The 44532-nt window shown below is 69.4% G+C and carries 48 protein-coding genes, 4 tRNA genes and 1 riboswitch (1 of these 53 cut by a window edge); of the genes, 25 read left to right on the top strand and 27 right to left on the bottom strand.

Annotation, left to right across the window (positions count from 1 at the left end):
- Nucleotides 1-98: 98 nt before the first annotated feature.
- Nucleotides 99-1016: a TIGR03619 family F420-dependent LLM class oxidoreductase gene (locus Pka01_RS35705; RefSeq protein WP_203887403.1), complete on the bottom strand. Its 918-nt coding sequence runs from the start codon at nt 1014-1016 to the stop codon at nt 99-101.
- Nucleotides 1017-1242: 226 nt separating this feature from the next.
- Here Pka01_RS35705 and Pka01_RS35700 point away from each other — a divergent pair, with 226 nt between their 5' ends.
- Nucleotides 1243-2067, top strand: coding sequence for an MOSC domain-containing protein (locus Pka01_RS35700; RefSeq protein ID WP_203887402.1), 825 nt, complete (start codon nt 1243-1245; stop codon nt 2065-2067).
- Between the two features lie 75 nt (nt 2068-2142).
- Nucleotides 2143-2382 carry a hypothetical protein gene (locus Pka01_RS35695; protein WP_203887401.1) on the top strand — a complete coding sequence of 80 codons (240 nt, stop codon included), beginning with the start codon at nt 2143-2145 and terminating at the stop codon, nt 2380-2382.
- A gap of 18 nt (nt 2383-2400) precedes the next feature.
- Here Pka01_RS35695 and Pka01_RS35690 read toward each other — a convergent pair whose 3' ends face one another.
- Entirely contained in the window at nt 2401-3321 is a 921-nt protein-coding gene (locus Pka01_RS35690) for an ADP-ribosylglycohydrolase family protein (RefSeq protein ID WP_203887400.1), read from the bottom strand.
- Nucleotides 3322-3445: 124 nt separating this feature from the next.
- Here Pka01_RS35690 and Pka01_RS35685 point away from each other — a divergent pair, with 124 nt between their 5' ends.
- Nucleotides 3446-3937 carry a cupin domain-containing protein gene (locus Pka01_RS35685; RefSeq protein WP_239115914.1) on the top strand — a complete coding sequence of 164 codons (492 nt, stop codon included), beginning with the start codon at nt 3446-3448 and terminating at the stop codon, nt 3935-3937.
- A gap of 18 nt (nt 3938-3955) precedes the next feature.
- Here the strand turns inward: Pka01_RS35685 and Pka01_RS35680 are convergent, their stop codons facing one another.
- Both Pka01_RS35680 and Pka01_RS35675 read right to left on the bottom strand, forming a co-directional pair.
- Nucleotides 3956-4408: a spore-associated protein A gene (locus Pka01_RS35680; RefSeq protein ID WP_203887399.1), complete on the bottom strand. Its 453-nt coding sequence runs from the start codon at nt 4406-4408 to the stop codon at nt 3956-3958.
- A 106-nt stretch (nt 4409-4514) separates the two neighbouring features.
- Nucleotides 4515-5903 carry a BTAD domain-containing putative transcriptional regulator gene (locus tag Pka01_RS35675; protein ID WP_203887398.1) on the bottom strand — a complete coding sequence of 463 codons (1389 nt, stop codon included), beginning with the start codon at nt 5901-5903 and terminating at the stop codon, nt 4515-4517.
- A 483-nt stretch (nt 5904-6386) separates the two neighbouring features.
- Between Pka01_RS35675 and Pka01_RS35670 the strand changes: the two genes are divergently transcribed.
- Complete coding sequence (locus Pka01_RS35670) at nt 6387-6731, top strand: hypothetical protein (RefSeq protein ID WP_203887397.1); 345 nt, start codon at nt 6387-6389, stop codon at nt 6729-6731.
- A gap of 138 nt (nt 6732-6869) precedes the next feature.
- The gene (locus tag Pka01_RS35665) at nt 6870-7643 is read left to right on the top strand and encodes a trypsin-like serine protease (protein WP_203887396.1); all 774 of its coding nucleotides are present in this window, start codon (nt 6870-6872) and stop codon (nt 7641-7643) included.
- Between the two features lie 169 nt (nt 7644-7812).
- Here Pka01_RS35665 and Pka01_RS35660 read toward each other — a convergent pair whose 3' ends face one another.
- Both Pka01_RS35660 and Pka01_RS35655 read right to left on the bottom strand, forming a co-directional pair.
- Entirely contained in the window at nt 7813-8133 is a 321-nt protein-coding gene (locus Pka01_RS35660) for a hypothetical protein (RefSeq protein ID WP_203887395.1), read from the bottom strand.
- Between the two features lie 19 nt (nt 8134-8152).
- Complete coding sequence (locus Pka01_RS35655; protein WP_203887394.1) at nt 8153-8746, bottom strand: TetR/AcrR family transcriptional regulator; 594 nt, start codon at nt 8744-8746, stop codon at nt 8153-8155.
- A 143-nt stretch (nt 8747-8889) separates the two neighbouring features.
- Here Pka01_RS35655 and Pka01_RS35650 point away from each other — a divergent pair, with 143 nt between their 5' ends.
- Complete coding sequence (locus tag Pka01_RS35650) at nt 8890-10101, top strand: acyltransferase family protein (protein WP_203887393.1); 1212 nt, start codon at nt 8890-8892, stop codon at nt 10099-10101.
- Between the two features lie 70 nt (nt 10102-10171).
- Here Pka01_RS35650 and Pka01_RS35645 read toward each other — a convergent pair whose 3' ends face one another.
- On the bottom strand, nt 10172-11167 hold the full coding sequence (locus Pka01_RS35645; RefSeq protein WP_203887392.1) for a helix-turn-helix transcriptional regulator: 996 nt from the start codon (nt 11165-11167) through the stop codon (nt 10172-10174).
- 63 nt (nt 11168-11230) lie between these two features.
- Between Pka01_RS35645 and Pka01_RS35640 the strand changes: the two genes are divergently transcribed.
- From Pka01_RS35640 to Pka01_RS35625, 4 genes are all read left to right on the top strand, one after another.
- Nucleotides 11231-12346: an epoxide hydrolase family protein gene (locus Pka01_RS35640; protein ID WP_203887391.1), complete on the top strand. Its 1116-nt coding sequence runs from the start codon at nt 11231-11233 to the stop codon at nt 12344-12346.
- Between the two features lie 110 nt (nt 12347-12456).
- Nucleotides 12457-13200: an ABC transporter ATP-binding protein gene (locus Pka01_RS35635; protein ID WP_203887390.1), complete on the top strand. Its 744-nt coding sequence runs from the start codon at nt 12457-12459 to the stop codon at nt 13198-13200.
- Between the two features lie 14 nt (nt 13201-13214).
- The gene (locus Pka01_RS35630; RefSeq protein ID WP_203887389.1) at nt 13215-15392 is read left to right on the top strand and encodes an ABC transporter permease; all 2178 of its coding nucleotides are present in this window, start codon (nt 13215-13217) and stop codon (nt 15390-15392) included.
- A gap of 99 nt (nt 15393-15491) precedes the next feature.
- Nucleotides 15492-18362 (top strand): AfsR/SARP family transcriptional regulator, encoded by a 2871-nt coding sequence (locus Pka01_RS35625; protein ID WP_203887388.1) that lies wholly within the window; start codon nt 15492-15494, stop codon nt 18360-18362.
- Nucleotides 18363-18405: 43 nt separating this feature from the next.
- Here the strand turns inward: Pka01_RS35625 and Pka01_RS35620 are convergent, their stop codons facing one another.
- Nucleotides 18406-19467, bottom strand: coding sequence for a leucine-rich repeat domain-containing protein (locus Pka01_RS35620; protein WP_203887387.1), 1062 nt, complete (start codon nt 19465-19467; stop codon nt 18406-18408).
- Nucleotides 19468-19540: 73 nt separating this feature from the next.
- Here Pka01_RS35620 and Pka01_RS35615 point away from each other — a divergent pair, with 73 nt between their 5' ends.
- Both Pka01_RS35615 and Pka01_RS35610 read left to right on the top strand, forming a co-directional pair.
- Nucleotides 19541-20455, top strand: coding sequence for an SDR family oxidoreductase (locus tag Pka01_RS35615; protein WP_203887386.1), 915 nt, complete (start codon nt 19541-19543; stop codon nt 20453-20455).
- Between the two features lie 41 nt (nt 20456-20496).
- Nucleotides 20497-20964 carry a GNAT family N-acetyltransferase gene (locus Pka01_RS35610; RefSeq protein WP_203887385.1) on the top strand — a complete coding sequence of 156 codons (468 nt, stop codon included), beginning with the start codon at nt 20497-20499 and terminating at the stop codon, nt 20962-20964.
- A gap of 175 nt (nt 20965-21139) precedes the next feature.
- On the opposite strand, the gene Pka01_RS35605 is transcribed toward Pka01_RS35610, so the two are convergent.
- Nucleotides 21140-21391 carry a hypothetical protein gene (locus tag Pka01_RS35605; RefSeq protein ID WP_203887384.1) on the bottom strand — a complete coding sequence of 84 codons (252 nt, stop codon included), beginning with the start codon at nt 21389-21391 and terminating at the stop codon, nt 21140-21142.
- A 426-nt stretch (nt 21392-21817) separates the two neighbouring features.
- On the opposite strand from Pka01_RS35605, the gene Pka01_RS41015 reads away from it, so the two are divergent.
- Together Pka01_RS41015 and Pka01_RS35595 are read left to right on the top strand one after the other, a co-directional pair.
- A complete protein-coding gene (locus Pka01_RS41015) occupies nt 21818-22240 on the top strand; it encodes an STAS domain-containing protein (protein ID WP_275414531.1) in 423 nt (140 codons plus the stop codon).
- A 321-nt stretch (nt 22241-22561) separates the two neighbouring features.
- The gene (locus Pka01_RS35595) at nt 22562-23485 is read left to right on the top strand and encodes a hypothetical protein (RefSeq protein WP_203887382.1); all 924 of its coding nucleotides are present in this window, start codon (nt 22562-22564) and stop codon (nt 23483-23485) included.
- A 5-nt stretch (nt 23486-23490) separates the two neighbouring features.
- Here the strand turns inward: Pka01_RS35595 and Pka01_RS35590 are convergent, their stop codons facing one another.
- Nucleotides 23491-25155: a serine/threonine-protein kinase gene (locus Pka01_RS35590; protein ID WP_203887381.1), complete on the bottom strand. Its 1665-nt coding sequence runs from the start codon at nt 25153-25155 to the stop codon at nt 23491-23493.
- Nucleotides 25156-25525: 370 nt separating this feature from the next.
- Between Pka01_RS35590 and Pka01_RS35585 the strand changes: the two genes are divergently transcribed.
- A complete protein-coding gene (locus Pka01_RS35585; RefSeq protein WP_203887380.1) occupies nt 25526-25807 on the top strand; it encodes a hypothetical protein in 282 nt (93 codons plus the stop codon).
- On the opposite strand, the gene Pka01_RS35580 is transcribed toward Pka01_RS35585, so the two are convergent.
- The 7 genes from Pka01_RS35580 to Pka01_RS35555 all read right to left on the bottom strand — a co-directional run bounded on the left by Pka01_RS35580 (nt 25771) and on the right by Pka01_RS35555 (nt 29759).
- Nucleotides 25771-26676, bottom strand: a complete 906-nt coding sequence (locus tag Pka01_RS35580; RefSeq protein WP_203887379.1) for a slipin family protein — start codon at nt 26674-26676, stop codon at nt 25771-25773. The genes Pka01_RS35585 and Pka01_RS35580 overlap by 37 nt on opposite strands.
- 226 nt (nt 26677-26902) lie before the next feature.
- Nucleotides 26903-27259, bottom strand: a complete 357-nt coding sequence (locus Pka01_RS35575; RefSeq protein WP_203887378.1) for an SRPBCC family protein — start codon at nt 27257-27259, stop codon at nt 26903-26905.
- Nucleotides 27260-27295: 36 nt separating this feature from the next.
- Nucleotides 27296-27421, bottom strand: a complete 126-nt coding sequence (locus Pka01_RS41405; RefSeq protein ID WP_275414530.1) for a hypothetical protein — start codon at nt 27419-27421, stop codon at nt 27296-27298.
- A gap of 142 nt (nt 27422-27563) precedes the next feature.
- On the bottom strand, nt 27564-27887 hold the full coding sequence (locus Pka01_RS35570) for a DMT family transporter (protein ID WP_203887377.1): 324 nt from the start codon (nt 27885-27887) through the stop codon (nt 27564-27566).
- 19 nt (nt 27888-27906) lie between these two features.
- Nucleotides 27907-27973, bottom strand: a riboswitch (guanidine-III (ykkC-III) riboswitch).
- A 104-nt stretch (nt 27974-28077) separates the two neighbouring features.
- Complete coding sequence (locus Pka01_RS35565) at nt 28078-28443, bottom strand: Mth938-like domain-containing protein (protein ID WP_203887376.1); 366 nt, start codon at nt 28441-28443, stop codon at nt 28078-28080.
- A gap of 107 nt (nt 28444-28550) precedes the next feature.
- Nucleotides 28551-29423: a phosphotransferase gene (locus Pka01_RS35560; protein WP_203887375.1), complete on the bottom strand. Its 873-nt coding sequence runs from the start codon at nt 29421-29423 to the stop codon at nt 28551-28553.
- Nucleotides 29424-29510: 87 nt separating this feature from the next.
- The gene (locus Pka01_RS35555) at nt 29511-29759 is read right to left on the bottom strand and encodes a hypothetical protein (RefSeq protein WP_203887374.1); all 249 of its coding nucleotides are present in this window, start codon (nt 29757-29759) and stop codon (nt 29511-29513) included.
- 147 nt (nt 29760-29906) lie between these two features.
- Between Pka01_RS35555 and Pka01_RS41400 the strand changes: the two genes are divergently transcribed.
- Entirely contained in the window at nt 29907-30218 is a 312-nt protein-coding gene (locus Pka01_RS41400) for a tyrosine-type recombinase/integrase (protein WP_203887406.1), read from the top strand.
- A 76-nt stretch (nt 30219-30294) separates the two neighbouring features.
- Here the strand turns inward: Pka01_RS41400 and Pka01_RS35545 are convergent.
- Together Pka01_RS35545 and Pka01_RS35540 are read right to left on the bottom strand one after the other, a co-directional pair.
- Nucleotides 30295-30366: transfer RNA gene (locus Pka01_RS35545), tRNA-Lys, on the bottom strand.
- A gap of 100 nt (nt 30367-30466) precedes the next feature.
- Nucleotides 30467-31624, bottom strand: coding sequence for an acyl-CoA dehydrogenase family protein (locus Pka01_RS35540; RefSeq protein WP_203887373.1), 1158 nt, complete (start codon nt 31622-31624; stop codon nt 30467-30469).
- 86 nt (nt 31625-31710) lie between these two features.
- Between Pka01_RS35540 and Pka01_RS41005 the strand changes: the two genes are divergently transcribed.
- Nucleotides 31711-32346, top strand: a complete 636-nt coding sequence (locus Pka01_RS41005; RefSeq protein WP_239115907.1) for a PspC domain-containing protein — start codon at nt 31711-31713, stop codon at nt 32344-32346.
- A 2-nt stretch (nt 32347-32348) separates the two neighbouring features.
- Here Pka01_RS41005 and Pka01_RS35530 read toward each other — a convergent pair whose 3' ends face one another.
- The 4 genes from Pka01_RS35530 to Pka01_RS35515 all read right to left on the bottom strand — a co-directional run bounded on the left by Pka01_RS35530 (nt 32349) and on the right by Pka01_RS35515 (nt 35955).
- A complete protein-coding gene (locus Pka01_RS35530; protein WP_203887372.1) occupies nt 32349-33677 on the bottom strand; it encodes an MFS transporter in 1329 nt (442 codons plus the stop codon).
- Nucleotides 33678-33832: 155 nt separating this feature from the next.
- Entirely contained in the window at nt 33833-34174 is a 342-nt protein-coding gene (locus tag Pka01_RS35525; RefSeq protein ID WP_203887371.1) for a metallopeptidase family protein, read from the bottom strand.
- Nucleotides 34175-34186: 12 nt separating this feature from the next.
- Nucleotides 34187-35017, bottom strand: coding sequence for an ABC transporter permease (locus Pka01_RS35520; RefSeq protein ID WP_203887370.1), 831 nt, complete (start codon nt 35015-35017; stop codon nt 34187-34189).
- On the bottom strand, nt 35014-35955 hold the full coding sequence (locus Pka01_RS35515; protein ID WP_239115904.1) for an ATP-binding cassette domain-containing protein: 942 nt from the start codon (nt 35953-35955) through the stop codon (nt 35014-35016). Before Pka01_RS35515 ends, Pka01_RS35520 begins: the two co-directional genes overlap by 4 nt.
- Nucleotides 35956-36025: 70 nt before the next feature.
- Between Pka01_RS35515 and Pka01_RS35510 the strand changes: the two genes are divergently transcribed.
- The 6 genes from Pka01_RS35510 to Pka01_RS35485 all read left to right on the top strand — a co-directional run bounded on the left by Pka01_RS35510 (nt 36026) and on the right by Pka01_RS35485 (nt 39909).
- Nucleotides 36026-36715 (top strand): TetR/AcrR family transcriptional regulator C-terminal domain-containing protein, encoded by a 690-nt coding sequence (locus Pka01_RS35510; RefSeq protein WP_203887368.1) that lies wholly within the window; start codon nt 36026-36028, stop codon nt 36713-36715.
- Nucleotides 36672-38303 carry a metallophosphoesterase family protein gene (locus Pka01_RS35505; RefSeq protein ID WP_203887367.1) on the top strand — a complete coding sequence of 544 codons (1632 nt, stop codon included), beginning with the start codon at nt 36672-36674 and terminating at the stop codon, nt 38301-38303. Before Pka01_RS35510 ends, Pka01_RS35505 begins: the two co-directional genes overlap by 44 nt.
- Nucleotides 38304-38376: transfer RNA gene (locus Pka01_RS35500), tRNA-Glu, on the top strand.
- A 105-nt stretch (nt 38377-38481) separates the two neighbouring features.
- Nucleotides 38482-38556, top strand: a tRNA-Asp gene (locus Pka01_RS35495).
- Between the two features lie 20 nt (nt 38557-38576).
- Nucleotides 38577-38650: transfer RNA gene (locus Pka01_RS35490), tRNA-Phe, on the top strand.
- A 227-nt stretch (nt 38651-38877) separates the two neighbouring features.
- Nucleotides 38878-39909, top strand: a complete 1032-nt coding sequence (locus Pka01_RS35485; RefSeq protein ID WP_203887366.1) for a hypothetical protein — start codon at nt 38878-38880, stop codon at nt 39907-39909.
- A 58-nt stretch (nt 39910-39967) separates the two neighbouring features.
- Here the strand turns inward: Pka01_RS35485 and Pka01_RS35480 are convergent, their stop codons facing one another.
- From Pka01_RS35480 to Pka01_RS35470, 3 genes are all read right to left on the bottom strand, one after another.
- Nucleotides 39968-40150 (bottom strand): tyrosine-type recombinase/integrase, encoded by a 183-nt coding sequence (locus tag Pka01_RS35480; protein ID WP_239115902.1) that lies wholly within the window; start codon nt 40148-40150, stop codon nt 39968-39970.
- Nucleotides 40151-40270: 120 nt separating this feature from the next.
- Nucleotides 40271-40951 carry a VC0807 family protein gene (locus Pka01_RS35475; protein WP_203887365.1) on the bottom strand — a complete coding sequence of 227 codons (681 nt, stop codon included), beginning with the start codon at nt 40949-40951 and terminating at the stop codon, nt 40271-40273.
- Nucleotides 40948-42168 (bottom strand): alpha/beta hydrolase family protein, encoded by a 1221-nt coding sequence (locus Pka01_RS35470; protein ID WP_203887364.1) that lies wholly within the window; start codon nt 42166-42168, stop codon nt 40948-40950. Before Pka01_RS35470 ends, Pka01_RS35475 begins: the two co-directional genes overlap by 4 nt.
- A gap of 92 nt (nt 42169-42260) precedes the next feature.
- On the opposite strand from Pka01_RS35470, the gene Pka01_RS35465 reads away from it, so the two are divergent.
- Entirely contained in the window at nt 42261-42839 is a 579-nt protein-coding gene (locus Pka01_RS35465; RefSeq protein WP_203887363.1) for a TetR/AcrR family transcriptional regulator, read from the top strand.
- A 165-nt stretch (nt 42840-43004) separates the two neighbouring features.
- Here the strand turns inward: Pka01_RS35465 and Pka01_RS35460 are convergent, their stop codons facing one another.
- The gene (locus Pka01_RS35460; protein ID WP_203887362.1) at nt 43005-44042 is read right to left on the bottom strand and encodes a quinone oxidoreductase family protein; all 1038 of its coding nucleotides are present in this window, start codon (nt 44040-44042) and stop codon (nt 43005-43007) included.
- A gap of 46 nt (nt 44043-44088) precedes the next feature.
- Between Pka01_RS35460 and Pka01_RS35455 the strand changes: the two genes are divergently transcribed.
- On the top strand, nt 44089-44532 hold the 5' portion of the coding sequence (locus tag Pka01_RS35455; RefSeq protein WP_203887361.1) for a TetR family transcriptional regulator. Its footprint extends 222 nt past the window's final position; the window shows 444 of its 666 coding nt (coding positions 1-444); it begins with the start codon at nt 44089-44091; its stop codon lies beyond the right edge, outside the window.

Below are 44532 nucleotides of genomic sequence, written 5' to 3'. Positions count from 1 at the left end.
AACCGCACATGAAGACGTTCGCCGACGTCATCGCACTCCTGCGCTGACCGCCCTGCCGTACGGCCTGGCCTGGCGCCTGAGCCGGCCGGGCCGTACGGCTACGCGGCCTCGCCGGTGGCGGCCTTGAGCTCCTCGAGCAGGCCGACCGCTTCCTTGACGTCGCCGGGCGCCGCGACGTTGGCGATGATCAGATGGTCCACGCCGGTGCCGTCGAGGCGGGTGATGTCGTCGGCGATCTGGCGTGGAGAGCCGCCGAGGAACGGCCGCCCGTCACCGATCGGTTCCCTGACCAGCGGCACGTTGGCGCGGGCGACCACGGTCAGCGTCGAGGGGTCGCGCCCCGCCTCGCGCGCGGCGTCGTGAAAGGCGGAGACGAGGCCGCGCACGACCTCCGGCGACACGGCGATCGGGTTCAGCCCGTCCGCGATCCGCCCGGCCCGCCGAACGCCGGCGGGTGTCATGGCTCCCAGCAGGATGGGGAGGCGCTTCTGGACCGGCTTGGGGTTCACCTCCGACGCCGCGATCCGGTAGAAGCGCCCTTGGAACTCCACCGGGTCGGGGCCCCAGCACGCGCGCATCGCCGCGACGGCCTCGTCCATGCCGGCGCCCTTGCGCCGCATCGGCACGTTGGCCGTATCGAACTCCTGCGGCATCCACCCCTGTCCCAGACCGGCGATCACGCGCCCGCCGCTGAACTGGTCCAGGGTCGCGAAGCGGCGGGCCAGGACCACCGGCGGGTGCAGCAGGGCGTCGACCACGCTGGTCCCCAGCTTGATCTGCTTGGTCAGGGCGGCCACGTAGCTGAGCGTCTCCAGGGGCTCGAAAGTCAGCCGGTAGACCTCCGGGACCCGTGCCGTCGAGCCGTCGGGCTGCGGCAGTTCCGCGTACGGGCGCAGGAGTCGTTCGTAGGTCCACAGCGAGTCGTAACCGATCCGCTCCGCCTCCTGCGCGACGTGGGCGATGTTGGCGGGCGCGGCGAGCCGCCCGGATGTCGGAAGCGCGATGCCGAGTTCCATGTGAATCCTCAGAAGTAGGAACGTAAAGGATCTCCGGACTGCAGCTTGCTTGATCAGGTTAACCCGGACCGGCTGCGAAGATCGGCGGAGAATCCGAGCACGGCGTCGGTCAAAGCTGACGATTATGTGGTAGAAACCGCTGATTTTCCGTCATGTCAGCTCGTTTGCGGCATACCGTCTGGACGGGTTCGCACACGTGCACGGCGGGCGGAGTCAGGGGGAGACGATGGCGACGTTGGTCGGACTGACCTGCTACCCGATCAAGGGTTGTGCCGGAACGTCCCTTCCGGACGCGGACATGACGCGAGCGGGCCTCGCGCACGACCGGGCGTTCATGGTGATCGACGAGGACGGCGTGTTCCGCAGCCAGCGGCGTGATCCCCGGCTCGCGCGCGTCCGTCCCGCGATCGAGGCGGGCGGAGAGCGGCTCACCCTCCGCGCGGACGGCATGGACACGGCGCGGGTCGAGGTGGACGTCACCTCCGCCAGGCGCGACGTGGAGATGTTCGGCGTTCGATACACGGGGATCGACCAGGGGGACACGGCGGCGCAGTGGCTGTCGGAGATGCTCGGCCGCCCGAGCCGGCTCGTACGGGTGCCTCCGGAGCACGATCGCGTCACCGACGGGCTGACGCCGGGCACCTGTGGATACGCCGACAGCGGCGCCGTCCTCGTCGCCACGGTGAGCTCGCTGGCCGGGTTGAACGCCCGGATCGAGGCGCGAGGCGCCGAACCGGTGCCGATGAGCCGCTTCCGGCCGAACATCGTGATCGACGGCTGGGACGCGGCGCACACCGAGGACCGGGTGCGCCGCCTCGGGGTGGGAGACGCCGAGCTGGCCTACGGCAAGCTCGCCATCCGGTGCGCCGTCACGACCGTCGACCAGGAGTCGGGCGAGAAGGCAGGGCCGGAACCGCTCCGAACCCTCGCCGACTACCGTCGGGCGACACGGGGTGTGGCCTTCGGCGCCAAGTTCGCCGTGCTCCAGGAGGGCAAGCTGTCCGTCGGCGACGAGGTGACCGTCACCTCGTGGGGCGACTCCGAACTGTGAGAGGCCGCCGCGATCCCCGAACCTTCATCTCGCGTTGGTTGTCCGGGGGGACGTCGGCTGCCCACGATGGCGGTCATGACCGACCCCGAGACGCAACCTCAGCACCACCACGGCCCTCTCCACGGCCTGTCCGAGATGATCAGTGAGCATCACGACCGCGCCGTGCGCCGCCACGAGGAGGAGGCGCTGGCCGACGCGGCGGAGCAGGCGGGGTTCGACCTCGAGACCGACATCGGGCACCCGACGGCACACCAGTCCGCGGTCGGCTACGACGTGGAGACCGACCTCGGCGTCGACGACCAGCCGCGCCTGTAGCCCTCCCTCTCGACGGGCTCAGGGACCGCGTTCTCCCACGACCTGTCCTGGGTGACGCGGCACCCGTGCCCATCCGGGCAGCGGTTCGGTCTCCAGCGACCACGCGGCCGGCAGTCGCTCGAGGCCGAGCCGGGCCCCCAGGATTCCGCCGACGATCGCACAGGTGGTGTCGACGTCGCCGCCCGCCGACGCCGTGGCCCAGAAGGCCGCCTCGAAATCGTCGAGGTGGCGGGCCGCCGCCCACAGGGTGAAAGGGACGGTGTCGTGGGCGGACACGTTGCGCCCGTTGCCCAGTGTCCGGCCGGCGAGGAGAGGGTCGCCGATGGTCAGCAGCGCTCGCGCCTCGGCGATGCCGTCGCGGACCATGCCCCGCGGTGTGTGATCGAGCACGCCGTCCAGGAACCTGTCGGGAGAAAGGCCGCCCTGGGTGGCCGTCGCCGTGGCGACGGCGACCGCCACGGCGCCGGCGATCGCTTCGGGGTGGGTGTGGGTGACGGTGGCGGACAGTTCCGCCTGCCGTACGGTCTCGTCGAGATCGTCGGCGAACCAGGCGCCGACGGGCGCGACCCGCATGGCGGCGCCGTTGCCCCAGGAACCCCTGCCGTCGAATTGTTCGGCGGCCAGCGCACGCCAGTCGCCGCCTTCACGGACGAGGCGGAGCATGCGCCCGGTGGCCGGGCCGTAGCCGCGGTCGAAGTCGTGGTGGGCGGCGAAACCGGCCGCGAGCGCGTCCTGGTCGACGGTGCCGTGGTCGGCGAGGACGCGATGGACCGAGCAGGCCATCTCCGTGTCGTCGGTCCACTGCCAGGGGCCGGGCGGTGGGGTGTGCGCGGTGAGATGCGTGCGGTTGGCGGGAACGAAGAACTGGGATCCGAGCGCGTCGCCCAGGGCCAGGCCGTACAGCGAGGCGGTCGCGCGCGTCAGGGAATCTGCTGACATCGCCGCCCATTGTGCCGCTGATCGCGGCGATCTCGCAGCCGAGCTCACTCGGCGGCCGTCTCCCGCATGACGGGGGTGATCGGCAGAGCCGTGCCGTACGGGAGCCGTGCTAGCGTCGCCGCTCGTGGCGGAGAACCTGACGCGGAACCTGGCGCGGAATCCGGCGGAGAACCCGGAGTTGAAGAACGTGTACGTGGGCCGCGCGGACGTCGACGCGGCGGGTGACCGCGGCTGGCTGCTGGGGCATTTCAAGCCACTGGGCGACGTACGGCACAGCGAGGACGTCGAGATCAAGTGGGGCGTGCATCCGCGCGGGGACGAGCGCGCGCAGTGGGTGACCGGTGAGCACCGCACGGCGCTGCTGATACTGATCAGTGGCCGGTTCCGGGTCGAACTGCCGGGACGCAGCGTGGTGCTCGCCGAGCAGGGCGACTACATCGTCTGGGGCCATGGTGTCGATCACTCGTGGCACGCCGAGGAGGAGTCGGTGGTGCTCACCGTACGCTGGCCGTCGGTGGCGGGGTACGCGGTTCCGGCGCCCGGCGACGGGTCCGCGGTTCCTGGACGCGGGGCGGAGAACGGCTCAGCTGAGGACGGCCGGCCCGCCTTCTCGTAAGACGGGCCGGACCCCAGGTCAGCCGCAGTGCACCTGGTAGGCGTGACCGGCGAACCGCTCGCCGCCGTAGTCGAAGTAACCGCCGACGTCGACGCACTCACCACGGGCGGGGATGTAGATCGGGCCCGCCCACTGGTGGTAGTTCGCGTTGAGGCCGTCGTCGACGAACCCGGGGTAGGAGTTCGTCGTCAGCTGCACGTCGAGATGGTTGACCAGGCCCGACCAGGAGCTGATCGGCTTGGCGATGGCGCAGTTCTTGCCCGTCGAGCTGTTGTAGTACAGCGAGACGTAGCCCCCGGTGCGGTTGGTGTCCAGCCCTCTGATCGCATACGAGTCCAGGAACGCGTATCCGGATCCGCAGCTCGCCGTGGCGGCGGAGGCGGGGGTGGCGATCAGCGCGGGAGTCATGGACAGGGCGAGCGCCGCGGCGGCCCCTGTGACGGCGCGGCGGAACGGCATCCAGTTCGACATCGTGTGATCCCTTTCGTTTCGGCGGCGCCGCCTCACGGCGGCGGCCGTCGGTCAGCGTGCCGGGGACCGCTGCACTCTCCCTGTACGGCCGGGTCTGACAGCGAAGTCACAGGTCAGGGACCACCTGTACGTCGAAGAAGACGCCCCTCAACTGCGGCAGGTAAGGGATGCCGTGATCGTCCACCATCTTCCAGTAGACCTTGCAGCGCACCCGTACACCGGGGGCCACGACGGGGACCCGGACGAGCACCGACTGGCCCGGCCGGGTGTCCGGGATCCGCACGCGGCGCGGGGACCGGCACACGTCGTCCCCGTCCCACGGCAGTTGCCGGTCGAGGTAGCGGTCGTGCCAGAACACGGTGCCGTCGTTGGTCAGCTGCCACACCTTCTCGAACCGTGCGCCCTCCCGCACCTTCGTCCCGTCCGGATAGGTGACGTCAGCGTCCAGCCGGGAGCTGTCGCCCGGGATCGGCCGCAGAACGTCGGGCATGACCACGACGGGAGGCTCGGACAGCCGGGTCACGACCGCCCCGCAGACTCCCGCCGTGACGGCCAGGCCGGCCGCCGCCAGCACCAGCGTCCGCCGTGACGGGCCGCGGGCCTTCTTCCGGGCATCCTCCACCTCGGGTTCGTCCTGCTCGCCGTCCACCGGCGGAGGGGACACGCCGCCGGGCACGCCGGGCGGTGTGGGCGGCGCGGGAGCGGCGAGGGACGTGGAACGCGCAGACCCCGTTGAAACTGTGGATTCCGTTGAGGCCGGGGGAGCCGTGGACGCGGCCGGTGCCCTCGACGCCGCGGCGAGGATCTCGTGGTGGAGGCGGCGCAGGTCGGGATGGGGGTCGGTGCCGAGTTCCTCGGCGAGGGTGGCGCGCAGGGTGTCGTAGACGGCCAGGGCCTCGGCCGGTCTGCCCGACAGGTGGAGCGCGCGCATCAGGCGATGGTGAAGCGGCTCGCGCAGCGGACTGCGCGTGGCCTGCTCGGCCAGATCGGCCACGAGCGAGGCGGGCGGAGGTCCCGCGACGAGACAGAGGTCCGCGTAGGCCTCGACCGCGCTCAGGCGCAACTCCTCCGATCGGGCGGCCTGCACACGCACGCACGGAGTGGACGGCACATCCGCGAAGGGCGCCCCGCGCCAGAGCGCCAGCCCGTCAGCAAGGAGAGTGGCCGCCGCGACGGGCCGGTCCTCCGCCTGGCATACCGCCGCCTCGAAACAGGCCAGGTCGGTGGCCGACCGGTCGAGATCAAGCGCGTACCCGCCCGACTGCGTCCTCAGGACGCCGCCCCCGTCCTCCTGACCGGTCAACGATCGCAGCGTCGCCCGCAGCCGCGAGGCCCGGACCTGTACGGCGTTCGCCGGGTCGGCGGGCAGGCGGTCCGGCCAGAGGGCGTCGGCGAGGTGGTCGGTGGAGACGAACCGCCCAGGGTGGGCGAGCAGTTCTCCGAGGAACGCGCGGTCCTTGGCGGCGGAAGGAGCGACGGTACGCCCGTTGTGCATGATTTCGAGAGGACCAAGCACGCGGAATTCCACGCGCCGTAGTCTGACAGACGACATCAACAGATGATCAAGAGGATGCGGAGGCCGTGAGCGGCTCAGCCGGGCCATCGAGGCGAGGTGCTGAAGTCGCACGGCATGGGACCGAAGGCGATGGCCGCCCTTCGCTCCGCTCTCGAGGAGCAGGGACCGCGCTTGCGCGACCGGTGTCCTCCGGACGTTTCGTCCGCGCGGCGCACGGGAAATCCGGCCCTCGTTCGGGCCCGGACATAGATCCGAATGACGTATCCCGTCAGTAGGGCCGGGGCAATCACGCGCTCTGTTACTTCGGTGTGCGGGAAAACACATCCTCACGTGCCGGAATGGAATGCCGGTTTCTTCTCCTCGGTGTGGGTCAACCCATCTAGACGCGCTCTGACCTCGCCGCCAACGATGGATGGACATCGCATTCGCCTCGCGCGAATGCGAATCCGAGAGGAGACGCTTATGCTCGGCAAGCGACTTACGCTCCCGCTCGGCGCCGCACTCCTGGCCGGCCTGGCCTTCGGGCCCGGGCAGGTGGCCCAAGCGTCAACCGCGCAGCAGGCCCCGGCGGTGGTCAGCACCGTCCAGGGCATGACGTCCTCGACCCCGAACCTGGTGAAGGCTCAGCCGGAACCCGACCGCCGCCGTCACCACCGCCACCACCGTGAGGGCCGCCACCACCGCCACGAGAGGGAGCGTCACCACCGCTACGGCCACAGGCACGAGCGTCACCACCGCGAGCACATGCGCGAGGGCCGCCGTGAGCACATGCGCCACGGCCACATGCGTGAGCGCCACATGGGGTGATCCGCTGCTGACCTAGCGGGTCGTCTCGTCGGGGCCCCGTATCGCGGAGTGATCCGCGATGCGGGGCCCTTTGACATCTGTCGTAGATCTTTTGTCCGATTTGTGTCATATCAGGGCCTAGACGCTTACAGTTCCTAAATGCGCTTTGTCCCCTTTGTGGTGATTCTTGCCGCCCTGATGACTGTCATCGCCTCACCCGCGTGGGCGATCACCAACGGCTCGGCCGACGGGGCCGGCCACCCCGAGGTGGGCGCCATGCTCGCGGCCAAGGCCCACGGCGACGGCACCTGGGCCGACTGCACCGGCACGCTCATCTCCCCGACCGTCTTCCTCACCGCCGCCCACTGCGGGGAGAAGGGCCAGAAGACGGCGCGAGTCACGTTCTCCAGCCACTATCGGCAGGGCGACCAGGTCTACACCGGTCGTTTCGAGCCCGATCCGCGGTTCGACGTCAAGGCCGACCCGTTCGACATGGCCGTCGTGGTCTTCGACGCGCCAGTCCCCGGCATCAAGCCCGCCGTCCTGCCGGAAGCCGGTCTGCTCGATCGGCTCAAGACCGACGGCAGCCTCGCCGCCACGCGGTTCACCCCGGTCGGGTACGGCTCGCTGAACCCGAACAGCGGTAAGCACGGGAGTCGGTACACCTACACCGACACGCGCAACCTGGCGTCCATCTCCTTCAAGAAGCTCACCGGGAGGTGGCTCCAGTTGTCGCTGAAGTCGTCGGCCGACGGCAGTACGTGCTTCGGCGACTCCGGCGGGCCGAACTTCCTGGGCGGCGCCACCTCCCACCTGCTCGTGGCGACGACGATCAGCGGTGACGACGACGCGTGCAAGTCGACCAACTTCGACTATCGCCTGGACTCGGCGTCGGCCCGGGAATTCCTCGGGAAATACGTCACGCTTCCCTGAATTGCGGCCTGTTCTACCGGCCGGTCGGAGAAATGACCGCCCGGCCGGTAGATCTACGCCGAATTCCAGGTGGATTCGTGATGGCATGACCGGCCCGGGGAATGTGCGGGCGGCGGGAATTCCACACTCACGGCCTCGTCGGTTTCTCTCCCTTTTCGCGCCGGGACGCTCACGGTCCGACCGCGCCCGCGGAGCCCTCGGTTTCCGTGACCTTCTTGCCGAAGGCCCCGACATGCGCGTGAAAGACGCCCATGAGGAGGACGCCGAGCGATGCGGCGACGAAGGACGGCGCGGGATGGGCCGTCACATCGGCCTGGACGACGAGCAGTGCGGTGACGACGTACAGGATCCAGCCTCCGATCAGGTTGATCAGAGGCGCGGAGCCGAACACGGTCGGGAAGCGCTCCCCGGTGATGCCCTTCACGAAGTGCGGGGTCGCGTTGGCGCCGAGCGCTCCGGCGAGGAAGGCGAGAACGGTCGTCTGCAGCATGTCCACTCCTTGGGGGTGATCACCCGTTCGCGCGAGGACGGGTGGTGAGACCTCTGACCGTCAGGTCGATCATCTGGCGCAGGCGGGTGCTCAGAACGGACAGGTCCCGCTTCTCCTGGAAGATCCCGGCCAGGGTGTCGATCAGCAGGGCGGCCGCGTCGCGGGTGGGGATCGCCACGTCGAGGAGGTCGAGTTCGTCGCGGGAGGCGTGCAGGACGGCCTCGACGACCTCGAGGTAGCGCTTCTCGAACGAGGTCAGCACGTCTTCGGCGATCACTTTCGCCTCTGCGAACATCTCGGCGCGGAACTCGGCCTCGATCGTTCCCGCGAACAACTCGAGCTTGATCGACAGCACGTTGTACAGGCGTTCCGCTACAGAGCCCGGGCGTTCCCGAGCCTGCTGCGCCGCCGACGTCACGTCGTCCACGATCTTCTGTGCGACCGCCCTGAAGACGTCCTCCTTCCCGGTGAAGACCTGGTAGAGGGCGGGACGGGACATGCCCGCGGCCTGGGCGATGAGTTCCATCGACGTACGGCGGTAGCCGTACCGGCCGAAGACGGCGAGGGCGGCGGACACGATCGAGTCGCGCTTCGCCACGGCGGCTTCTGACATGCTGACAATCTATGCAATTTATGTCACGCCGTCCATGGGGGCCCTTGATCAGGGCGCACACCACGCGGCGACCGCCACAAGGAAGCGGCCCGCCGCCCGGAGATCCGTCCGGCGACCGGCGTCCATCGCCTAAAGTCGGGCGGGTGGCCTCGACCTCTTCCCGGACGGTCCGGCCGAACCGGACCGTCCAGCACGACCGGCCGGGCCGGCTGGCCTGGCTTGACGCTCTGCGCGGACCCGCCGCGCTGGCCGTCGCGCTGCACCACTCGGCCTGGACCTTCGCGCCCGGCATCTGGGCGCACGTGGACGGCAGGATCGACGTGGGCACCTGGGGCGTGTTCGTCTTCTTCCTGGTCAGCGGTTACATCATCCCGGCGTCCCTGGAGCGCCGGGGCGACCTTCGCGCCTTCTGGATCGGCCGGGCCTTCCGGCTGCTCCCGCTGTTGCTCACCGCGATGTGCCTGGCCTTCCTGCTGGCGTACCTCGGTGCGTACACCCTTCGGCCCACGCTGAGCACACGGCCTCTGCCGCTGGAGGCCCTGGGCAACCTGACGATGCTGCAGGAACTGCTCGGCGTCACCCCGGTGATCGACGTGATGTGGACGCTCTCGTACGAGATGGCGTTCTACCTGCTGACGGTCGGGCTGTTCACCGTGCGGCAGTCGCACCGGTCGGCGCCGATCGCGATCGGCCTGGCGCTGCTGGCCGTCCCCCTCGGATTCCTGCTCCCCGGCCCGGCGATCAGCGCCCACGCCGACCTGGTCGCCGCGCTGTTCGCTGTGGCGGTCGTCGCCGCCGTCATCGTGTCGGTGGTCGCGCGCGGTACGACGCGTACGGTCGCCGCGGTGGCGGGCGGCCTCCTCGGCCTGGCGTTGGTGATCTTCGGCAGCCGGATCGGCGCCTGGCAGGGCCTGACCATCCTGGGCATGATGTTCGCTGGCACGGCCGTCTACCGGGCCGAGCAGGGCACGATCAGCCGGCGTACGGCCGCCGCCGCCGTCCTGACGGTCCTGGCCTGTGGCGTGTTCGCCAAGCACGACCCCGGCTGGGCGCCCGCGATCGTGCTGGCCGCGGGCTTCTTCGCGGCCGTGTTCGCGCTGCGGCGCAGGCGGTTCCCCCGATGGCTCGCCCACATCGGGGTGATCAGCTTTTCGCTGTATCTGCTGCACCCGCTGCTGCTGCGGCTGAGCCCGAACCTGCCGGTGTTCTTCCTCATCCTGCTGTCGCTCGGCTACCTCACCCACCGGTTCATCGAGGCTCCGGCCCAGCGTCTCGGCAGGCGGAAGACCCGGCCTCCGGCGCCGGAGCCGCCTCGCGACCGCGAGACGCCGTACGCGCTGACGCCCGAGGGCTGAACGCCCGGGAACCGACCGCCCGGGAACCGAACGCCCAGGAACCGAAGGCGCTTACCCCATGCCGAGCGGATCACGCGGTGGACGCCGGCGACGGCGGCCCGTCGTCCGCGGCGGTGGAACGGGCGTAGCGCGCTGTGAGCCGGCGCATGTGGTCGACGAGTTCCGGGGGCTCGGTGACCTCGAAGTCCAGGTCGAGCAGGCCGAGGTACACCGCGATCGTGTTCAGGCTGTCCGCGCCGGTGTGCAGCACACAGGTGTGACCGTCCAGGGCCTCGACCACGCCGACGGCGGGGTTGATGCGCTCGGTCACGACCTCGGCGGACGCGTGGACGAGCACTCGGGACCGGTATCGCCAGGCCGCCGCCGAGACCCCCTGGGCCACGTACGCGGCCGCACCGCCCTCGGGCGGATCGCGCGGCGGGAAACGCGGACCGGTGGGAGTCCGCGGTTCGACACGGTCGGCCCGGAAGGTGCGCCAGTCCTGGCGGTCGACGTCCCACGCGACGAGGTACCAGCGGCGCCCCCACGACACAAGCCGGTACGGTTCGACGATCCGGACGCTCGCCGATCCGTCGTGGGTGCGGTAGTCGAACCGCAGCCGCTCCTGGTCGCGGCAGGCCGCGGCGAGCGCGGTCAGCACGCCCGGGTCGACCGTGGGGCCGGGACGGTCGGCGGGCACGGGCTCGGTGTACGTCTGCAGTGCGTTGACCCGGTACCGCAGCCTGGACGGCAGCACCTGTTCCAGTTTGGCGAGGGCGCGCACCGAGGTCTCCTCGATGCCGGCGACGCCGCCGCCGGCGGATGTGCGCAGCCCGACCGCCACGGCCACGGCCTCGTCGTCGTCAAGGAGGAGGGGCGGCATGACGGTGCCGGCGCCCAGGCGGTAGCCGCCGTCGGTGCCCCGGGTCGCGTTCACCGGATATCCGAGATCGCGCAGTCGCTCGACGTCGCGGCGCACGGTCCGCTCGCTCACGTGCAGCCGCTCCGCGAGTGCCGCGCCCGGCCAGTCCCGCCTGGCCTGCAACAACGACAGCAGGCGCAGCAGTCGCGCCGAGGTCTCCAACATGTCCTCAAGACTGCCAGGACTTCAGGACAGAAGCTGACCGGAAGGGTCCGTAGCGTGACTGTCATGAGCGAGAACACCGAGATCAAGCCCTTCCGCATCGACATTCCGCAGGCCCGGCTCGACGACCTGAACAGCCGGCTCGACCGCACCCTGTGGCCCGACGAGATCCCGGGCGCCGGCTGGGACTACGGCGTTCCCGTGACGTACGTCCGCGAGCTCGCCGAGTACTGGCGCAACGGGTACGACTGGCGCGCCCACGAGGCCGAGATCAACCGGTATCCGCAGTTCACCACCGAGATCGACGGGCAGAACATCCACTTCCTGCACGTCCGCTCGCGGCACGAGAGCGCCCTGCCGCTGATCCTCACGCACGGCTGGCCGGGCTCGATCGTGGAGTACCTGAAAGTCATCGAGTTTCTCACCGACCCCGAGGACCCGGCGCAGGCGTTCCACGTGGTGATCCCGTCACTGCCCGGCTTCGGCTTCTCCGGTCCGACCAAGGAGAAGGGGTGGAACCGCTACCGCACCGCCAGGGCGTGGGCGGAGCTGATGCGGCGGCTGGGCTACGACCGCTACGGCGCCGTCGGCAACGACGGCGGCTCGTTCGTCTCACCCGAGGTCGGGCGGTTCGATCCCGAGCACGTCGTCGGAGTGCACGTCACCCAGCTCTTCTCGTTCCCGTCGGGCGATCCGGCCGAGTTCGAGAAGATCACGCCGGAGGACCGGAAGGCGCTGGAAGTGCTGCAGTGGTTCTACGACAACAAGATGTCGTTCAACACCCTGCACTCGCAGCAGCCGCAGACGCTGTCGTACGGGATCTTCGATTCGCCGGTCGGGCTGCTGGGCTGGAACGCCCAGCTCTTCGGCGACACCGTCGACGTCGACGCCGACTTCGTGCTGACCAACACGATGCTCTACTGGCTGACCGGCACCGCGACGTCGGCCACCCGCTTCTACTACGAGGACGCGCACGCCGAGCACCCGGAAGGGCCGACCACCGTACCCACGGGCCTGGCGATGTTCGGCGGAGACTTCGTCTCCATGCGGACGTTCGCCGAGCGCGACCACCAGAACATCGTGCACTGGAATTCGTACGACCGGGGCGGCCACTACGCCGCGCACATCGTGCCCGACGTGCTCGTCGACGACCTGCGCACCTTCTACGGCGGACTGCGCTGACCGGTCCCCGAGGCAGAGACGCTCTGCGGCGCCCCCACCTGTGAGCCCGGTGCGCGCGCTGTCAGCCGACGGTGCTGGACCTGTCAGCGCGTACGGCCACGCTGCCGTTCATGGAGAACACAGACGCGGTCCGGCTGGAGGCCGTACACAAGATCTATGGCAGGGGCGGCGGATCGGTCGAGGCGCTGGCGGGAGTCACGATCGGCTTTCCGAAGGGGACGATGACCGCGGTCATGGGCCCGTCGGGATCGGGGAAGACGACGTTCCTCCACTGCGCGGCCGGCCTGGACCGGCCCACTTCGGGATCGGTCACCCTTGACGGGCGCGAGATCACCGGAATGCGGGAGAAGGCGCTCACCCGGTTGCGCAGGGAGCGGGTCGGCTTCGTGTTCCAGGGGTTCAACCTGCTCCCCGCGCTCACTGTCCTGCAGAACATCACGCTGCCGCTCCGGCTGGGCGGCCACCGGGCCGACGACGCCCTCGTCGCGTCGGTGATCGAGCGGGTGGGGCTGGCCGGGCGGGTGGGCCACCGGCCGGCCGAACTGTCCGGCGGGCAGCAGCAGCGCGTCGCCATCGCCCGCGCGCTCGTCACCCGCCCTGCCGTGATCTTCGCGGACGAGCCCACCGGCGCCCTGGACACCCGCACGGCGCTGGAGGTGCTCGGCCTGCTGCGCGAGGTCGTCCGCACGGGTGGGCAGACGATCGTGATGGTCACCCACGACCCCGTCGCCGCGTCGCACGCCGACCAGGTCGTCTTCCTCGCGGACGGCACGCTCGTGGACCGGCTCGACCGGCCCGAGGCGGACACGGTGGCCAAGCGGATGACCAACCTCGGCGCCTGGGGGCGGTCCTGATGTGGCGGCTGGCTGTGAGCACACTCCGGTTCCGGCTGAGCGCCTTCACCGCGACCTTCGTCGCGATGCTCGTCGGGGCCGCGATCGTCGCGGCCTGCGGCGGACTGATGGAGACGGGGATCAGACTCGACGTGCCGCCGCACCGGCTCGCCGCGTCGCCGGTCGTCGTCACCGGCGACCAGACCTACGACCTGCCCAAGGCGGACCCGGCCGACGACGAGGAGGACGTCGAGTCGGCGATCCTGCCCGAGCGCGTGCGACTTGGTGCCGACACGCTCTCCCGGATCGCCGCGGTCCCCGGCGTGCGGGGCGCCGCGGCCGACGGCGAGAGCGGAGCCGTCGCGGTGCGGACCGCGCCGGAGGCCGACCCCGCCGCCGTGGCCGCGCGGATCGAGCAGACGGTCCCCGGGACGGTCGCGCTGACCGGGGACGAGCGCGGCCTCGCGGAGCACCCGGAGGCGTTGCCCAGCCGGGAGAACCTGATCGTCCTGGCCGCGGTGTTCGGCGCGATGGCGGTCATGGTGGCGCTGTTCGTCGTGGCGACCACCCTCGGCCTCTCCGTCCAGCAGCGCCGCCGGGAGACGGCCCTGCTCCGGGCGGTCGGCGCCACACCGGCACAGGTCCGCAGGATGGTCCTGGGCGAGACGCTGATGGTGTCCGCCACGGCCACCGCTCTCGGCTGCCTGGCGGCGCCCTTCCTCGGCCGTTGGCTGTTCGGCCGGTTGGCCGACGGCGGCGTGGTCCCGGCCGTGGTCGAGTTCCATCAGGGGCTGCTCCCGGCCGCCGTCGCCGTCCTGGTCTCCGCGTTGACCGCGCTGATCGCTGTACGGTCGACCGTGCGGAGCGCCACGATCGCGCGGCCGTCCGAGGCGCTCGCCGGCGCGGCCCTGCCCGTCAGCCGCATCGGCGCGGTGCGGCGGACGCTTGCGGCCGTCTGCTTCGCGGGCGGGATCGCGCTGGCCCTGGTGAGCGTTCTGATCATGCCGCCGTCGCTGGTGAGCAGCACGGCCGGCCCGGCGGTGCTCGTCTGGGCCGTCGGCCTCGCGCTCGTCGGGCCCGCCCTCGTCGCCTGGATCACCAGGAGGCTGCCCTGGCCGTTCCGCGGGCCGTCGGGCTACCTGGCCATCGTGAACTCCCGGGCCCGCGCGGTCACGCTGGCCGCGGCCGTCACCCCCGTCATGCTGGCGACCGGGATGGCCACGGCCAACCTCTACATGCAGACCACCCAGGTCGACGCCGCGGCGGCCTCGTTCACGCAGAGCCTGCGAGCCGACGCGGTGCTGTCGCCCGTCACACCCGGTCTCCTCGAACGTGTCCGTGCGGTCCCCGGCGTCAGCGGAGCGTCCGAGCACGTCACCAGCACGGGATTCGTCGAGCGGCCGCATGACGGCTGGCAGCGTGAGGAGGGCTGGCCGCTCCGCGGCGTCACCGCGGACGGTGTGGGGCAGACGATGGCGTTCGACGTCGCCGCCGGGTCGCTCGCCGACCTGAACGGGAACACCGTCGCGCTGACCACCGAGCACGCCCGCAACATCGGCGACGGTGTGGGCCTGGGCGACACGATCACCCTGAGGCTCGGCGACCGTTCGGCCGTCGATCTGCGGGTGGTCGCGCTGCTCAAGGTGGAGACGGGCGCCGAACTGTTCGTGTTGCCCGCCGGGCTGCTCGCCCCGCACACCACGGCGGGCGTGCCCGACGAGATCCTGGTGCGGGCCGCGCAGGGAACCGACCTGAGCGGCCTCGGCGTCCAGGTGCGGGACCGCGCCGCACTTGCGGCGACGCACGACGACCAGCAGAGCACCCAGGCCTGGGTGAACTACCTCCTGATCGCGATGATCCTCGCCTACACCACGATCTCCCTGGTCAACACCCAGGTCATGGCTACCGCGCAGCGGCGGGGCGAGTTCGCCCTGCAGCGGCTCACCGGATCGACCCGTGCCCAGGTGATGCGGATGACCGGGCTGGAGGCCCTGCTCGTCGCGGGCGTCGGCGTGGTGCTCGGCACGGTCGCCAGTGTCATCAGCCTGGTCCCCTTCGCCCTGGCGGTCGCAGGGACGCCGGCGCCGTCGGGACCGATCGGGATCTACGTGTCCATCGTGGCCGCGGCAGTGGTCCTCGTGCTGGCCGCCACCTGGGCGCCCGCGTGGACGGTGACGCGCGTCCGGGCGGCCGAGGCCGTGGCCGCGGCATAGGCCGCGGGATGCCGGGCCCGCGGGACGATGCGACGTCGACCGGAGGTCACCGCCTGAACCCAGGCGACAGCGGGATGCCGAATCGCGATAATTCAGGGCATGCGGTTCGGCATCCTGGGCGCGACGGAGATCTGGCCCGGAGCCGGCCGACCTCCCATCACCGTCGGCGGGCCGCGTGTGCGCGCCTTCCTCGCGCTGCTTCTGCTCTCCCCGGGCCGCCTGGTCACCACCGAACATCTCATCGACGGCGTGTACGGCGACGATCCACCGAACGGCGCGGGCAACGCCGTCCAGTCCCAGATCGCCAGGCTCAGGCGCATGATCGGTGACGACGGCCTCATCCGGTCTCGATCCGGCGGCTATCTCATCGAGGCCGACCCCGGCGACATCGACGCGCACCGCTTCGAAAGCCTGGCCGCGGAAGGCCGCCGCGCGCTGGCCGAAGGCGACCATCGGCGGGCCGCAGGCATGCTGGACGAGGCACTCGCGCTCTGGCGCGGCCCGGCCCTCGCCGACATCGGCTCCGCGCCCTTCGCCGCGGCCCAGGTCACGAGGCTCGAGGAGTCGCGGCTCGCCGCCACCGAAGACCGGATGGAGGCGGGGCTGGCTCTGGGGGAGCACCGCGACCTGGTTCCCCGGCTGGAGCAGCTCGTGGCGGCGCACCCCGTACGCGAGCGGCTCCGTGCCCAGCTCATGCGTGCCCTGGCCGCCTCGGGGCGGCAGGCGGACGCCCTGGAGTCCTATGCGGACATCCGCCGCACACTGGCCGACGAGCTGGGCGCCGACCCGTCACCCGAACTGTCCGAGGCGCACCTCACCGTCTTGCGCGGGGAGCCGGCGCCGCGGACGGGCGGCAGGGTCGGTCTTCCCGCACACCTCACCGACCTCGTCGGACGGGCCGACGACGTGGAACGGGTCGCTCGGCTCCTCGAGGGGCACCGCCTCGTCACCCTCAGCGGGCCGGGAGGCATGGGGAAGACCCGGCTGGCGGCCGAGGCTGCGACCCGGGAGCCCGGCGACGTGTGCTTCGTCGAACTCGCCGCGCACTCGACCGTCCTCCCCGCGATCCTCGACGCTCTCGACCTTCGCGAGAGCGGCCTGCGGGCGCAGGAACCCACGCCGGACCCCTTCCAGCGCCTGGTCGCCGCACTCACCGGCCGTCCGGTCCTGCTCGTGCTGGACAACTGCGAGCACCTCGTGGACGACGCCGCCGCGGTCGCCCAGCGGCTCCTGGGGCGCTGCCCCGCGCTGCGGATCCTCACCACCAGCCGCGAGGTGCTGGCCGTAACCGGCGAGGTCGTCTTCCCGGTCCGGCCGCTCTCACGCGTCGCGGCCACCCGGCTCTTCGTCGAACGCGCGACGGCCGTGCGGCCGTCGTTCGTCGAGGACGGCCCCGCGCTGGAGCGCATCTGTGATCTGCTCGACCGGCTGCCGCTGGCGATCGAGCTGGCCGCGGCGCGCCTGCGCACGCTGCCGCTCGCCGAGATCGAGGCCCGGCTTGACGACCGGTTCGCGCTGCTGTCGCGCGGGAGCCGTACGGCCCAGGCCCGGCATCGGACCCTGCGCGACGTCGTGGAGTGGAGCTGGAACCTGCTGGAGGACGTCGAGCAGGTCACGGCCCGGCGGCTCGCCGTCTTCGCGGGCGGCGCGACCAGGGAGGCCGCGGAGCGCGTCTGCGGCGCCAACGCGGCCGAGGCGCTGTCGTCGCTGGTGGACAAGTCGCTGGTCGCCTTCGACGGAGAGCGCTACAGCATGCTCGCCACGATCCGCGCCTACTGCTCCGACGGGTCGGCCGAGGCCGGGCAGGCCCACCTCGACTACTTCCTCCACCTGGCCGAGACCGCCGAGCCGTGGTCGCGGCGGGCCGAGCAGGTCGACTGGCTGGCCAGGCTCTCGTCCGACCTGACCAACCTCAACGCCGCGTTGCGCTGGGCCATGGACTCGGGAGACCTGGCAACCGCCGTCCGGATGGTGGCGGCGCTGTCGCCGTACTGGATGCTCAGCGGCAGGCGCGGGGAGGCGGGCCGCGCGGCCGCCGAGCTGCTCGACCTGATCTCCGCCCGGTCGGACCACGACGTCGTCGAGGGACTCGAGGAGGAGTACGTCCTGTGCGTGCTCGACGCCGCGGCGGTCGGGTCGGCTCCGGACGCCCACGTGACCAGGGCCAGGACCGTCATGGCGGGCCGCACCGCGTCGCGCCCGTTCCTGACCTTCCTCTGGGGCAGTTTCTCCGGCATCGCCGACGGCCCGGCCGACCTGCGGGGCGCGAAGGATCCGTGGACGTTGTCGCTGCTCCACTTCGGGATCGGCCTGCGCTCGTGGTGGGTCGACTCGGACCGGGCCGAGGCGGAACGCGAGTTCACCCTCGCGCTGCGGGGGTTCCGGGCGCTGGGCGAGCGCTGGGGGATGGCCACCACACTCGCCGAGCTCGCCCTGCTGGCCGAGCAGCGCGGTGACACCGCTGCGTCTGCGGCGATGACCGACGAGGCGCTGGACCTCGCCGGGCAACTCGGCGCGACCGAGGACATGGCGAACCTGCTGTGCCGCCGCGGCGACGCGGTTCTCGCCGGGGACCGGCTCGCGGAAGCGAGTGAGCACTACGAACGCGCGGCCGTCCTCGGCAGGCGGGCCGGGTCACCGGGGTCGCTCGCCATGGCCCAGCACGGCCTGGCCAGGGTGGCCCGCGCCCGCGGAGACGCCGCACAGGCACGGCGGCTGTGCCACGAGGCGCTCGCCTCCTGTCCTGACGGCTGGGTCACGGTTGAGGAGACCCGCGCGAGGATCCACGTCACGCTCGGCGAGATCGCCCGCTCGGAGGGGAACCTCGGCGAGGCCAGGTCGTGGCTGCGCCGGGCGCTCGGATCCCAGAACCTCGAGATCACCTCCGCCGCGGCGGCCGTCCTCGAGACCATCGCGGACCCGCCGGGACGCGCCGTACAGGCGCGGGACTCACGTCCGTCGACGATGTGACGGCCGCCGTGTGGGGCGCGTACGCCCGGACGGCGCGCCGTCGCTACAGGAGCACGGCGCACCCGTGGTGCCGGAGAGAGTCGATCCAGCCGGGAAGCCGGTGCAGCTTGGTCCACCGCAGATCGAGTTTCTCCAGGGCGGGCAGCGCCCCCACGCCGTCGGGCAGCTCTGTCAGCCGGGAGGCGCGCAGGTCGAGATGGGTGAGGCGGCTCAGCCGTCCGATCGACGCGGGCAGCCGGTCCAGCGGGTTGTCGCGGAGGTCGAGGTGGCGCAGCTCGCCCAGGTCCCCGATGGAGTGGGGCAGCGTGGCCAGCCGGTTGCCCCTCAAATGCAACTCCCGCAGCCGAGAGAGCCGGCCGAACGTGTCAGGCAGCGCGGTGAGCCGGTTGTCGTAGAGGCGGAGCTCGCGCAGCGCCGCCATGTCTCCCATGGACGACGGCAGCGAGGTGATGCGGTTGCCTGCGAGGTTGAGGTAGTCGAGCACGTTCAGCCGTCCCAGCGACGCGGGCACGGTGGTCAGGCCGTTGTCGCTGAGATAAAGGCAGCCGGTGAGCTGCGGCAGGTCCCCGATCGCGTCGGGAAGGCGACCGAGCCGGTTGTGGCCGAGGTCCAGCATCGACAGCTCGGCGAGGTTCGCCACGGCGTCCGGGATCTCGGCCAGCTCGTTCTCCGCGAGATTGAGCGTCCGCAGGCCCGTGAGGTCCCAGATGGTCGCGGGCAGCGCCGTCAGTCTGTTTCTGCCGAGACTCAGATCACGGAGTGACGTGAGTCTGCCGAGCTCCCCGGGGACCTCCGTAAGACGGTTGTCGTAGAGCAGCAGGGTTCTCAGACGGGACAACTCCGCGATGGAGGCCGGAAGGCGGGTCAGCTCGTTGCCGTCCAGGTCGATGTGGCGGAGCGTCGTCAGAGCGGCGATCGACGCGGGCAGCTCCCGGAGGCCGGCGTTCGGCGCGGTCAGGGCGACCACCGTCCCGTCGGCGTGGCGGAAGGCCGTGTCCGGCAGCGGCCCCGGCAGTGGGTCCGGCAGCAGGTCCGGCGGCGTGTCTGGCAGTGTGCCGGGCGGACGGCGGGGTTCGAGCCCGCGTCCTGGAGGGAGTTCGGCCACGGAGGGCAGCCTAGGCGATGCCGTTCCGAGCGAGGAGGGACGTTCTGTCGGACCCGGATGCCACCATCGGCGCATGAGCGGACCGTTGAAAGGAAAGATCGCGCTGGTCGCCGGGGCGACGCGCGGTGCCGGCCGCGGAGTCGCGGTGGAGCTGGGCGCCGCGGGAGCCACCGTCTACGTGACCGGGCGCAGCACGCGCGAGCAGCGCTCGGAGATCGACAGGCCGGAGACCATCGAGGAGACGGCCGAGCTGGTCACCGCCGCCGGAGGCGAGGGGATCGCCGTACGGGTCGACCATCTGGAGGCCGACCAGGTGAAGGCGCTCGTCGAGCGCATCGACGCCGAGCAGGGCCGCCTCGACGTGCTGGTCAACGACATCTGGGGTGGCGAGTCGCTGTTCAGCTGGGATCAGAAGCTGTGGGAGCACTCGCTCGACACAGGGCTTCGCATCCTCCGGCTGGCGATCGATACCCACATCATCACCAGCCACCACGCGCTGCCCCTGCTGATCAGAAATCCCGGCGGCCTGGTCGTCGAGATGACCGACGGCACCGCGCAGTACAACGCGGACAACTACCGGATCTCCTTCTTCTACGACCTCGCCAAGACCTCGGTGAACCGCATGGCGTTCGCCCAGGCCAAGGAGCTTGCTCCGCACGGCGGGACAGCCGTGTCGGTCACGCCGGGATGGATGCGCTCGGAGCTGATGCTGGACGCCTACCGCGTCACCGAGGCCAACTGGCGTGACGCGCTGGCGATACAACCGCACTTCGCCATCTCGGAGACCCCCGCCTACGTCGGCCGCGCGGTCGCGGCGCTCGCCGCGGATCCCGAGGTCGCCCGCTGGAACGGGAAGTCACTGTCGAGCGGCGGGCTCGCACAGGTCTACGGGTTCACCGACGTCGACGGCAGCCGGCCCGACGCGTGGCGGTACATGGTGGAGGTACAGGACGCGGGCCGACCCGCGGACGTGACCGGCTACCGCTGACAGGGGCGGAACTGTCGGTGCCCGATGGAAGACTCGCTCACATGAGCGAGGACGTGCGGCTTCGGAACGTCGACGAAGCAGATCTGGTTCTTTTCTTCGAGCACGAGCACGATCCCGAGACGGTCTGGAGGTCGAAGTTCCCTCCCAGGGAACGGGAGGCCTTCATGAACCACTGGACCACCCGGGTCCTCGGGGACCCGACCGTCTTCGTGCAGACGGTCACCGTGGACGGCGTGCCGGCGGGCAACATCGTGGCCTGGTGGGAGCAGGAGAGGCGCTTCATCGGATACGTCTTCGGCCGCGACTTCTGGGGCCGGGGCGTCGGCACCAGGGCGCTGACGCTCTTCCTCGAGCAGGAGAAGGCCCGGCCCCTCTACGCCGATCCCTACCAGGGCAACGCGGGATCGGTCCGGCTGCTGGCCAGGTGCGGCTTCCGGGCCGCAGGCACGGTCACGCACGGGGAGCACGAGCACGTCATGTTCGTGCTTGACGACAACGTCAGCGGCTGAACATCCGGCGTCCGGCCATCGGACCGTACGCCCTGGACCGCGAGATCGAGGCGCTCATCGCCGAGGCAGGTGGATCGGCGCACCTCTATGGGATCTCGTCGGGCGGCGACCTCGTGCTGGAGGCCGCGGAGCCAGGCCGTGCCTCTCCGGGGCTTCGCGGTCACCGGCAGCCGGTTCAGAGGTCCACGCCTCTGCCTGCCTTGTACGGCACGAGCCAGGCGAAGGCGACGCTGGAGAAGTTCACCAGCATCGTGTGGGGAGCGCGGGTTCCGGTCTCGGAGATGTGGAGCCGGATCACCGAACCCTCTTTCATCCACGCCGCGACATCGTCTTCGGTCGGCTTGTCGCCGTGCAGTCGCAGGGTGACGTCGTGTGGCTGACCGGCCATCCGGAGGTGGAGCTCGCACGTGGGCTCGCTGTTGGCCATGATCCCCGTCCACGTCGCGATTGCGCGGATTGCCCGATATCACGATGAGCGTACCCGGGCTGGCTGTATGTCACTGATTTGCTCGGCAGGTAGATGCCCGGCCTTTGTCGGGGATCTTGTGAACCGCTTACCTCCCGAGGTCGACCGCTGGATCCGGGCCGGTCGGCCGAGCATTCGATTACGTGTGACGGCGATGGCGATTCGTCCGGAATATCATTCTTCATTTGGGTGCGATATGTCCCAGTGGTGGCTCCCGCCGCCTTTGGAAGGCCATCTGAAGGGGTCGCCACCTGCGACGGAGGCGCTGCCTGAGGGGGTAGATTAGGCGTCACCGCGGAAATTTCGTGCGTTGGCATCCGGGTCGGCGTCGCCCGAGGCGAAAAACAACTTCGGTTTCTCTATGTGACCGAGACGGGTCAGTCGATCATGGCGCCGACATACATCTGCCGCATCGCATCACCCCTCCCCAGCTTCGCCGGCTCCCGGGGGCCTCTGATCGGAGCCCCTGTCGCCACCATCATCGAACTGGATGGGGAGATCGATATCTTCACCAGTTCCGCTATGCGTGAAGGCCTGCTCCGCACCATGCGACGCAGCACGAGCCTGCTCATCTGCGACCTGTCCCGGGTGTCGTTCTGTGATGTCACTGGGTTGGCCGTCCTGGTCGGCATCCAACGACGTGCCAGAGCGATGGGCATCACCATGGGCCTGGCCGCACCTCGTCACCGTGTGGTCGAACTGCTGCGCCTCACCGGCCTCGACCGCGGCTTCACGATGTACGAGAACGTCTCAGCTGGGCAGCCCGGGCAGCGCACGGGGACGGAGACCTGGATGCGCCGCGCCTCCTGAGCACGCCCCGGGAAGCGAAAGCAGTTACTGCTTTTCCTGTGCCTCGCCGGCTCGGGTTCGTCGCCACGTGCGACCCACTGCCGGACCCACTGCCGGACCCACTGCCGGACCCACTGCCGGACCCACTGCCCGGCCTGGGGTCCTGAACGCCGGCCTCTTTGCCGACAGCGTTCCGAACCTCCCGGGCGCTCTCCCATCTGACAAATCGCCATTGATCGCAGCCCATCGGGCGGGAAAGATGATCGAACTCGGACGTATGTGTTCGAGAGGTGGAAAGCGGCAGGCAACCCGGTTGCAAGCGGGCTCCGAAGAATGGTTGACATGGCAAAGAACTCCTCAGTGCGTCTCGCGCCGGCTCGGTATTGCGCGCTCCTCGTCCTTTCGCTGACGGTCGTCACCGGATGCGGTCTCGCCAGTGGCCAGGTCAAGAGCGTCGACGTACCCCCGGTACAGATCACCAGCAGTGTGAGCGCCGAGCCTGTCGAGAGCTTGCCCGCTCCGGCGGAGAGCGCACCCGCTTCGGCGGAGAACCAGGCGGAGAGCGCGCCGAGCCCGGCCCCGGCCGAGAACGGCGGCGCGCAGACCTCCTCGTCGGCCGTCGAGCCCGGCGGGACTCTGGTCGACGGCAGCACCGTCTCGGCCGAGCTGACCCGCGCCGGGCAGAGGGACAAGTTCACGCTGGATCTGGGTGACGCCAGGGAGTTCCACGTCGCCGACATGGAAGGCGACGGCATCCAGTTCCAGGTGTTCTCAAATGTCGACGACCAACCTGTCGGCTTCTCCAGCACCAGTCTCACCGCCGGCACCTCGCTCAGCGTCAAGCTGACCAAGGCGGGCGGATACCGGCTGGAGGTCTGGGGCGACCCCAACGTGATCGGGCCGTACAGCTTCCGGATCGCCACGGTGAAGGTCCGCACTTTCCCCGCGGCGATCGGCCTGAAGATCGGCGAGGGCAGCCCCGCGGGAGCGGGACAGCTGGACGTTCCCGGCCGGATCGACCGGTTCGAGTTCGACGCCGACGGCGCCAAGGCCATCCAGGTCATCGGAGACGCGTGCACCGGCATCGACATCGAGCTCTACAGCGCGGCGGAGAAGAGCATCGCGGACCCGCGGCAGCCGTCCCCGCTGTGCGGCAACCAGATCAACCTGACGCTCACCGGTGGAAGCGAGCGCTACGCCCTGGTCGTCAGATCGCCGGAGGCGAAGACCGGGACGTACTCCTTCCAGATCGTGCGCGCCGGCTGAGCAGGTCAGGAACGGTGCAGGCTCCCGCGATACGTCAGGGAGCCCGCGCCCTCTTGGCCCTCGTATTCGAGCGTGCCGGAATCCTTCAGGGTCAGGGACACGTCTCCGCCCACGCACAGACCCTTTTGCGCGACTGCCATCTCGAGTTCGGTGTCGCTCCTGACCTGGGTGAGCGCGGCCGGCTGCTCGCAGCCCTCTCGTGTGACCGTCCCGTTTGAACGCCCCTCGGGCAGAGTGATCCTGATGTCGACGGTCTTCTTGCGGTCGTCCTGAGATTCGACCTGTCCCGTCCAGGTGCCCGCGAACGCCGTGGTGATTCCCTCAGCCGAAGGCGCGGACCGCCCCGAGGAGGGGACACCCGACGTGCCCGTGGATGTGTCCGTGTCCGTGTAGGTGTCCGTGCCCGTGGATGTGCCCGTCTCCGTGGGCGAGGTGGGCGAGGTGGGGGAGGTCGCCGAGTCCGGCTCGGAGACGGATGCCGGGTCGTCGCCAGTCACGGGCCCCGCCTCCACGCGTGGGCGGTCCCCCGTGGTCGAGTCGGCGATCAGCCCTTTCGCGTAGAGCACGCCGGCCACCGCGAGAGCGGCGACCACGACGCCGGCCACCGGCACGACCAACCGCCTCGTCCTCCGGCCGGGACGTTCGCCGTACGGCGTGGTCGAGGGCGCGGTGTCGCCGACGCCGAGATCACGGCGTGTAGGCGCGGGCAGGTCGGCGGGGAGCTGTTTCGTCGCGGCGGGGCCGGACGCGATCGGGCTCTCGGCGGTCGGGTCCTGAACGGCGGTGGCGGGCACGGCCGAACTGGGCTGGGACCAGCCGGAGGGGACGTACGCGGTGGGCACCGGACCGACGTCGGGGACCGAGACCGTGGCGGCTCCGGGGTCGACCAGCCTGACCATGAGCGAGCGGGCGGACGGGCGTGCCCGCGGATCCTTCGCGAGGCAGGCGGCCAGTACGCCGCGCAGGCCCTCGGGCAGGCCGGTGAGGTCGGGTTCCTCCGTGAGGATGCGGTTGAAGACCGCCGCCACGGTGTCCGCGCCGAACGGCGAATGGCCGGTCGCGGCGTAGACCATGGTCGAGGCCCAGGAGAACACGTCGGCGGCGGGCGACCCGTGCACCCCCTTGAGCTGCTCGGGGGTCATGTAGGGAGGCGTGCCCGACAACGACGTGGGCGCCGTCTCCGCGTCGAGCGGGCGGGCGATGCCGAAGTCGACGACGCGCGGCCCGTCGGGGCCGATCAGCACGTTGGCCGGCTTGAAGTCCCGATGCACGACTCCGGCGCCGTGGATCGCCGCAAGAGCGGAAGCCGTCCCGACGGCCAGCCGGTCGAGGTCGCCCTCCCGCAGCGGCCCGAGTTCGCGGACCCGCTCGTGCAGCGAGGGGCCCGCGACGTACTCGCTCACCACGAAGGGGTCGGGACGGTCGAGATCGGCGGCCAGCACCCGGGCGGTGCAGAAGGGCGCCACCCGGCGGGCCGACTCCAGCTCCCTGGCGAGCCGCCGGCGGGTGTCGGGATCCGCGCCGCCCTTGAGGACCTTGACCGCCACTCGTTCACCGGACGCGGACCGTCCCTCGTAGACGATCCCCTGCCCTCCCTCGCCCAGGCGGGCCACGATCTGGAACGCTCCCAGAGTTTGTGGATCTCCCGGCAACAGCGGGCCTGCGGCCATGAACTCCTCCATACGCGTGGTGCGGGGCCTCGGGGTGGGGCAACGCGGACTCCGGTCTCGGCCGACGGGTCGGCGCCCAGGGGAAAGATCCTCAGGTCGTGGGCGGCGGGGGACGTCGAGGTGACGTCACCGGCGGTGCTTCGCGGCGGGTGTGCCGCGTGCTCGCACCGATCATCCACATGTCCACGACGGCACGCACTCTGCGCTCACGCCACGACTCTAGACGTTCGGCATCGAAATACGGAGATATCGGGATCATCGGAATGGTGAACGTCTGAACGATTGTGATTCGGCGCCGAGGCCTCGGACGGCCAGGCCATGATGAAGGTGTCAGGGATCATTCCGGAGGGCGTGAACCGTGATACCAACCATGATCCTTTTCGGTCTGGTCTTCGGGCGCTGGTGGCGATCGGCACTGCTCGCCGCCGGCGTCGTCTGGCCGGCCGTGCTCCTGGCGGGCGACGTGACGAGACCCGGCTGGGCCCTGTTGGGCGCGGCCGGACTGGCGGTGGTCAACGCCCTCGTCGGCGTGGTGGTCCATCAGGCGGCCCTCCGGATCGTCCGGAGCATGCGTCGTCCTCCCGCGGGACGGCGCCCCGGCGGAACCGGGACGGACTACCCGGTGGATCGTCCGCCGATGGCAGGCGGCTGATCGGCTTCGCGGGGACCCGGAATGTGCGTCGCCTGTGAAATCGACATGCCGTGGTCCGCGGTGGACGCCGGTTCCGACGGCGTGGCCGCGGCGTCGTCCGGCTGCTCGACCTCGGAGGGTGTCAGCCTTTCCAGGAACCTGAGCAGCTCCACGGGGAAGGGCAGCACGAGCGTCGAGTTCTTCTCGGCGGCGACCTCGACCACGGTTTGGAGCAGGCGCAGTTGCAGCGCCGCCGGGTGCTCTGCCATCGTCTCCGCGGCCTGACTCAACCTCGCTGAGGCCTGCAGTTCGCCGTCGGCGGTGATGATGCGGGCCCGCCGCTCCCGTTCGGCCTCGGCCTGGCGCGACATCGACCGTTTCATCGACTCCGGCAACGCCACATCCTTGATCTCGACGCGGTCGATGTGCACGCCCCAGCCCGCCGCCGGACTGTCGATCATCAGTTCCAGGCCCTGGTTGAGTTGCTCCCGGTTGGACAGCAGGTCGTCGAGGTCGCTCTTGCCGATGATCGAGCGCAGCGAGGTCTGCGCCACCTGGCCGATGGCGGACATGTAGTCCTGCACGTCGACGGTCACGCGTACTGGATCGATGACTCTGAAATAGACGACGGCGTCCACGCGGACCGTCACGTTGTCGCGGGTGATGCCGTCCTGGGCGGGCACCGGCATCGTGATGATCTGCATGTTGACCTTGTGCAGGCGGTCGGCGACCGGCACGAGCATCGTGAGCCCCGGTCCGCGGATCGCGGATGTCACGCGCCCGAACCGGAAGACGACTCCCCGTTCGAACTGTTCGACGATGCGGATGCACGCCGCCAGCCATGCCATGCCGGCGCCGACGACCGCGAGCATCGCGTAAATGGCGGTCATCTCGTCCCCCTGTGTCCGCCCGCGGTCTCGTCGACCCGTGTCCCGACGATCCACAGGCCCGCTGTCGGCCGGTTCCCGCTGAGACCACCGCTACGGACCCGGCCGGCTCACCGAGAGGCTTTCTCCCGGTCCTATTGACAAGCTATGACGCGGCCGAGTGACCAATGCAGTCAGGTCGCCGATCGGCGGAGGAGGCGGACGGCCTGCCCACCTGGAGAGGCCGGCCCTACTGTCCGTACGAGAAGCGGAGTTGCGCGTTGATGAGGAAGTTGAGCCGGTGACGCAGGTGCCCGACGACGTTCTGTGCCGGAGCCTCTTCCGGTGTCAGCAGCGTCCAACGCAGCCGGGTTCCGTTGTTCCCGGGCCGGATGTCGAAGCGGATCTCGTCATGCGGCCTCGAGGGCCACAATGACGACCAGACGACGAGTTCCGGCTTCACCGCCCGGAGGATGTGCGGCTCGACCTCGTCGGCGCGGAGATCAAGCCACTGCCGTCCACCGGCCCGCCGCGGGTCGGTCAGGCTCTCCCAGACGATCGCGGGAGGTGGCGGTTGGCTGCGCTCCCGCGACCCGAGCTCGATCACGTCGACAGCCTAGGTCCTCGGCCAGCTTGGTTCGTTTCAGACGCCGGCCGTACGCACGTGGTGCCGGCCGATCGGGAGGACCAGCGGGGTGCGGGAGACCTCGTCGACGACGACCCGGCAGTCCATGGCGAAGATCTCCTGGACGGCGTCCTCGGTGATCACCTCGGCGGGTGGTCCCTCCGCGGCGATCCGGCCGTCTTTCGTCGCGATCAGATGGTCGCCGTAGCGGGCCGCCTGGTCCGGCCGCGCTTCGGGCCCGCAGACGGCGGATTCCTGATCGGGTGGTGGCCTTTGGCCCGCGGGGCTAGTGGCCGCCGCCCGCCAGGTTGAGACCGACGACGCCGGCGAGGATGAGAAGGATCGAAGCGATCTTGATGAGAGAGGTGTCCTCTCCCAGGAAGATCATGCCGAGGGCGGCGGTGCCGACGGCGCCGATGCCCGTCCAGACGGCGTAAGCCGTACCGACGTCGAGCGTCTTCAAAGAGAATGTGAGCAGGCCGAAGCTGAGCAGGGCGAATACGACGAACCCCGCGCTCGCCAGCGGTACGGAGAACCCGTTGCTGAGCTTGAGCGTGTAGGCCATCGCGATCTCGAACAGACCGGCGGCGACAAGCATGAACCAGGCCATGACGGCTCCCTCCCTACGGGGAGCGTCGTCTTTGCGGACCGGGTACGGCGCGTCTCGTCCGGACGGGTCCCGGCACGGGACCTGTAATGCCAAGAACGGCCGTAGTCGCATGAGGATTCCCTCAAGCCGATTCTCATGAGAAGCGCGTCGAGCGGCACGAGGGCCGGACCGCCGGGCGAAGCCAGCCGGGTCAGCACGTGGAGTGGAACAGGCCCCCCACCAGGGTCGTCTCAGCCAATGCGTTGTAGCGCTCGACCGCGGCCCTCGTCTCCTCTACGAAGACCTCGACGCCCTTCTGCTTCAGCAGGTCCAGGGTTTCCGGGCACGTCTGAAGGACCAGGTCCATCCCTCGGGAGAGGACGACCACCTCGCTGCCGTTGTCGAGCAGCTCATGAACGTCGGCGGGCTGGATGCCCGGCGTGTGACGGGTGCCCGTCTCGTTCCAGTCCCAGGCTCGACCACCACCTGGGTACAGCTTGAAGTCCTTTCCTTCACCCACCCCGTCGACGACCATGCGGCCCCAGGAGATGTGAGTGATCAGCGGAGATCGCTTCATAACCATGAGGCTAGCGCCGCGAGCGCACTCGGGTCGTGGCCGTTGACGCGATAGGCGCTCGACTCGTTGGGCACGGCCGGGACACTTGAGCAGCGAGGAGGGCGGTTTTAGTCGTCAGGCAGACCTACTCCGGCGCCAGTCATCGAGGGCTGCCATGGCGCGGGTCGTTTCTCGAGGGAATCGCCGTGCCTTCGCGAGCATCCAGAGCGTGCCCTGCAATCTTCGGGCACGTAGTAGCGGCTGAAGGCGCGGATCGTCCGGATCGGCACCGTACTCCCGTGCGGCATGTCGTCCTTGGAAGTTTCCTGAGCGGAGCAGGCAGGCCAGGTCCCATCCCGTTGGTCCGGAGCAGGTCTCCTCGAAGTCGTTCCACAGCAGTCCATCGGGGGCGGCGAGGAGGTTCCCGGCGTGCGCGTCCCATGAACGGCTTGCGTGGGACCGGCCCAGCGATTCAATTCGGCGCCCAGCAGGTCGAGTTCCTCGCGTAACTCGACGAGTGTCCCCTTGTCCGAACGAGCCGGTGAGTCCAATTGGTCGAATAGACAGGCGGTCTCCTCCAGCGCCGGCCCGAGATACGGCAACTCTCCTGGATAGTCGCGAAGAACCGCGTGGAGATCCGCCAAAGCCCGACCCACGTCCGCGGGCTTCACCTGCTCGACTCGGTCGTGCTCTACGAAGGTCCAGAAGGTGACCGCATAACCGTCCCGTTCGAAGGGTCCCGGAGGCAACAGGTCGCTTACCGGAACAACCGGCGCCCCGCGCTCGGCCAAGAAGGAAACGACGGCCACCTCGCGCGCCAGCGCGTCGGCGGGACGAGGTCGGCCGAGCGTGGTCACTGTGGGGATACGGGCCACGATCGGCGCCGGGCGAAGGCGCACGCGTATGTTGAACGAGTCCTTCAGAATCACCGGATCGGTGACGCACACGCCATAGTCGGCAGCGATTGAGACAGCGGCGGAGACGGGCGCATCGGGGCTCACGGAGACATTCTGACTTGGTAGGCCGGGCTGAAATGGCGGTGAGCGCCCTTCCGACCGGTCATCGAGTGGTGTGTGGATGCATGGCTGTCACTGATGACGGCGGCCGATGTCGCCCTCATGGGGTGGTTTCCCGGGCGATGCGGTGTCGCGGTCCGGGTCGGAACTGATCGCCTTCTTTCGTTCTTCGGTCAGCTCGGCCCGGCACTCGGCGAGCTCCTTCTCCATGTACTTCCGTCTGAACCGCTCGGTGTGCGCCCACCCGATCGCGGCAACGAGCATGAGGGCGGTGAAGATCAGGATGGATCCGAGGACTTCGACCATCAGCTCGTCGGTCATTGGGCTTCCCTGCCTGCTCGTTGATGAGGTTGAGCACCTTGGCTGCGTGTCGACCGCAAATCGCGATCGTGTTCTCATCGGGGGTTCTGACAGCGGTGACCCAGGTCGACGACTGATGCGGCGAGCGTGGCCGGCGACGGGATCGTCATGCTGTTCCTTCCTGATCTCTGTATACGCGTGAATCAGTCGCGGTGTAACCAACTGCCGCGGCCGGCCGACCTTGACGACTCGCCAGCCGATGTCGATCGGTCCTCGGCAGATCGACACACACGCGCCCGCGTGCGTGACGCCTGGCACACGGCCACGACGCTTCTCCTGGAGCAGGGCGTTGACATGAGAGTCGTTCAAGTGATCTTGGGTCACTCCCAGCTCACCACAACGAAGCGCTACACCCACGTCACGGAGAATCTGGCCGGTGACGCGGCGGCGAGGATGGGCCGCGCACTGTGGGACAACTGAACAATTGCCACCAGAAATGCAACCGGGCAGGCTTCCAAATGATCATTATTTGGGAGTCTGCCCAGTTCATTAGGGGTGGGGCGCCAGGGACTCGAACCCTGAACCTACGGATTAAAAGTCCGCAGCTCTGCCATTGAGCTAGCACCCCTCGCTAGATGCAGGGTACAGAGAGTACCGCGACTTCTGCGACGCGCTTTACCGGGCGATCACGATAGCCCGTCACCGCCGAACACGACACCGCGTGGCGGTCACCGATACGCGGGCAGGCCGGTCAGGGCTTCGCCGAGCACCAGTGTGTGGATCTCCTGAGTGCCTTCGTAGGTGAGCACCGACTCCAAGTTGTTCATGTGTCTGATGACCGGATACTCCAGCGTCACACCGTTCGCGCCGAGCACCGAACGGGCCTGGCGGGCGATGTCCAGGGCCGCCCGGACGTTGGCGAGCTTGCCGAAGCTGACCTGCTGCGGCCTCAGTTTTCCCGCCTCTTTCAGCCGCCCCAGGTGGAGGGCGGTGAGCCCGGCCTGGCCCAGCGACACGGCCATCCAGGCCAGTTTCTCCTGGGTGAGCTGGAACGCCCCGATCGGCTTGCCGAACTGCACCCGGGTCGTCGCGTAGTCCACCGCGGCCTCGAGGCAGGCCCGCGCCGCGCCGACGACGCCCCAGACGATCCCGAAGCGAGCCTCGGAGAGGCAGGAAAGCGGCCCCTTCAGGCCGGTAACACCCGGCAGGGCGGCCGACGCGGGCAGGCGCACGTCGTCGAAGTAGAGCGAGGCGGTGACCGACGCCCGCAGCGACAGCTTGCGGTGGATCTCCTGGGCGGAGAAGCCCGGGGTCGAGGTCGGGACGACGAAGCCCCGGATGCCCGAATCGGTCTGCGCCCACACCACGGCCACGTCGGCGATCGAGCCGTTGGTGATCCACATCTTGGAGCCGTTGAGGATCCAGTCGCCCGACGGATCCTGCTTGGCGTGGGTGCGCATCCCGGCCGGGTCGGAGCCGTGATCGGGTTCGGTCAGGCCGAAGCATCCGATGGCCTCACCGGCCGCCATCTTCGGAAGCCACTCCTCCTTCTGCTCAGGCGAGCCGTACTTCCAGATGGGGAACATGGCGAGGGAGCCCTGCACGGAGACGAACGACCGCAGTCCCGAGTCGCCGGCCTCCAGTTCGCGGCAGGCCACGCCGTACGAGATGGAGTCGAGCCCGGCGCAGCCGTAGCCCTCCAGGTGCATCCCCAGCATGCCGAGCCCTCCCAGGGTGGGAGCGAGCTCACGTGCGGGGAAGACGCCGTCCTCGAACCAGCCGCCGACATGCGGAAGGACCTGGTCGGAGACGAATTCTTTTGCGGCGTCCCTGACCATTCGCTGCTCGGGCGCCAATTGGTCGTCGAGATTCAGGAGGTCGTCCATGAACGCCAGAGTATCCGGGCATCGTCGGGGTTGGGCCAGGGGGAATCCCGATGTGCGGAAGCCTCTGCAAAGGGCAATCTGATGGCATGAACGAGATGAACACCAACGGTTCGGTCAAACAACTCCGCCGCACAAGGAATGGAAAGGTCATCGCGGGGGTGTGCTCCGGAGTCGGCGAGTACATCGGCGTCGACCCGAACATCCTCCGCGTGGTCCTCGCCGTCGCCAGCTTCTTCGGCGGCCTCGGAGTCGGCGTCTACGCGGTGGCGTGGATCCTGGTTCCCGAAGAGGGCAGGGAGGGGTCCATCGCCCAGGACCTCATCAACAAGAACAAGGACACGCGCGTCTGGCAGGACGCCAAGGTCAAGTGGGACCAGGGCTGGTCGCAGGCCGGTTGGAACCGCCCCGCGCCGCAGCAGCCGCAGTCGCCGTACCAGCCGACCACGGGTTACGAGCAGCACCCGTACGGCCGGCCCGACGCCCCCACGTCCGCCCCGGCCCCCGCTCCCGCGTCGGCTCCGGCTCCCACGGCGGCTCCGGCTCCCGCGTCGGCTCCGGCTCCCACGGCGGCTCCGGCTCAGCCCCCCGCTCCCGCTCCGGCTCCGGCCGCTGACGCGGCGCCCGCCGCTGCCCGGCCCGCCACCGCGACGGAGGCCGAGCCCGCGGCCCCGGCATCGGAGGACCCGCCCGCCCCCAAGCCTGAGGACCCGGCGCAGGCCTGATCTCAGGTGGCGGCGCGAACCTTGGCGATGATCTCCGTACGAGTTTCGGTCCAGAGCATGCTGAGCATGGCCGCGACGGCGAAGCCGCACCCGCCGGCCAGTGCGACCACCGGCTCTGGACCGAACTGCTGAGCGAGCACTCCTCCGGCGAGGATGCCGATCCCCTGGGCGGCCAGCAGCCCGGACTGGACGAGCCCGAAGGCCTGCCCGCGCTCCGCGGGCGGTACGCACTGAACGAACGCCGCGTTCGCGGCGAGTTGGTAGGCCCCGCCGATCCCGGACAGCGCCCACAGGGCCAGCACGGCTTCCAGGGGCGGCCGCATCAGGCACACGACGAGCGGGGCACAGGTGAGCATGGCCATCCACCCCATCGCCCGCAGGCGGCCGGACGGGGTGACGAACCGGCCGAAAAGAAACGCCCCGACCACGGTCCCCATCGGCATCGCCGCCATCAGAAGCCCCGTGATCACCGGAACCGGGAGTCTGCCGTCGTCCAGCGACGCGGCGTACGGCACGGCGATCCCCTCTGGCAGCACGTAGAACCCGCACAACCAGGCGAACATGACCAGCGTGCGCAACCTGCGGTCGCCGAAGACCAGACGCGCTCCCGACATCGTCATGTTCCACATCGACAACTTCCCGCCCTCCTCACGCCGTGACGAGGGGCGGCGCCGTACGCCGGCGACGATCACCAGCGCGGAGCCGAGGAAGGTGGCCGAGTCCAGCGCGAGCGCGCGGTACGGCCCGAGGACGGCGATGAGCGCCCCGCCGGCCGCGAAGCCGAGCATCTGCACCGCCTGGTTGGTCACGTTCTGGATGGCCGAGCCGACGACGTAGCGGTCGCCCTCCAGGACCTCGGGCAGCAGCGCCGCCCGGGCGGCGGAGAACGGGGCGCTGAGCAGCACCACGCAGAACACGAGCACGCACAGAACGGCGAACGGCATGCCCGGCACGGCCATGGTCGCGAGCATCCCGGCACGGAGCAGGTCGCACATGAGCATGACCCGCCTGCGCGGATAGCGGTCGGCCAACCCGGCGAGCAGCGGCCCGCCGATGATGGGCGGCAGGTAGGTCAGGGCGTAGACGGCGGCCGTGGCGAGCGCCGACTGGGTGCGGCTGTAGACCAGGACGGCCAGGGCCACCTGCGCGAGCTGATCTCCGAGCAACGACAGCCCCTGGCCGAACCACAGGGCGCGGAACTCCCTGATGGCGACGACCTCGCCGTAGGTGATGCGAGTCTCGGGCGGGCGGCGGTGCCTTCCGGAAAGTCTGCCGGGCTTGGTGGCCGCCAATGTCACTCCGCTGAGCTCCGGGGATGCCGCACGTGCCATACCGGGCCCTCGCCGTACGGCACGTGTGCCGTGCTTGCCGGGCCGTCGCCGCCCTGTACGGCACGGGCACCACTCGCGTGGGCCCGCACCTGACAGACCGTGGTCAACATGTTACCTACGGTGCCCGGGTGTTTCGACCCTTTGCGACCTCCCGATTACCAACCGAGTTGGTGGAGCCTCTCATCGTCGATGCCGAAATGATGGGCGATCTCGTGAACCACGGTTATCTGCACCTCTTCGACCACGTCTTCTTCGGTCTCGCAGATCTCCAGGGTCGGGTTGCGGTAGATCTCGATCCGGTCCGGCAGAACGCCGGAATACCACTCGCCGCGTTCCGTCAGGGGGATGCCGGTGTAGAGCCCGAGGAGCCCGGGCTCGGGTGGGTCGTCCACGACGACGACCACGACGTTGTCCATGACCTTGGCCAGATCGGGCGGAACCGTGTCCAGCGCCTCGGCCACGAGCTCCTCGAACCTGCTGAGCGGGACGTCGATCACCTCACCATCGTGTCATCGGGACGTCGCCGTGCGGTATCGCCGCACGGCGAGTGGCACGAAGACCGTAAGGATCAGCACGGACCAGCAGATCGTCGCCGTCACCGGATGCCGCAGCGGCCACGACGCGGCGGCGGAGCCCGGATTGCCGAACATCAGGCGAGCGGCCGAGACGACCGCGCTCATCGGGTTCCAGTCCGCGATCGGACGCAGCCAGGAGGGCAGCCCCTCCAGGGGTACGAAGGCGTTGGCCAGGAACGTCAGGGGGAACAGCCAGCCGAACGTCGCCGCGTCGGCCTGCGCTCCGTTCTTCACGAAGAGCCCGATGTAGGTGCCGATCCAGATCATCGCGTACGCGAAGAGGGCGAGCAGGCCGAACCCGGCGAGGGTCTCCAGCGGCGACCCGTGGGGACGCCATCCCGCGATCAGCACGCCGCACAGCGCCATCATGGCGACGGACAGCAGGTGAATCGACAGGTCGGCGACGCTTCGCCCGGCCAGTACGGCGCTGCGGGCGATCGGCTGCGCCCGGAAGCGGTCGATGAGCCCGAGGGCCATGTCCTCGCTCACCGAGGTGGCCGCCGAGACCGCGGTCAACGCGGCGACCTGCATGAAGATGCCCGGCATCAGGTAACTGCGGTAGTCGCCCCCGCCGGGAAGCGTGATCGCGCTGCCGAAGACGTAGCCGAACAAGACGGTCATGATGATCGGGAAGACCAGGAAGCCGGCGAGCTCGCCCGGCTGGGCGCGCAGGCGGGAGTAGGTCCTGCCCGCGATGGTGAGGCTGTCGATCACGGCCCAGCCGAGCCTGCCGGCCCTCGTGGCGGGGGGTTCGAGCATGGTCATGCCGCGGTCACCTCGCTCGCCTCGGTCAGCTGGAGGAACACCTCGTCGAGCGTCGGGCGGCGCAGGCCGAGGTCGTCGACGCCGATCCCCGCCGCGTCGAGGGCCGCGGCCACCTTGATGAGGGAGGCGGCGCCGTCCTCGACGGGCACGGTGAGCCGCCGCTCGGCCCGGTCGACCTCCGGCTCGCCGGGGAGGACGCCGCGGACCACCTCGATGCCGGTGGACAGGTCGCCGGCCGCGCGGAAGGAGATGCTCACCCGCCCGTCGCCGACCTTGCTCTTGAGCGCGGACGGGGAGCCGGACGCGGCCACCCTGCCGGAGTCGACCACGACGATCTGGTCGGCCAGGTGGTCGGCCTCGTCGAGGTACTGCGTGGTGAGCAGCACGGTGGTGCCGTCCGAGACGAGCTCCCGGAGCAGGTCCCACAGGGCGAGGCGGCTTCGCGGGTCGAGTCCCGTCGTCGGTTCGTCGAGGAAGAGCACCGGAGGGGCGACGATCAGGCTCGCGGCCAGGTCGAGCCTGCGGCGCATGCCACCGGAGTAGGTCTTCACGGGCCTGCTCGCCGCCTCCGCCAGGCCGAACCGCTCGAGCAGTTCGTCCGCCCGGCGTCGCGCCGTACGGCGGGGCAGGTGGTAGAGGCGGCCGAACAGGACGAGGTTGCGGCGCCCGGTGAGCAGTTCGTCGACGGCGGCGTGCTGACCGGCGAGCCCGATGCGATGGCGGAGGCGGTCGGCGTCCGCTACCACGTCGCAGCCGGCCACGCGGGCCGTGCCGCCGTCGGGCCGCAGCAGTGTGGTGAGGACGCGGACGACGGTCGTCTTGCCCGCGCCGTTCGGTCCCAGCAGCCCGCAGACGGTCCCCTGTGGCACGTCGAGGTCGACCCCTTTCAAGGCGTCGACCTCGCCATACCGTTTGCGCAGTCCTTCCGCGTGAATCACGGAGAGCCTCCTTAACGCCGTTAAATCTAACAACGTTAAGGATGCATTGAACGTTGTTAAGCTGTCAACCGTGGCACTCGAACGGGACAAGATCGTCGTGACGGCGCTCCGGCTGCTCGATGAGGTGGGGCTGGAGAAGCTGACGCTGCGGAGGCTCGCGGCCGAGCTGGGCGTGCAGGCTCCGGCGCTCTACTGGCACTTCAGGAACAAGCAGGAGTTGCTGGACGAGATGACGGAGGTCATCACCGTCCGCGAGGGCCCGCGGCTCGGGCCGCTGCCCGAGGGGGAGTCCTGGGAGACGTGGCTGGCGGAGTGGGTGCGCGAGCAACGCCGGGTGCTGAACTCCCATCGCGACTCCGCGCGGCTGACGGCGGGAACACACCCAGGTCAGGGGATGTTGTCCACGGTCGAGATGATCCTGGGATCGCTCATCCGGGTGGGTTTCGCCGTCGAGGACGCGATGTGGGGCGTGACGGCCCTGTCGAGCTTCCTCGGCGGCTTCGTGCTTGAGGAGCAGGCCGACAGGGAACGGGGAAGCGGTGATTGGTCGCAGTTCGAGGAGGCTCTGGAGAGCCTCGCCCCGTATCCCCACCTCCGTGAAGCGATGATCCGGATCGGCGGTCCTCAGAGCCAGGACGCGTTCGAGCACGGCATGGCCCTGATCATCGAGGGCATGCGTGCGCGTCTGGCGGCGAGTTCGGATAGGCAGGAAGGACATGGAGATCTCGAAGTGGAGGGAGACCGCCCAGCGGCTGGGTAAGGGCCGCACGGCGCGGATCCTGGCGATCATCCTGGCCGCGGTGGCCGGGGGATGGCTGGGCCTGGCCGTCGGCGCGTCCGTGGACACGCCGGTGGGCCCCGCCGACATCGGGATGTCCCTGCGTCCCTCCTGGAGCGGCGAGACCGTCGTCGACGTCCGTCCGCTCGGCACGCTGAGCTTCGACACCCACAACAGTCCGGTACGGCTGAGCCTGACCATCGACGCGGTCCACCCGGAGGCGGCCCAGGAGATCCTGAACAACCCGCGATGGGCCGACCGGCTGCCGACGATCATCGGGCAGGACGTGACCGACGGGCTCCGCCGCCTGGTCATCCGCGGGTTGCTCTTCGCCGCCGCCGCCGGATTCCTCACCGGCCTGGTGGTCTTCCGGCGCATTTCCCGGGCCGCCTGGACCGGGGCGGGCTCGCTCGTCATGGTCGTCGTCATGGGCGGGGTCGCCGCCCTGACGTTCAACCCCAGGTCCATCTCCGAGCCCCGCTACACGGGCCTTCTGACGGGCGTTCCGTCCCTCGTGGGCAGCGCCCAGTCGATCGTGACCCGGTTCTCGGAGTACCGCGGCCAGCTCGCGAAGCTGGTGACCAATGTCTCCCAGCTCTACGAGGCCGGCTCGACTCTGCCGATCTACGACCCGGACCCCAGCACGATCCGGGTCCTGCACGTCTCGGACCTGCACATCAATCCGATCGCCTGGAACGTCATCGAATCGCTGAAGGACCAGTTCAAGGTCAATTTGGTCATCGACACCGGCGACATCAGCGACCACGGAACGAGCGCCGAGGACAAGTTCGTCGAGGAGATCGGCCGCCTGGGCGTGCCGTACGTCTATGTGCGCGGCAACCACGACGCGATGAGCACGCAGCGGGCGGTCGCCAAACAGAAGAACGCGATCGTGCTGGACGGCAACGCGGCGACCGTCGGCGGGCTGCGCATCTTCGGCATCGGCGATCCCCGGTTCACGCCGGACAAGTCGGTGCAGCAGTCTGACGACACCAGTCAGGCGCTCATCGATCTCGGCCGCGCGCAGGCCGCGAAGATCGCACCCCCGGAGACGCCGAGATCGGCGTCGACCTCGAGCCCGGACAGGATCCCCGCCGACATCGTGGCGGTCCATGACCCGACGGTGGGGAGAGGGGTGTCCGGCCAGGTCGCCCTGGTGCTGGCCGGCCACGTGCACCAGCGGTCCACTGAGATGCTGCCGACGGGCACGCGGCTGATGATCCAGGGCTCGACCGGCGGCGCGGGCCTGCGCGGCCTGGAAGGGGACGAGCCGACCCCGTTGATGGCCTCGGTGCTCTATTTCAACAAGAGCACGCACCGGCTCCAGGCCTGGGATGACATCACCATCGGCGGCTTCGGAGAGCAGCGGGTCCAGGTCGAGCGTCATATCGAGCCGGACCCTGGTCGTAGAATTCTTCCCGAGTCTTCTTCCGAGTCGACGACGCCCCCGCAGCCATCGGGGACGATCACCGGCTCTCCGTCGCCTATCGCTTTGGCATCGGGGGCATACGTCCCCTATGCTTCAGAGGTCTCCGACGGAAGGCGTCGCGGAAACAGGGCAACGCCCTGAGCCCCCATCGTCTAGCGGCCTAGGACACCGCCCTTTCAAGGCGGCGGCACGGGTTCGAATCCCGTTGGGGGCACGCGCGCTCACCGAGCGAGGCAGTGAAACGGAAGGTCGATGACCTTCCTGGAGCTGCTAAGCTAGGCGAGCCGAACAAGACGGAAGAGATCTTCCGGACAATAGAGGTCCTGTAGAGCAGTTTGGAGTGCTCGCCACCCTGTCAAGGTGGAGGTCGCGGGTTCAAGTCCCGTCAGGACCGCGTACGGCGGCAGCCGCCGAGGTCAGGTAGCTCAGTTGGTACGAGCGTCCGCCTGAAAAGCGGAAGGTCGGCAGTTCGACCCTGCCCCTGACCACACTCTCTGAGCAGCAAGAACGCCCCGAGCCGATCATGGCCCGGGGCTTTTTGATCTCTTGTGACAGCAACGCTGACAGCAACGTCTACCGGGTTGGGGCGTGCGTGAGTGCAGGCTTTGGGCGTGTCTGGCGAATCTTCGTCCGGCTATGCGGCGTCCAGGTGCGCGGACGCCGCGAACAAGATCCACAGGACATGCCCTGGTTTTCACTCCACTACGATGCCCGGATGATCTGGCGAACGAAGAGGGATCTTCCTGGCATCTGCCGCGAGTTGGTCTCGGCTTCGGAGAAGCAGGAGTGGGCGGCAGTCGCTCGGCTGTCCGGGCTTGCGGTCAATCGGGCCAGGGCGGCGGACGGCATTGAGTGCAGTGCGGCCGTCGAGGTGCTCGGGGAGGCGCTGGGGAGGGTTCGACTCGCCTCGGGGCGTGATCTCGCCATGCTCGCTGGGCAGTTGATCGAGGTCGGGGCCTCGCCGGGAGATGCGCTCGGGGCGCTCTCTGTGCGGATCGCGGAGGGTCTCGAGCTCGCCACTCGCTTTCCGGCTTTGTGGGGAGAGGCCGAGCTGCCTGATCCCAACGAAGAGGATCAGGCCGGTCAGGTCATGGAGCGGCTCGTCGACGATCAGCCGGTCGTCGAGGCGTGGTTCACCGTCGGGGAGTGGGTGCAGGGGCTGCTCCTGCCGATGCAACGCAAGGATGTGCGGCTCGCGTTGCCGTTCCGGGAACGGCTCGGAGCCGCCTTGGCGGCCACGCCGGAGCAGATCGACCGTGCTTATTGGCTGCACGGGCTGCTCCAGGTCGTTGATGATGAGCCGCTGCTCGTGCTCGATCGTCTAGGGGAACGCGGGTACGAGGTGACGATCAGCGGGATCGGCGACAACTTCCAGCTACACACCCTGCTCGCCGCAGCGCTCATCGGTGACCCGGCCGCAGGGCTCATCCCGGGCGAGCGGCCAGCCCCCACGTGGATCGCCGCGGCGACCACTGGCGAGATGCAGCCAGCCGGCGGGATCTCGGGCCAGTTCAACCTGGTAGACGCGACGGGCGAGTGGATCTGGAACGAGGGTCGTCCCGCCGACATCCCGTTCGCCGAGGGCCGGCGCGTGGTCGTCCTCGATCCGCCGCCCTACCCGCGCAGTTGGAACGCTGGGCGAGCGTACCCGCTGATGGAGCCCGCCCTTACCGTCGACCGCATCCTTTCCCCGGACGAGGCCGCCCACCATCTGGCCCGCGTCGCCCCTGACCAGAGGGCGCGCTAGGCCTGTGACAAGACCCCAGAGCATGATTGCTCCAGGGTCTTCTTGGCGTCGGCATGTTTCAGCCCAGGGCGTCGCCTAGCTTGCGGAGGGCGCGGCGCTTGTCGTCGAGGGAGGCGTGGGCGTAGATGGTCATCGTCACTTCGATGTCGCTATGACCGACGATGTCGCGGACGACTTGGGGAGGGACGCCTAGGTTGAGCAGCAGGGTCACGCAGGTGTGGCGGAGATCGTGAAACCGCATGTCGCGAGGCCGGCGGCTTGCGGATCGCTCCCCAACTTCGCCAGCACATCTGCCCCGCCGTTTGCCTCGACGGTGGCGCGCGTCCGCCGTGTCCTCCCAGGCCCCGTCATCATTCGCGGCTCAGTCGTCGGACAGTGCCCTGGCGGGAACCGCGTTCCGGGAGCCGGCCTCCGAACTGGAGGCCTTCTTCGCCGCCTCTTCGCCGCGCTTGCCGTACCAGGCGCTCCATGCTCCGAGCAGGCCGATGGTCGCCACCAGGAGGATCGACGACAGCCCGGCCATGACATCGGTCGGCAGCCAGTGGACCAGGGGGAGGCGGACGGCCGACTCGACCAGAAGCGCGATTCCCCAGACGAGGGTCATCACCAGGTAGGTCCGGCGGAACATCGGCTCCGCCGCGTACAGGACGTCCCAGCGCCGCGCGGTGTCCGCGTCTTCGGCGCCGAAGCGCTTCGCCACGGCGAAGGCCGCGGGACGGCCTGCGACGCAGGAACACAGGAAGATCAGGCCCGCGACCGCGGTGGTGACGGACTTGATGGCCAGGAGGAACTTCGCGTCCCCCGTCAGCAAGGAGAGGATCATTCCCACGCCGAAGACGACGCCCATGAAGGCGGCGAATCCATCGAAGCGACGCTGCCGGACGGCGACGTAGGCGACCCGCAGGAATCCGACGCTCGCCGCCGTCAGCATGGCGGCGTACTCGCTCACGCTCAGCGCGCGGCACACATAGTAGGTGCCGATCACCGGCACCACGTCCCACAGCACGACCGAAACGATCTGGTTGTTACCTGAACGGCTCATTTCTCACTCCTGAAGGTCTCGTCGAGCCAGTCACTGATGCGGGCCATGGCCAGTCGCTGGGCGCCTGATTGGCAATGGGCGTCGGCACCCTCCTCGGCGGTGAACTCGAGGAAGGTTCTCGGGCAGGTCAGGTGATCGTGGAGCGCCTCGGGCTGGCCTTGGAAGGCGAAGTCGCCGGGGGCCGAGCAGACCAGGGTGGGGCACCTGATCCGCTCGGCGATGCCGTCACGAAGGTGATAGTCGAGTATCTTGGCCGCGTACCCGCGCGGTGACTGGGCGCCGGTGACCCACATGCCGTGGGTGAAGGCCCACCGCATGACGGGGTCGTTCGCCATGAGGCCTTGAATGATCTCGTCGACCTCGGGCGCGGACTCGGCGCCCAGTACGGCCCGCGCCTGATCGCGGTCCTCGCCGAAGTGGCCCGCGACGATCGCCCCCATGTCGTAGACGCCGTCGAAGGCGATGAGCGCGTTGATCCGCGGTTCGAAGGCGGCGGCGCGTGGCGCCAGCAGTCCTCCCATGCTGGCGCCCAGCAGCGCGACCCGCTCAGGATCGACCTCGGGCAGCGCGAGCAGGTAGTCGAGCACCGGGCCGACCACCTTCTCCCAGTCCGGCCGGAACACCAGCCCTTCGCGGTGCATCGGCCCAGGCTGCCCGGGGCCGTCGAAGGTGAGGACGTGGTAGCCGCGTTCGGCGAACGCCGCCGCGCCGAAGAAGTGCATTTCCTCTGCGCTGCCGTCGAAGCCGTTGTGCATCACGATGGTGGGCCGGGGTGTACGGCTGTCGCCCGCCCGGTAGAGGTAGCCGGTGAGAGCGGTGTGCGCGTACGGGATCAGCACCGGTTCGATCCTGATGTCCGACAGCCGGGCCGCCGCGCGAAACGACTCCACGCCGAGCGCGTAGGACTGGTCGACGCGCGGGTCGGACGGGTCGCCGTGCAGGAAGAACTCGGCAGAGCGGTAGTAGGTGGACGCCCGCAGCAACCCGTCACGCGCGCTGACCTCGTGGCCGGCCGCCAGGCTCCGCCGAGCTTCGCCGGCGACGCGGTCGGCCGTCGCCCGCCACTCCTTGTGCCAGCTGTCGTAGTCACTCTCGGTGATCCGCTGTGCGGTGGTGATCACTTCACCGAAGTCCGCGCCGCCGTAGGCGATGTGGCCGAGCAAGCGCAGCGTCTCGTACCAGAACATGACGTCCTTCTCAAAGATCAGCGCATCCACGCCCGCCTCCTTAATGCGAAATTATTCGCTTCAAGGGGAACTTAGCGCGGTGACACGCTTAAAGCAAGACTATTCGCGTTAAGATGTCGGCCATGGCAGCACAGGAACCCGTACGCCGGCCCGGGGGGCGTAACGCCCGCGTCCGCACGGCCGTATGCGAGGCCGTCCTCGACCTGCTCCACGAGGCGGACTGGGACGATCTGAGCATCGCGCAGGTGGCGGAGCGATCCGGAGTCCACCAGGCCACGATCTACCGGCGCTGGGGCACGTTGGGCGCGTTGGTCGACGACGTGGTGACCGAGCAGCTCACGCGCTCGTCCCCGGTTCCCGACACCGGGACGCTCCGTGGGGACCTGGAGGCCTACGCGGTCCAGGTGGCCGAGGACGTGGCCGGTCCCCTCGGTCCCGTCTTCCTCCGTGCCGCCCTGGTGGGTACGCGCCCGGAGGGAGAGCCTTCCAAGCAGGTCTATCTTCTGGAGCGAGGCACGCAGCTCCAGAAGATGCTCGACCGCGCCAGGGATCGCGGGGAGAACCCCCCCACGTTGCTGGAGCTGCTGGAGGTCATCCTCGCACCGCTGTACTTCCACGCGATGTTCTTCGAACGGCCGACCAACGCGCACCACGCCCGGACACTGGTGGACAGGCTGCTCGCCCTCAGCGAGAAGAAATGAAACGCCGTCGTTCTAGCCCGTGGCAGAGTTCACTGCCCCGGGAACGTCCCTGTACGAGCAGCGAGGCCGCGTGTCTGGGAAGACACGCGGCCTCGCTTGCTCAGGTGGGCGTTCGTGGCGGCCTTGAATGTCGCACGCGCCTGGGGACGTCACCAACGGTGTCGCCTACGCCGGTTCGCCGGGGGTTAGGACGATGCGCCCGTTGAGCGACCGGCTTGCCATCCGTTGGTGAGCGGTTACAGCCTCGCTGAACGAGAGCACGTCAACCTCGGTCTGGCCGAGTCCGGCGGCGACAGCCTGGACGGCTGCTTCGAGGGCGGGCCGCACGGTGTCCGGGTGTGTGGGCAGGTAGGCGCCGGCGTTGAAGCCCATGACCGCGACGCTTCCGAACCAGAGCCGATTGGTCTCGACCGAGTGACCCCAGTCCCCGCTGGCATTGCCGGCGGCGATGAGCCGACCGCCGGGGCGCATCAGATCGAGGCTCTGGCTGCGCACCTCTCCGCCGACAGGGTCGATGACGACGTCGAAGCGTTCCTCGCCGAGCGCAGCTGGGAGCTCCGCCGAGTCGACGATCTTGTCGTACGGGAGCTTCGTGGTGGCGGCGGCTTGGAGCTTGCTCGCGCGAACCGTGCCGACGACCCGGCCGGCGCCCAGCTGCTTCGCCATCCCGGGGAACGCCGCGGAGAATCCGCCGAGCGCTCCGTGGATCAGCACGCTCTCGCCCTCGACCAGATGGGCGACGCGCGTCAGCGCGACGTGCGCCATCGCGGCATTTGGCACGACAGAGACCGCGAGAGCGGGGTCGATGTCGTGGCCCTCAAGGGACACCGCGTGAGGTGCTTGCGCGATGAAGACCGATGCGTAACCGCCGACGCCGCCGTTGGACATCGAAACAACCTTCTCGCCGATCTCGAACCCGCGCACTCCATCACCGAGCGCCCGCACCGTTCCGGCGACCTCGAGACCCGGGATGAACGGCGGCTGCGGCATCCCGGGCCGGTCCTTGAAGCGACCTTCGCGGAAGAAGAGGTCGATGAGGCCGACAGCGGCATGGGTGACGTCAATGGCGATTTCACCCGGCCTCGGCGCTGGATCGGGCAGCTCGATGACCTCAAGAACGGCCGGTTCTCCGAAGCGGGTGGCTTGCACAGCCTTCATGGCTTGCTCTCCTCGCGTTAGCGCACTACGTGATGCGTTATGCATGACAGTACCATGCATAGCGCATCATGCCGTGCGTTATTGTTGCGGGATGCGGGAGAGGGCGAGATCGGCCGAGGACAAGGCGCAGCGTTCGGAGGACCTGCTTGCTGCCGCAGAGGCGCTCGCGCTTGAGCTCGGCGGCGTTCGGTTCGTGACCGTCGCGGCGGTGACCGAGCGCGCCGGCCTCCACCGCACCGGCGTGCGGCGTTACTACGCGAGCAAGGAAGAGCTCCTGCTGGAGCTCGCCGAGCGCGGCTGGGGCCACTGGCGCGACACGATCGGCGCCCGAGTGGCCGGGCCGGTCCGCCTGCAGCCGGTGGACGTCGCTGACGTGCTCACGGAGACGATCGCGTCGCTACCGGTCTTCTGCGATCTCCTTGCACATGTCCCGATGGACTTGGAAGGCGACGTCGACATCGAGCGGGCCCGCCGCTATAAGACGAACGCGTTCGTGGCGCACGACGAGATCATCGACATGCTGAAGCGTGTGAGC

The organism is Planotetraspora kaengkrachanensis (assembly GCF_016862895.1).
GTDB classification, from domain to species: Bacteria; Actinomycetota; Actinomycetes; order Streptosporangiales; family Streptosporangiaceae; genus Planotetraspora; species Planotetraspora kaengkrachanensis.
This window is presented reverse-complemented; position numbering and strand designations above follow the sequence as displayed.

Coding starts and splice junctions, on each gene's coding strand:
- Pka01_RS35660 (WP_203887395.1), bottom strand. CDS start 8,133: ATGCTGCAGACGACCGTTCTCGCCTTCCTCGCCGGAGCGCTCGGCGCC.
- Pka01_RS35675 (WP_203887398.1), bottom strand. CDS start 5,903: ATGCACAACGGGCGTACCGTCGCTCCTTCCGCCGCCAAGGACCGCGCG.
- Pka01_RS35700 (WP_203887402.1), top strand. CDS start 1,243: ATGGCGACGTTGGTCGGACTGACCTGCTACCCGATCAAGGGTTGTGCC.
- Pka01_RS35680 (WP_203887399.1), bottom strand. CDS start 4,408: ATGTCGAACTGGATGCCGTTCCGCCGCGCCGTCACAGGGGCCGCCGCG.
- Pka01_RS35565 (WP_203887376.1), bottom strand. CDS start 28,443: ATGAAGCGATCTCCGCTGATCACTCACATCTCCTGGGGCCGCATGGTC.
- Pka01_RS35585 (WP_203887380.1), top strand. CDS start 25,526: ATGATCCTTTTCGGTCTGGTCTTCGGGCGCTGGTGGCGATCGGCACTG.
- Pka01_RS35635 (WP_203887390.1), top strand. CDS start 12,457: ATGGAGAACACAGACGCGGTCCGGCTGGAGGCCGTACACAAGATCTAT.
- Pka01_RS35705 (WP_203887403.1), bottom strand. CDS start 1,016: ATGGAACTCGGCATCGCGCTTCCGACATCCGGGCGGCTCGCCGCGCCC.
- Pka01_RS35610 (WP_203887385.1), top strand. CDS start 20,497: ATGAGCGAGGACGTGCGGCTTCGGAACGTCGACGAAGCAGATCTGGTT.
- Pka01_RS35690 (WP_203887400.1), bottom strand. CDS start 3,321: ATGTCAGCAGATTCCCTGACGCGCGCGACCGCCTCGCTGTACGGCCTG.
- Pka01_RS35670 (WP_203887397.1), top strand. CDS start 6,387: ATGCTCGGCAAGCGACTTACGCTCCCGCTCGGCGCCGCACTCCTGGCC.
- Pka01_RS41005 (WP_239115907.1), top strand. CDS start 31,711: ATGAACGAGATGAACACCAACGGTTCGGTCAAACAACTCCGCCGCACA.
- Pka01_RS35520 (WP_203887370.1), bottom strand. CDS start 35,017: ATGACCATGCTCGAACCCCCCGCCACGAGGGCCGGCAGGCTCGGCTGG.
- Pka01_RS35640 (WP_203887391.1), top strand. CDS start 11,231: ATGAGCGAGAACACCGAGATCAAGCCCTTCCGCATCGACATTCCGCAG.
- Pka01_RS35655 (WP_203887394.1), bottom strand. CDS start 8,746: ATGTCAGAAGCCGCCGTGGCGAAGCGCGACTCGATCGTGTCCGCCGCC.
- Pka01_RS35555 (WP_203887374.1), bottom strand. CDS start 29,759: ATGACCGACGAGCTGATGGTCGAAGTCCTCGGATCCATCCTGATCTTC.
- Pka01_RS35645 (WP_203887392.1), bottom strand. CDS start 11,167: ATGTTGGAGACCTCGGCGCGACTGCTGCGCCTGCTGTCGTTGTTGCAG.
- Pka01_RS41015 (WP_275414531.1), top strand. CDS start 21,818: ATGGCGCCGACATACATCTGCCGCATCGCATCACCCCTCCCCAGCTTC.
- Pka01_RS35505 (WP_203887367.1), top strand. CDS start 36,672: ATGGAGATCTCGAAGTGGAGGGAGACCGCCCAGCGGCTGGGTAAGGGC.
- Pka01_RS35695 (WP_203887401.1), top strand. CDS start 2,143: ATGACCGACCCCGAGACGCAACCTCAGCACCACCACGGCCCTCTCCAC.
- Pka01_RS35540 (WP_203887373.1), bottom strand. CDS start 31,624: ATGGACGACCTCCTGAATCTCGACGACCAATTGGCGCCCGAGCAGCGA.
- Pka01_RS35590 (WP_203887381.1), bottom strand. CDS start 25,155: ATGGCCGCAGGCCCGCTGTTGCCGGGAGATCCACAAACTCTGGGAGCG.
- Pka01_RS35665 (WP_203887396.1), top strand. CDS start 6,870: ATGCGCTTTGTCCCCTTTGTGGTGATTCTTGCCGCCCTGATGACTGTC.
- Pka01_RS35625 (WP_203887388.1), top strand. CDS start 15,492: ATGCGGTTCGGCATCCTGGGCGCGACGGAGATCTGGCCCGGAGCCGGC.
- Pka01_RS35605 (WP_203887384.1), bottom strand. CDS start 21,391: ATGGCCAACAGCGAGCCCACGTGCGAGCTCCACCTCCGGATGGCCGGT.
- Pka01_RS41400 (WP_203887406.1), top strand. CDS start 29,907: ATGCTGTTCCTTCCTGATCTCTGTATACGCGTGAATCAGTCGCGGTGT.
- Pka01_RS35595 (WP_203887382.1), top strand. CDS start 22,562: ATGGCAAAGAACTCCTCAGTGCGTCTCGCGCCGGCTCGGTATTGCGCG.
- Pka01_RS35485 (WP_203887366.1), top strand. CDS start 38,878: ATGATCTGGCGAACGAAGAGGGATCTTCCTGGCATCTGCCGCGAGTTG.
- Pka01_RS35480 (WP_239115902.1), bottom strand. CDS start 40,150: ATGCGGTTTCACGATCTCCGCCACACCTGCGTGACCCTGCTGCTCAAC.
- Pka01_RS35530 (WP_203887372.1), bottom strand. CDS start 33,677: ATGGCACGTGCGGCATCCCCGGAGCTCAGCGGAGTGACATTGGCGGCC.
- Pka01_RS35580 (WP_203887379.1), bottom strand. CDS start 26,676: ATGACCGCCATTTACGCGATGCTCGCGGTCGTCGGCGCCGGCATGGCA.
- Pka01_RS35570 (WP_203887377.1), bottom strand. CDS start 27,887: ATGGCCTGGTTCATGCTTGTCGCCGCCGGTCTGTTCGAGATCGCGATG.
- Pka01_RS35615 (WP_203887386.1), top strand. CDS start 19,541: ATGAGCGGACCGTTGAAAGGAAAGATCGCGCTGGTCGCCGGGGCGACG.
- Pka01_RS35475 (WP_203887365.1), bottom strand. CDS start 40,951: ATGAGCCGTTCAGGTAACAACCAGATCGTTTCGGTCGTGCTGTGGGAC.
- Pka01_RS35465 (WP_203887363.1), top strand. CDS start 42,261: ATGGCAGCACAGGAACCCGTACGCCGGCCCGGGGGGCGTAACGCCCGC.
- Pka01_RS35460 (WP_203887362.1), bottom strand. CDS start 44,042: ATGCATAACGCATCACGTAGTGCGCTAACGCGAGGAGAGCAAGCCATG.